This is a genomic window from Mycobacterium sp. 5-140-3-2 (assembly GCF_035666375.1).
GTDB classification, from domain to species: Bacteria; Actinomycetota; Actinomycetes; order Mycobacteriales; family Mycobacteriaceae; genus Mycobacterium; species Mycobacterium intracellulare.
This window is the reverse complement of record NZ_CP142025.1, coordinates 4909179-4966019: the sequence shown is the minus strand read 5'-3', so window position 1 is coordinate 4966019 and position 56841 is coordinate 4909179. Positions and strand designations below refer to the sequence as shown.

The 56841-nt window shown below is 67.8% G+C and carries 56 protein-coding genes and 2 pseudogenes (2 of these 58 running past the window's edge); 39 read left to right on the top strand and 19 right to left on the bottom strand.

Annotated elements, in window-relative coordinates:
* From P6281_RS23280 to P6281_RS23265, 4 genes are all read left to right on the top strand, one after another.
* Nucleotides 1–317, top strand: partial view of an acyl-[acyl-carrier-protein] thioesterase gene (locus P6281_RS23280; RefSeq protein WP_008261265.1) — the end only. Its footprint begins 481 nt before the window's first position; only the last 317 of its 798 coding nucleotides appear in the window; its start codon lies beyond the left edge, outside the window; it ends in the stop codon at nt 315–317.
* Between the two features lie 268 nt (nt 318–585).
* Entirely contained in the window at nt 586–1872 is a 1287-nt protein-coding gene (gene aceA / locus P6281_RS23275) for an isocitrate lyase (RefSeq protein ID WP_008261263.1), read from the top strand.
* A gap of 431 nt (nt 1873–2303) precedes the next feature.
* Complete coding sequence (locus P6281_RS23270) at nt 2304–3167, top strand: 3-hydroxybutyryl-CoA dehydrogenase (RefSeq protein ID WP_014381237.1); 864 nt, start codon at nt 2304–2306, stop codon at nt 3165–3167.
* A gap of 99 nt (nt 3168–3266) precedes the next feature.
* Entirely contained in the window at nt 3267–4127 is an 861-nt protein-coding gene (locus tag P6281_RS23265; RefSeq protein ID WP_008261260.1) for a cyclopropane mycolic acid synthase family methyltransferase, read from the top strand.
* A gap of 60 nt (nt 4128–4187) precedes the next feature.
* Here the strand turns inward: P6281_RS23265 and pcaA are convergent, their stop codons facing one another.
* Together pcaA and P6281_RS23255 are read right to left on the bottom strand one after the other, a co-directional pair.
* Nucleotides 4188–5054: a cyclopropane mycolic acid synthase PcaA gene (pcaA, locus tag P6281_RS23260; RefSeq protein WP_008261257.1), complete on the bottom strand. Its 867-nt coding sequence runs from the start codon at nt 5052–5054 to the stop codon at nt 4188–4190.
* Nucleotides 5055–5235: 181 nt separating this feature from the next.
* A complete protein-coding gene (locus P6281_RS23255; RefSeq protein WP_026071174.1) occupies nt 5236–5922 on the bottom strand; it encodes a TetR/AcrR family transcriptional regulator in 687 nt (228 codons plus the stop codon).
* A 177-nt stretch (nt 5923–6099) separates the two neighbouring features.
* Here P6281_RS23255 and P6281_RS23250 point away from each other — a divergent pair, with 177 nt between their 5' ends.
* The 6 genes and pseudogenes from P6281_RS23250 to deoC all read left to right on the top strand — a co-directional run bounded on the left by P6281_RS23250 (nt 6100) and on the right by deoC (nt 10268).
* Entirely contained in the window at nt 6100–7482 is a 1383-nt protein-coding gene (locus P6281_RS23250; protein WP_085976460.1) for a DUF445 domain-containing protein, read from the top strand.
* A gap of 82 nt (nt 7483–7564) precedes the next feature.
* Nucleotides 7565–8003, top strand: a pseudogene (locus tag P6281_RS23245) (helix-turn-helix domain-containing protein).
* Between the two features lie 189 nt (nt 8004–8192).
* Complete coding sequence (gene hbhA, locus P6281_RS23240) at nt 8193–8810, top strand: heparin-binding hemagglutinin HbhA (protein ID WP_008261246.1); 618 nt, start codon at nt 8193–8195, stop codon at nt 8808–8810.
* Between the two features lie 87 nt (nt 8811–8897).
* A complete protein-coding gene (locus tag P6281_RS23235; protein ID WP_008261234.1) occupies nt 8898–9185 on the top strand; it encodes a DUF2516 family protein in 288 nt (95 codons plus the stop codon).
* 4 nt (nt 9186–9189) lie between these two features.
* The gene (locus P6281_RS23230) at nt 9190–9594 is read left to right on the top strand and encodes a DUF2599 domain-containing protein (protein WP_009953534.1); all 405 of its coding nucleotides are present in this window, start codon (nt 9190–9192) and stop codon (nt 9592–9594) included.
* A complete protein-coding gene (gene deoC / locus P6281_RS23225; RefSeq protein WP_008261230.1) occupies nt 9591–10268 on the top strand; it encodes a deoxyribose-phosphate aldolase in 678 nt (225 codons plus the stop codon). The genes P6281_RS23230 and deoC overlap by 4 nt, the downstream gene beginning before the upstream one ends.
* A 19-nt stretch (nt 10269–10287) precedes the next feature.
* On the opposite strand, the gene P6281_RS23220 is transcribed toward deoC, so the two are convergent.
* From P6281_RS23220 to P6281_RS23210, 3 genes are read right to left on the bottom strand one after another with little or no spacing between them, the layout of a single operon-like run.
* On the bottom strand, nt 10288–11343 hold the full coding sequence (locus P6281_RS23220) for an LmeA family phospholipid-binding protein (protein WP_036429532.1): 1056 nt from the start codon (nt 11341–11343) through the stop codon (nt 10288–10290).
* Nucleotides 11340–12167 (bottom strand): carbon-nitrogen hydrolase family protein, encoded by an 828-nt coding sequence (locus P6281_RS23215; protein WP_008261221.1) that lies wholly within the window; start codon nt 12165–12167, stop codon nt 11340–11342. The genes P6281_RS23220 and P6281_RS23215 overlap by 4 nt, the downstream gene beginning before the upstream one ends.
* A 34-nt stretch (nt 12168–12201) precedes the next feature.
* Nucleotides 12202–12726, bottom strand: a complete 525-nt coding sequence (locus tag P6281_RS23210) for a DUF2505 domain-containing protein (protein WP_201408537.1) — start codon at nt 12724–12726, stop codon at nt 12202–12204.
* 26 nt (nt 12727–12752) lie between these two features.
* Between P6281_RS23210 and P6281_RS23205 the strand changes: the two genes are divergently transcribed.
* Together P6281_RS23205 and P6281_RS23200 are read left to right on the top strand one after the other, a co-directional pair.
* Nucleotides 12753–13871 carry a UDP-N-acetylmuramate dehydrogenase gene (locus P6281_RS23205; RefSeq protein ID WP_008261216.1) on the top strand — a complete coding sequence of 373 codons (1119 nt, stop codon included), beginning with the start codon at nt 12753–12755 and terminating at the stop codon, nt 13869–13871.
* Between the two features lie 32 nt (nt 13872–13903).
* The gene (locus P6281_RS23200; protein WP_170320630.1) at nt 13904–15277 is read left to right on the top strand and encodes a L,D-transpeptidase; all 1374 of its coding nucleotides are present in this window, start codon (nt 13904–13906) and stop codon (nt 15275–15277) included.
* Here the strand turns inward: P6281_RS23200 and P6281_RS23195 are convergent.
* The gene (locus P6281_RS23195) at nt 15261–16010 is read right to left on the bottom strand and encodes an SDR family oxidoreductase (RefSeq protein ID WP_008261213.1); all 750 of its coding nucleotides are present in this window, start codon (nt 16008–16010) and stop codon (nt 15261–15263) included. The genes P6281_RS23200 and P6281_RS23195 overlap by 17 nt on opposite strands.
* Nucleotides 16011–16270: 260 nt before the next feature.
* Here P6281_RS23195 and P6281_RS23190 point away from each other — a divergent pair, with 260 nt between their 5' ends.
* From P6281_RS23190 to regX, 6 genes and pseudogenes are all read left to right on the top strand, one after another.
* Entirely contained in the window at nt 16271–17521 is a 1251-nt protein-coding gene (locus P6281_RS23190; RefSeq protein ID WP_196771132.1) for an ROK family transcriptional regulator, read from the top strand.
* Between the two features lie 22 nt (nt 17522–17543).
* The gene (mshA, locus tag P6281_RS23185; RefSeq protein ID WP_008261209.1) at nt 17544–18818 is read left to right on the top strand and encodes a D-inositol-3-phosphate glycosyltransferase; all 1275 of its coding nucleotides are present in this window, start codon (nt 17544–17546) and stop codon (nt 18816–18818) included.
* Nucleotides 18815–19355 (top strand): annotated as a pseudogene (locus P6281_RS23180) (YbjN domain-containing protein); the annotation flags it as partial. The gene mshA and the pseudogene P6281_RS23180, both read left to right, overlap by 4 nt.
* A gap of 130 nt (nt 19356–19485) precedes the next feature.
* The gene (locus P6281_RS23175; protein ID WP_008261207.1) at nt 19486–20235 is read left to right on the top strand and encodes a phosphoglyceromutase; all 750 of its coding nucleotides are present in this window, start codon (nt 19486–19488) and stop codon (nt 20233–20235) included.
* 153 nt (nt 20236–20388) lie between these two features.
* Complete coding sequence (locus P6281_RS23170; protein WP_008261206.1) at nt 20389–21618, top strand: sensor histidine kinase; 1230 nt, start codon at nt 20389–20391, stop codon at nt 21616–21618.
* 90 nt (nt 21619–21708) lie between these two features.
* On the top strand, nt 21709–22392 hold the full coding sequence (gene regX / locus P6281_RS23165) for a two-component sensory transduction protein RegX (RefSeq protein ID WP_008261205.1): 684 nt from the start codon (nt 21709–21711) through the stop codon (nt 22390–22392).
* 3 nt (nt 22393–22395) lie between these two features.
* Here the strand turns inward: regX and P6281_RS23160 are convergent, their stop codons facing one another.
* Nucleotides 22396–23199, bottom strand: coding sequence for a hypothetical protein (locus tag P6281_RS23160; protein WP_008261204.1), 804 nt, complete (start codon nt 23197–23199; stop codon nt 22396–22398).
* Between the two features lie 119 nt (nt 23200–23318).
* On the opposite strand from P6281_RS23160, the gene P6281_RS23155 reads away from it, so the two are divergent.
* The 9 genes from P6281_RS23155 (at nt 23319) to P6281_RS23115 (ending at nt 30918) form a co-directional block, all read left to right on the top strand.
* Nucleotides 23319–24335, top strand: a complete 1017-nt coding sequence (locus tag P6281_RS23155) for a Ppx/GppA phosphatase family protein (RefSeq protein ID WP_008261202.1) — start codon at nt 23319–23321, stop codon at nt 24333–24335.
* Entirely contained in the window at nt 24332–25288 is a 957-nt protein-coding gene (locus P6281_RS23150; protein WP_324738533.1) for a hypothetical protein, read from the top strand. The genes P6281_RS23155 and P6281_RS23150 overlap by 4 nt, the downstream gene beginning before the upstream one ends.
* A gap of 15 nt (nt 25289–25303) precedes the next feature.
* Entirely contained in the window at nt 25304–26146 is an 843-nt protein-coding gene (locus tag P6281_RS23145; RefSeq protein WP_008261198.1) for a sugar phosphate isomerase/epimerase family protein, read from the top strand.
* Between the two features lie 25 nt (nt 26147–26171).
* Nucleotides 26172–27065: a thioesterase family protein gene (locus P6281_RS23140; protein WP_014385868.1), complete on the top strand. Its 894-nt coding sequence runs from the start codon at nt 26172–26174 to the stop codon at nt 27063–27065.
* A 27-nt stretch (nt 27066–27092) separates the two neighbouring features.
* The gene (gene proC, locus P6281_RS23135) at nt 27093–27968 is read left to right on the top strand and encodes a pyrroline-5-carboxylate reductase (protein WP_176476855.1); all 876 of its coding nucleotides are present in this window, start codon (nt 27093–27095) and stop codon (nt 27966–27968) included.
* A 139-nt stretch (nt 27969–28107) separates the two neighbouring features.
* Nucleotides 28108–28365: a cell division/environmental response transcriptional regulator gene (locus tag P6281_RS23130; protein ID WP_026071177.1), complete on the top strand. Its 258-nt coding sequence runs from the start codon at nt 28108–28110 to the stop codon at nt 28363–28365.
* 146 nt (nt 28366–28511) lie between these two features.
* Entirely contained in the window at nt 28512–28613 is a 102-nt protein-coding gene (locus P6281_RS23125) for a 30S ribosomal protein bS22 (protein ID WP_003402602.1), read from the top strand.
* A gap of 107 nt (nt 28614–28720) precedes the next feature.
* The gene (locus P6281_RS23120) at nt 28721–29848 is read left to right on the top strand and encodes an SDR family oxidoreductase (protein WP_014385867.1); all 1128 of its coding nucleotides are present in this window, start codon (nt 28721–28723) and stop codon (nt 29846–29848) included.
* The gene (locus P6281_RS23115) at nt 29830–30918 is read left to right on the top strand and encodes a lysophospholipid acyltransferase family protein (RefSeq protein WP_172417540.1); all 1089 of its coding nucleotides are present in this window, start codon (nt 29830–29832) and stop codon (nt 30916–30918) included. The genes P6281_RS23120 and P6281_RS23115 overlap by 19 nt, the downstream gene beginning before the upstream one ends.
* 66 nt (nt 30919–30984) lie before the next feature.
* Here the strand turns inward: P6281_RS23115 and P6281_RS23110 are convergent, their stop codons facing one another.
* The 8 genes from P6281_RS23110 to P6281_RS23075 form a co-directional block, all read right to left on the bottom strand.
* Nucleotides 30985–31911: a cyclopropane mycolic acid synthase family methyltransferase gene (locus P6281_RS23110; RefSeq protein ID WP_008261174.1), complete on the bottom strand. Its 927-nt coding sequence runs from the start codon at nt 31909–31911 to the stop codon at nt 30985–30987.
* Nucleotides 31912–32433, bottom strand: a complete 522-nt coding sequence (locus tag P6281_RS23105; RefSeq protein WP_009955042.1) for an FAS1-like dehydratase domain-containing protein — start codon at nt 32431–32433, stop codon at nt 31912–31914.
* Nucleotides 32434–32477: 44 nt separating this feature from the next.
* A complete protein-coding gene (locus P6281_RS23100; RefSeq protein ID WP_008261172.1) occupies nt 32478–33389 on the bottom strand; it encodes an HAD family hydrolase in 912 nt (303 codons plus the stop codon).
* 323 nt (nt 33390–33712) lie between these two features.
* Nucleotides 33713–33928 (bottom strand): hypothetical protein, encoded by a 216-nt coding sequence (locus P6281_RS23095; RefSeq protein ID WP_014381224.1) that lies wholly within the window; start codon nt 33926–33928, stop codon nt 33713–33715.
* 169 nt (nt 33929–34097) lie between these two features.
* A complete protein-coding gene (locus P6281_RS23090; protein WP_014381223.1) occupies nt 34098–34886 on the bottom strand; it encodes a hypothetical protein in 789 nt (262 codons plus the stop codon).
* Nucleotides 34883–37363, bottom strand: a complete 2481-nt coding sequence (locus tag P6281_RS23085) for a putative adhesin (protein ID WP_008261166.1) — start codon at nt 37361–37363, stop codon at nt 34883–34885. The genes P6281_RS23090 and P6281_RS23085 overlap by 4 nt, the downstream gene beginning before the upstream one ends.
* A gap of 4 nt (nt 37364–37367) precedes the next feature.
* A complete protein-coding gene (locus P6281_RS23080; protein WP_014383353.1) occupies nt 37368–37658 on the bottom strand; it encodes a WXG100 family type VII secretion target in 291 nt (96 codons plus the stop codon).
* On the bottom strand, nt 37651–37959 hold the full coding sequence (locus P6281_RS23075; RefSeq protein ID WP_014381220.1) for a WXG100 family type VII secretion target: 309 nt from the start codon (nt 37957–37959) through the stop codon (nt 37651–37653). Before P6281_RS23075 ends, P6281_RS23080 begins: the two co-directional genes overlap by 8 nt.
* Before the next feature lie 59 nt (nt 37960–38018).
* On the opposite strand from P6281_RS23075, the gene P6281_RS23070 reads away from it, so the two are divergent.
* From P6281_RS23070 to P6281_RS23040, 7 genes are all read left to right on the top strand, one after another.
* The gene (locus P6281_RS23070; protein ID WP_008261160.1) at nt 38019–38288 is read left to right on the top strand and encodes a glutaredoxin family protein; all 270 of its coding nucleotides are present in this window, start codon (nt 38019–38021) and stop codon (nt 38286–38288) included.
* Between the two features lie 115 nt (nt 38289–38403).
* On the top strand, nt 38404–39783 hold the full coding sequence (locus P6281_RS23065) for a glutamyl-tRNA reductase (protein WP_008261158.1): 1380 nt from the start codon (nt 38404–38406) through the stop codon (nt 39781–39783).
* 13 nt (nt 39784–39796) lie between these two features.
* On the top strand, nt 39797–40744 hold the full coding sequence (hemC, locus tag P6281_RS23060) for a hydroxymethylbilane synthase (protein WP_008261156.1): 948 nt from the start codon (nt 39797–39799) through the stop codon (nt 40742–40744).
* Between the two features lie 23 nt (nt 40745–40767).
* The gene (locus P6281_RS23055) at nt 40768–42423 is read left to right on the top strand and encodes a uroporphyrinogen-III synthase (protein ID WP_008261154.1); all 1656 of its coding nucleotides are present in this window, start codon (nt 40768–40770) and stop codon (nt 42421–42423) included.
* Nucleotides 42424–42468: 45 nt separating this feature from the next.
* Nucleotides 42469–43458 carry a porphobilinogen synthase gene (gene hemB / locus P6281_RS23050; RefSeq protein WP_080687380.1) on the top strand — a complete coding sequence of 330 codons (990 nt, stop codon included), beginning with the start codon at nt 42469–42471 and terminating at the stop codon, nt 43456–43458.
* 55 nt (nt 43459–43513) lie between these two features.
* Nucleotides 43514–44044 carry a DUF3093 family protein gene (locus P6281_RS23045; RefSeq protein WP_014381216.1) on the top strand — a complete coding sequence of 177 codons (531 nt, stop codon included), beginning with the start codon at nt 43514–43516 and terminating at the stop codon, nt 44042–44044.
* Entirely contained in the window at nt 44041–44301 is a 261-nt protein-coding gene (locus tag P6281_RS23040) for a hypothetical protein (RefSeq protein WP_008261140.1), read from the top strand. Before P6281_RS23045 ends, P6281_RS23040 begins: the two co-directional genes overlap by 4 nt.
* Here the strand turns inward: P6281_RS23040 and P6281_RS23035 are convergent.
* Entirely contained in the window at nt 44285–44725 is a 441-nt protein-coding gene (locus P6281_RS23035) for an STAS domain-containing protein (protein ID WP_008261138.1), read from the bottom strand. The two genes, P6281_RS23040 and P6281_RS23035, sit on opposite strands and share 17 nt — an antisense overlap.
* A gap of 356 nt (nt 44726–45081) precedes the next feature.
* Here P6281_RS23035 and P6281_RS23030 point away from each other — a divergent pair, with 356 nt between their 5' ends.
* Both P6281_RS23030 and P6281_RS23025 read left to right on the top strand, forming a co-directional pair.
* Nucleotides 45082–46320, top strand: coding sequence for an acyltransferase family protein (locus P6281_RS23030; protein ID WP_201358613.1), 1239 nt, complete (start codon nt 45082–45084; stop codon nt 46318–46320).
* Between the two features lie 90 nt (nt 46321–46410).
* Entirely contained in the window at nt 46411–47097 is a 687-nt protein-coding gene (locus P6281_RS23025) for an Rv0518 family GDSL lipase (protein ID WP_026071180.1), read from the top strand.
* A 191-nt stretch (nt 47098–47288) separates the two neighbouring features.
* Here the strand turns inward: P6281_RS23025 and P6281_RS23020 are convergent, their stop codons facing one another.
* Entirely contained in the window at nt 47289–49412 is a 2124-nt protein-coding gene (locus tag P6281_RS23020) for an acyltransferase family protein (RefSeq protein ID WP_324738985.1), read from the bottom strand.
* 49 nt (nt 49413–49461) lie between these two features.
* Nucleotides 49462–50325: an alpha/beta hydrolase gene (locus P6281_RS23015; protein WP_193375012.1), complete on the bottom strand. Its 864-nt coding sequence runs from the start codon at nt 50323–50325 to the stop codon at nt 49462–49464.
* A 347-nt stretch (nt 50326–50672) separates the two neighbouring features.
* Between P6281_RS23015 and P6281_RS23010 the strand changes: the two genes are divergently transcribed.
* The 3 genes from P6281_RS23010 to P6281_RS23000 all read left to right on the top strand — a co-directional run bounded on the left by P6281_RS23010 (nt 50673) and on the right by P6281_RS23000 (nt 54615).
* The gene (locus P6281_RS23010; RefSeq protein WP_008261116.1) at nt 50673–51818 is read left to right on the top strand and encodes an LLM class flavin-dependent oxidoreductase; all 1146 of its coding nucleotides are present in this window, start codon (nt 50673–50675) and stop codon (nt 51816–51818) included.
* Nucleotides 51819–51823: 5 nt separating this feature from the next.
* Complete coding sequence (locus tag P6281_RS23005; RefSeq protein ID WP_008261114.1) at nt 51824–53176, top strand: MFS transporter; 1353 nt, start codon at nt 51824–51826, stop codon at nt 53174–53176.
* A gap of 80 nt (nt 53177–53256) precedes the next feature.
* Nucleotides 53257–54615, top strand: coding sequence for an amino acid permease (locus P6281_RS23000; RefSeq protein ID WP_014712423.1), 1359 nt, complete (start codon nt 53257–53259; stop codon nt 54613–54615).
* A 22-nt stretch (nt 54616–54637) separates the two neighbouring features.
* Here P6281_RS23000 and car read toward each other — a convergent pair whose 3' ends face one another.
* Nucleotides 54638–56841: the 3' portion of a carboxylic acid reductase gene (gene car / locus P6281_RS22995; protein WP_008261110.1), read on the bottom strand. Its footprint extends 1363 nt past the window's final position; the window shows 2204 of its 3567 coding nt (coding positions 1364–3567); the start codon falls outside the window, past its right edge; the stop codon is at nt 54638–54640.

Here is a 56841-nt window from a genome sequence, read left to right as displayed (position 1 = left end):
ACGCGGTCGAGATCCACGAGTTTCCCGTCCGGGTCACCGACATCGACCTGTTCGACCACATGAACAACTCCGTGTACTGGAGCGTGGTCGAGGACTACCTGGCCTCGCACACCGAGCTGATGCAGGCGCCGTTGCGCATCACGATCGAGCACGAGGCGCCGGTGGCGCTGGGGGACAAGCTGGAGATCATCTCGCACATCCACCCCGCCGGATCGACCGAGCAATTCGGTCCCGACCTGGCCGATCGCACTGTTACAACGCTCACATACGCCGTCGGCGACGAGACGAAAGCCGTCGCGTCGATCTTTGCTAGGTAACAGGACAAGCGTCCCGGTTAAATTGCCCTCTGACCTGCTGCTTTGGGGTTACTGACGGGTAGCTTCTGAAACGGTCAAGCAAGTTAGCAACTTAACAAGATTCGCAAATTTGCCCGTTCCCGTTGCTGAAATTGGCAATTGAAACGGGTGGACCGGCCCCCCTGAGCTGTGCCATCTTCGAGTTAGCACACCAGTGAAGTTGAGCCGCTAGCTACCGCCGGTGAGGCGTTCAGCAACCCAGTAGTGAAGATCGTGAAGGAGCATGCCCATGTCTGTTGTTGGCACCCCCAAGAGCGCCGAACAGATTCAGAAGGACTGGGACACCAACCCGCGGTGGAAGGACGTCACCCGCACCTACAGCGCCAAGGACGTCGTCGCCCTGCAGGGCACCGTCGTCGAGGAGGCCACCCTGGCCCGCCGCGGCGCCGAGGTGCTGTGGGAGCAGCTCCACGACCTCGAGTACATCAACGCGCTCGGCGCGCTGACCGGGAACATGGCCGTCCAGCAGGTGCGCGCCGGCCTCAAGGCCATCTACCTGTCCGGGTGGCAGGTCGCCGGGGACGCGAACCTGTCCGGGCACACCTACCCCGACCAGAGCCTCTACCCGGCCAACTCGGTGCCCCAGGTGGTCCGCCGGATCAACAACGCGCTGCTGCGCGCCGACGAGATCGCCAAGGTCGAGGGCGACACCTCGGTGAAGAACTGGCTGGCCCCCATCGTCGCCGACGGTGAGGCCGGTTTCGGTGGCGCGCTCAACGTCTACGAGCTGCAGAAGGCCATGATCGCGGCCGGTGTGGCGGGCTCGCACTGGGAGGACCAGCTGGCTTCGGAGAAGAAGTGTGGTCACCTGGGCGGCAAGGTGCTGATCCCGACCCAGCAGCACATCCGCACCCTGACCTCGGCCCGGCTGGCGGCCGACGTTTGCGACGTGCCGACCGTCGTCATCGCCCGGACCGACGCCGAGGCGGCCACCCTGATCACCTCGGACGTCGACGAGCGTGACCAGCCGTTCATCACCGGTGAGCGCACCAAGGAGGGCTTCTACCGGGTCCGCAACGGCCTGGAGCCCTGCATCGCCCGGGCCAAGGCGTACGCGCCGTACTCCGACCTGATCTGGATGGAGACCGGCACTCCGGACCTCGAGCTCGCCGCGAAGTTCGCCGAGGGCGTCAAGTCCGAGTTCCCCGACCAGATGCTGGCCTACAACTGCTCGCCGTCGTTCAACTGGAAGAAGCACCTTGACGACTCCACCATCGCGAAGTTCCAAAAGGAGCTCGGCGCAATGGGATTCAAGTTCCAGTTCATCACCCTGGCCGGCTTCCACGCCCTGAACTACTCGATGTTCGACCTGGCCTACGGCTACGCCCGCAACCAGATGAGCGCCTACGTCGAGCTGCAGGAGCGCGAGTTCGCCGCCGAGGAGCGTGGCTACACCGCCACCAAGCACCAGCGTGAGGTGGGTGCCGGTTACTTCGACCGCATCGCCACCACGGTCGACCCGAGCTCGTCGACCACCGCGCTGACCGGCTCCACCGAAGAGGGGCAGTTTCACTGAGCCCGAGCGGCGCAGGCCGCGAGGACGAAGTGAAACCGACGGCTTGAGTCACTGAGCCCGAGCGGCGCAGGCCGCGAGGACGAAGTGCAACCGACGGCTTGAGTCACTGAGCCCGAGCGGCGCAGGCCGCGAGGACGAAGTGAAACCGACGGCTTGAGTCACTGAGCCCGAGCGGCGCAGGCCGCGAGGACGAAGTGAAACCGACGGCTTGAGTCACTGAGCCCGAGCGGCGCATGCCGCGAGCGGCGCATGCCGCAAGCGCGCCGAGCGTGCATCGGTGGCGAGAATTCGGCCGAACTTTCGCCCTGAGTACACGCTCGTCGCACCGAAAATGAGATGAAGTAGCGTAGGCCCCGCCCAGGCCAACCCTGGGCGGGGCCTATTGCGGTGCAAGACGATACGGTCACCGCAGAGAACCGGAGAGAATTGAAGTGAGTGACGCAGCGATTCAGCGAGTAGGCGTGGTCGGGGCCGGCCAGATGGGATCCGGCATCGCCGAGGTCTCGGTCCGCGCCGACGTCGACGTGACGGTGTTCGAGACCACCGAGGCCCTCATCGCGGCGGGACGCAACCGCATCGTCAAGTCGCTGGAGCGCGGCGTCAGCGCGGGCAAGGTCACCGAGCGCGAACGCGACCGCGCGCTGAGCAAGCTCACCTTCACCACGGACCTGAACGACCTCGCCGACCGCCAACTGGTCATCGAGGCGATCATCGAGGACGACGCCGTCAAGGCGCAGGTCTTCGCCGAACTCGACCGGGTGATCACCGATCCCGACGCGGTGCTGGCGTCCAACACCTCCAGCATCCCGATCATGAAGATCGCCGCGGCCACCAAGAACCCGCAACGCGTGCTGGGTCTGCACTTCTTCAACCCGGTGCCGGTGTTGCCGCTGGTCGAGTTGGTCAGCACGCTGGTCACCGACGAGGCCGCCGCCGCGCGCACCGAGGAGTTCGCGAGCGCGGTCCTGGGCAAGCAGGTAGTGCGCTGCTCGGACCGGTCCGGCTTCGTGGTGAACGCGTTGCTGGTGCCCTACCTGCTCTCGGCGATCCGCATGGTGGAGGCCGGATTTGCCACGGTCGAGGATGTGGACAAGGCTGTGGTGGCCGGGCTGTCGCACCCGATGGGCCCGCTGCGCCTGTCCGACCTGGTCGGCCTGGACACCTTGAAGTTGATCGCGGACAAGATGTTCGAGGAGTTCAAGGAGCCGCAGTACGGGCCGCCGCCGTTGCTGCTGCGCATGGTGGAGGCCGGCCGGCTCGGCAAGAAGACCGGCCAGGGCTTCTACAAGTACTGACCACTCGCGGGTGACATACCGCGGGGCGCATGACACGCTGGCCGCTATGCCGTCGGCTAGTATGCGTGCGTTTAATACGACGAAAGGTATGTACCGCGGATGACGAGGCTTGAGCCGTATTACGAGGAGTCGCAGTCCATCTACGACGTCTCGGACGAATTCTTCGCATTGTTTCTCGACCCGACGATGGCCTACACGTGCGCCTATTTCGAGCGCGACGACATGACCCTCGAAGAGGCCCAGTATGCGAAATTCGACCTGGCGCTGGGAAAGCTGAACCTCGAGCCGGGGATGACCCTGCTGGACATCGGCTGCGGCTGGGGCGGCGCGCTCAAACGGGCCGTCGAGCGCTACGACGTCAACGTCATCGGAATCACGCTGAGCCGCAACCAATTCGAGTACAGCAAGAAGATGCTGGCCGGATTGCCGACGGACCGCAACATCGAAGTGCGCCTGCAGGGCTGGGAAGAGTTCGAGGACAAGGTCGACCGGATCGTGACGATCGGCGCCTTCGAGGCCTTCAAGATGGAGCGCTATCCCGCATTTTTCGATCTCGCCTATGACATCCTTCCCGACGACGGCCGGATGCTTTTGCACACCATTTTGATGTATCAGTGGCAGGAATATCCCGCTCTCGGCGTCACATTGACGATGAGCGATATCCGGTTCGCGCGATTCATCGGCCAGGAGATTTTCCCGGGTGGCCAACTGCCGGCGCAGGAGGACATTTTCAAGTTCGGCGAGGCCGCCGGATTCTCGGTCGAGCGGGTGCAGTTGCTGCAGGAGCATTACGCGCGGACCCTCAACATCTGGGCGGCGAATCTGGAAGCCAATAAGGAAAAGGCGATCGCCGTCCAATCCCAAGAGGTCTACGACAAGTACATGCACTATCTGACCGGGTGCGAGAATTTCTTCCGCAAGGGCATCAGCAACGTGGGGCAATTCACGTTGGTCAAATAGCCCAGTCGAGTCAGCCCCGAACGGTGATCCGTTCGGGGCTGATTGTTTCCGTGGAGGGGGTTACTTCTTCTCCATCGTGAACTGGTTGACGTCGGTGTACCCATCCCGGAACAGCTCGGCGCAGCCGGTCAGGTACTTCATGTACCGGTCGTAGACCTCTTGGGACTGGATGGCGAGGGCCTCCTCGCGGTTGGCTTCGAGCGCCTCCGCCCACAGGTCCAGCGTCCTCGCGTAGTGCAGCCGCAGCGACTGGACGCGGGTGAGCTCGAAGCCCACCGTGACCCCGTACTCGCCGACGGTCTGGGGCGTCGGAAGCCAGCCACCCGGGAAGATCTCGGCCAGGATGAATTTCGAGAACTCGACGATCTCGTGGGTCAGGCTCAGGCCCTTGGCCCGGGCGTCCTTGAACGACGGCCGAACGATGGTGTGCAGCAACATGATTCCGCCGGGCGGAAGCGCGTTGTAGGCCATCTTGAAGAAGCGCCCGTAGCGCTGGCGGCCGAAGTGCTCGAACGCGCCGATCGAGACGATGCGGTCCACCGGTTCGTGGAACTTCTCCCAGCCCTCCAGCAGCACCCGGCGGGTGCGGGTGGTGTCCATCTGGTCGAAGGATTTCTGCACGTGCTCGGCCTGATTCTCCGACAGCGTCAGGCCCACGACGTTGACGTCGTAGCGCTCGATGGCTCGCCGCATGGTGGCACCCCAGCCGCAACCGATGTCCAGCAGCGTCATTCCCGGCTCGAGCTTGAGTTTCCCCAGCGCCAAATCGATCTTGGCGAGCTGCGCCTGTTCCAGGGTCATGTCGTCGCGCTCGAAGTAGGCGCAGCTGTAGGTCTGGGTGGGGTCCAGGAACAGCCGGAAGAAGTCGTCAGACAAGTCGTAATGGGCTTGCACGTTTCCGAAATGCGGCGTGAGCTGCACAGACATGTCGACACGAGCCTTTCTTTTCGCGGAGGGGCAGGGGCGCACAGCCGAACAAGAACCCCGCTATGTCCCCCGACGCTTCCTGCATGCTAATCCCTGAGGCAGGTGAAGTCGTCCTACCCAGGGGTTGCGTCCCAGCCTCACATGAGACCGACAGGATTCCAAAAGCGCCGGCCGGGCCGTCTCAGCCGGCGGCCGCGTCGTCGTCGTCCCGGGGCGGGACGATCGGCGACGGGTGCGGCTCCTCGCGGAATTTCTCCAGCGACCCGCCGACCTCGACGATCCCCTTCAGCGCGTTCCAGCTCAGCATCGTCAGGTAGTCGATCAACTCGTCGCGAGTCATCCGCGGATAGGACATCCAGGAGTGGGTGGCCAGCTGCACGCCGCCGACGATCAGGTACGCCCACGGCTCCGCGCCCCCGGTGTCCATGCCCGCCTGTTGCATGCGCCGGCGCATCAGCACCGCGAGCATGCGGGCGATGATCCGCTCGGAGTCGGCGATGACCTTGCTCTTGCTGGCGGAACTGTTGGCCATCACGAAGCGATAGGGCTCGGGTTCGTTCGCGACCGTTTCGACGTATACCCGGATGACCTCGCGGGTCAGGTCGAAGCCGTCGAGGTTAGACGTCAGCGCCGCAGCCATATTCGGGATCAGCGTGGTCTGGGTGAACCGCATCATCACGGCGGTGGTGAGGTCGTTCTTGTCGACGAAATAGCGGTAGAGCACCGTCTTCGAGACGCCGATCTCGGCGGCGATCTCATCCATGCTCAGGGCGCCGCCGAGGCGGCGAATCGCGTCGATCGTGCCGTCAACGAGTTCGTTACGACGCTCCACCTTGTGCTGATGCCAGCGCCGCTTGCGCCCATCCATTTTGACGCGCACAACCGTGATTTGTTCTGTCACTGTCGCCGAGTTCCCATTCCCTAGACGCCCTCGATACTACGGCGTGGACAGGTCGGTTTGTGGCGCTGGCCGGGCATGTAGCGGCGTTTGAGGGGCTCGGCAACCAGTGTCGTCACACCAATCGCCGGGAACATAGATGATGAAGTGGTGGCACACAGAGCCTCGGTGCGAGGCGACGCATCCGGCCCGCCGACGGCGAGGCCGAGTTCGGCGACGCCGTTGACGGCCGCGGGCCGGGGACGCACCTCGTTGGCCGAGTCCTTCGCGGGCGCCGATCGTGAGGCTGACGCGCAGCGACGGGTGGCGCTGCGCCGGATGAAGATGGTCGCGCTGAGCTTTTTGATCGGTGCCACCGGCGTGTTCCTCGCCTGCCGGTGGGCCCAGGCGCATGCCGGCGCGGGCGTCTGGGTGGGTTATGTCGGTGCCGCCGCGGAGGCCGGGATGGTGGGCGCCCTGGCGGACTGGTTCGCCGTGACCGCGCTGTTCAGGCACCCGCTGGGCATACCGATCCCGCACACCGCGATCATCAAACGCAAGAAAGACCAGCTGGGCGAGGGCCTGGGCGCGTTCGTGCGGGAGAACTTCCTGTCGCCGGAGGTCGTGGAAACCAAGCTGCGCGACGCCGAGGTGTCCGGCCGGCTCGGGAAATGGCTGTCGGAGGCCGCGCACGCCGAGCGGGTGGCGAGCGAGACGGCCACGGTGCTGCGGGTGCTCGTCGAGCTGCTGCGCGACGAGGACGTCCAGCAGGTGATCGACCGGATGATCGTGCGCCGCATCGCCGAGCCGCAATGGGGACCGCCCGTCGGCCGGGTGCTGGCGACGCTGCTGGCCGAGAACCGACAGGAGGCGCTGATCCAGTTGCTGGCCGACCGGGCCTTCCAGTGGTCGCTGAACGCCGGCGAGGTCATCCAGCGGGTGGTCGAGCGCGACTCGCCGACCTGGTCGCCGCGGTTCGTCGACCATCTGGTCGGCGATCGCATCCACCGCGAGCTGATGGACTTCACCGACAAGGTGCGCCGCAACCCCGACCACGAGCTGCGCCGGTCGGCGACCCGCTTCCTGTTCGAATTCGCCGACGACCTGCAGCACGACCCGGACACCATCGCGCGGGCCGACGCCATCAAAGAGCAGCTCATGGCGCGCGACGAGATCGCCAACGCCGCCGCGACGGCGTGGACGACGCTCAAACGCCTGGTGCTCGAGGGCGTGGACGACCCGTCCAGCACGCTGCGCACGCGGATCGCCGACACGGTCGTGCGCATCGGGGAGTCGCTGCGCGACGACGTCGACCTGCGGGACAAGGTCGACAACTGGCTCGTGCGGGCGGCCCAGCACCTGGTCTCGCAATATGGGGTGGAGATCACAGCGATCATCACCGACACCATCGAACGCTGGGATGCCGAGGAGGCCAGCCGGCGCATCGAACTCCACGTGGGCCGTGACCTGCAATTCATCAGGATCAACGGAACGGTGGTCGGCTCGTTGGCCGGCCTCGTGATCTACGCCGTCGCGCAGCTGCTTTTCTAGTAGTGCTAACAAGTGCTTGCAATAGCAAGCACTTGTTGTACCCTGGTGGCGTCAAGATCAACCGCCCGACCCAGGAGCACGCATGGCACCCGAGGAGAAGCTCTCCGCCAAGGTGTCCAACGCTGCCTCCGACATGGCCTCCGACATCGGCAGCTTCATCCGCAGCCAGCGTGAACTCGCGCAGGTTTCGGTGCGGCAACTCGCCGAGAAGTCCGGGGTCAGCAATCCATATTTGAGCCAGGTGGAGCGTGGATTGCGCAAACCCTCCGCCGACGTCTTGAACCAGATCGCGAAGGCCCTCCGGGTTTCCGCCGAGGTTCTCTATGTGCGCGCCGGGATTCTCGAGCCCACCGACAAGAGTCAGGTGCGAGACGCGATCGTCACCGACACTGCGATCACCGAGCGCCAAAAGCAGATCCTGCTCGACATCTACGCATCGTTCACCCAACAAAACGAATCCACCGATGAGGAGTGTTCGACCCAATCCGACACCGAGTGAACAGTCGCTCTCGGGTCGGTGATGTATAGACGACCGGCCGCCGGGGTTACCCCACAAAGAGGGATTTACCGATTCCAGCTCACGTGCTGGGCGAACTACCCCGGGTTCTGGCGGCCCCAGTTGCGAAGGAGACGTTTGCACCTAACTTCCCGACCAGACACCTGACAACGGAAAACACCAAATGCCAAACCACACCATGAAAGGAAAAACCATGGCGGAAAACTCGAACATCGAAGACTTGCGGGCTCCTTTGCTCGCGGCCCTGGGCGCGGCCGACCTGGCCCTGGCCACGGTTAACGACCTGATCGCCAGCCTGCGCGAGCGCGCCGAAGAGACCCGCGTCGAAACCCGCACCCGGGTGGAAGAGCGCCGCGCGCGCCTGACCAAGCTGCAGGAGGACCTGCCCGAGCAGTTCACCGAGCTGCGCGACCGGTTCACCGCCGACGAGCTGCGCAAGGCCGCCGAGGGCTACCTGGAGGCGGCGACCAGCCGGTACAACGAGCTCGTCGAGCGCGGCGAGGCGGCCCTGCAGCGGCTGCGCAGCCAGACGGCGTTCGAGGACGCCTCCGCGCGTGCGGAGGGCTACGTCGACCAGGCCGTCGAGCTGACCCAGGAGGCGCTGGGCACCGTCGCGTCGCAGACCCGCGCGGTCGGCGAGCGCGCCGCGAAGCTGGTCGGCATCGAGCTGCCCGGCAAGACCGAAGCGACCGCCAAGAAGGCCCAGAAGGCCGTCGGCAAGGCGCCCGCGAAGAAGGCGCCCGCCAAGAAGGCTCCGGCCAAGAAGGCTCCCGCCAAGAAGGCGGCGGCCAAGAAGGTCACCCAGAAGTAGTACGACGCTCGCACGACGTTCGGCTCCGAGTCGCCCCCGGGTGACTCGGAGTCGACGTTTTGGAGGGTGCCCGCCTACGCTTGAGGCGTGAACCACCTCGTGGGTACCGTCATGCTGGTTTTGCAGATCGCCGTCTTGGTCACGGCGATCTACGCATTCGTGCACGCCGCGCTGCAGCGACCCGACGCCTACACCGCCGCCGACAAGCTGACCAAGCCCGTGTGGTTGCTGATTCTGGCCGGGGCCGTGGCCCTGACATCCATCCTTGGCTTCGTCTTCGGGGTGCTGGGCATGGCGATCGCGGCCTGCGCGGCCGGCGTGTACCTGGTCGACGTGCGGCCCAAACTCCTGGAAATTCAGGGCAAGTCGCGCTAGCGGGATGAGGCTGCTGCTGACGGCGCCGGCCGCCGCGCTCGTCGCGCTGTGCTGCCCGCCCCCGCATGCGATCGCCGCGCCCGAACCCTTGGTCGACCACACCGAATGGGCGCAGTGGCAGGGCCGTAGCAGCCTGCGGGTCTTCCCCACGCCGGCCGGCCGGACCGCCTCCCGCACGCCCACGAGCATGGCCTGGGCCGACGAGGCCTGGTCCGAGGTGCTCGCCCTGGCGCCCGACGCCGACACCCCCGGGATGCGTGCGCAGTTCCTGTGCCACTGGCAGTTCGCCGAACTGGCGCGGCCCGGCAAGACCAGCTGGAACCTTGAGCCCTGGCGGCCGGTCGTCGACGACGCCGAAATGGTTGCCTCCGACTGCAATCCGGGCGGTGGGGAAGAATCGTTCGGATGACCGGCCACCCCACGCGGGCGGAGTTGGCGGCGTTCGTCGACCACACCCTGCTCAAACCCGAAGCCAGCGCCGCCGACGTGACCGCCCTGGTCGCCGAAGCGGCCGAACTGGGCGTGTACGCGGTCTGCGTCTCGCCCTCGATGGTTCCCGTCGCCGTGCACGCCGGCGCCGGCGTGCGGGTGGCCAGCGTCGCGGGATTCCCGTCAGGCAAGCATGTTTCGGCGGTCAAGGCGCACGAGGCCGCGCTGGCCGTGGCGTCCGGCGCCTGCGAGGTCGACATGGTCATCGACGTCGGCGCGGCGCTGGCGGGCGACGTCGATGCGGTGCGCTCCGACATTCAGGCCGTGCGCGACGCCGTCGGCGGCGCGGTGCTCAAGGTGATCGTGGAATCCTCAGCGCTGCTGGCGCTGGCCGACGAGCGCACGCTGGCGCGGGTGTGCCGCGCGGCCGAAGACGCCGGCGCCGACTTCGTCAAGACCTCGACCGGGTTTCATCCGACCGGCGGCGCGTCCGCGCGGGCCGTCGCGCTGATGGCCGAGACGGTCGGTGGCCGGCTGGGCGTGAAGGCCAGCGGCGGCATCCGCACCGCCGCGGACGCGCTCGCGATGCTGGATGCCGGCGCGACCCGGCTGGGCCTCTCGGGAACCCGGGGAGTGCTCGACGGGCTCGGCTGAAACCGCCCGAGCCCGGCCATCAGAGGTTGGCGAAGCAGGGGTTGTTGTTGTCGCCGGCGGGAATGCTGGCGTTGCGTGTCGAGAAGTGGCTGGTCACACCCTTGTCGGTGACCTGCACGCTGTCGGCGTGAATGCCCAGCGGGTAGTTCTTGGTCAGGTTCGAGGTGAAGTCGTCCAGGGTCGACTGCACGGATTCCTTGGGCATCGTGAAGCCGAGCGCGTTGAAGCTGACGATCTGCAGCTTCAGCCCGGTGCCCTCCACCACCGGCTTGGCGGTGATGTTGTCCAACATGCCCTTGAGCTCGATCGTGCCGTCGGCGGGATGCGTGGTCACGGTGTTGGTGACGAAGGGCCCCAGCACCGGGATCGCGTTCTGCACCGATTCCTTGATGCCGTCACTCGTCCAGCTGATGGTCGCGTCCAGCGAGCCGATGGTGCCCTTCGAGTTGGCCGTGTCCTTGATCCGGACGTCGTTGATGTTGAGCGAGAGCTTCATGCCCTTGGCGTCGCGGATGTTGTTGCCGGCAGTCTGCACCGAGATGTTGGTGTAGTGCTTGGTCGCCTGCTGCCACAGCATCAGGGGCGTCACCCCGAAGGACGCGGTGGCCTGGTCCTTGACCTCGCAGGCCACTGCCTCGGCGACCTTGGTGTCCGCGACGTGGCGCACGTACAGCTCGGCCCCGATGAGCCCGGCGATGATCAGCGCGAAAACGATGATGAAGATCAGCAGGACCGAGACCGGATCACGACCGAAGCGGCGCTTCTTCTTCCCCGGCGTTGCGTCATCGCCGGGCGCAGTGGCCAGCCGCTCGGTCGGGCCGGCGGGCGGGGTGGTCGGCGGCGGGTAGCCGCGCTGCTGCATGTTGGGCTGGGGCGTCCCGAACCGCTCCGTCTGGCCCGGCGGGGGACCCTGAGCGGGCGGCGGTGGCGGTGCCGGCGGGGGCACGTGACCTGGGCCGCCTGTGCTGATCCGCTCGGTTGGCCGTTCCGTGGGAGGCTGCCCGAACGGTCCCTGGTTGGAGGGACGGGCCCACTTCGACGGGTCCTGGTTCGGGGGTCCTTGTGGGTTCGTCACCGTACCGATTCTGCCCTATCCACCTGAGCAAAGGCCGAGCGGTTGCTGAGGACTGCGATGGCTTTGCGCGCCTCGGCGACCCTGTCGACGTCGACGTCGGCGACCACGAGCTGCGGCTCCGCACCGGCCGACGCGACGACCTCGCCCAGCGGCGAAACGACCAGACTGCCGCCGACCCCGGTGGGTGCGCCCGATCCGGATTCCGCCTGCGCGGCACCGGGGTCCGCCTGACCGGCGGCGGCGACGTAGCTCATCGAGTCGAGCGCGCGGGCGCGGGCCAGCAGCGTCCACTGGTCGAGTTTGCCCGGGCCCGCTCCCCAGGACGCGCACACGGCGATCACCTGGGCGCCGCGGCGGGCCAGCTCGGTGTAGAGCTCCGGGAAACGGATGTCGTAGCAAACGGTCAACCCGACGCCGACGCCGTCGACCGTGATCACCACGGGTTCGTGTCCCGGCGCGACCGTCCGCGATTCGGTGAAGCCGAACGCGTCGTAGAGGTGGATCTTGTCGTAGTGGGCGCCCGACTGATCGGGTGCCGCCGCGAGCAGCGTGTTTTTCACCCGCCCGTCGCCGGCCGGGGTGAACATGCCCGCGACGACGGTGATCTTCGATTCGGCCGCGACGCTGCGCACCCCGTCGGCCCAGGGGCCGTCGAGCGGCTGCGCGACCGGGCCGAGCGGGACGCCGAACCGGCACATGGTGGCCTCCGGGAACACCACCAGCTTCGCGCCCGCATCGGCGGCCCGGCGGCTGTATTCGCGCACCAGCTGCAAATTTGCTGCGGGATCGGTGCCGCTGAGGATCTGCGCCAGGGCGATTCGCATGAAGGCCAGCTTAGAGCGAAGTCGCGGTGAGGGCTCAGGCCGTTTTGGCGATCCACTCCGTGGTGAAGCGCTGTTCGGCGGCGATCAGCTCGGCCAGGCGCGCGCCGATGATGTTCTCCAACTTGCCGCCGATGATCGGGACGCGCACGTGGACGGTGGCCCGGAACGTCAGCCGAGAGCCCCCGGCCCGTCCGATGGGTTCCAGCACCGCGGTGCCCTCCAGGCTCACGGGCGCACCCACGATCGAGCCCATGACCGACCCCGCCGCGGCCCCATCGGTCACCGGCCCCCACGTCTCCTCGCGCCGGATGCGCAGGTCGCCGCTGTGCAACTGCGTGACCATCCCGGGCAGCTTGTCGCTGCTGATCACCTGCAGGGTGACGACCTCGACGGTGTCGTCGTCGCCGGACTGCCCGCCGACCCGCATCGACTCCAGCGTGGCGACGTCGGCCCCGGATTCGGCCAGCCTGGCTCGCCAGTAGTTCGCATCGGTGAAGGCCCGGTGCACCTCGTCAACACTGCCGTCGTAGTCGGCCGACAAGTCGAATGAACGCGGCATAGCAGGTCAGGCTACCGTTACGGGCCATGAAATCCAGCGGTGCCGGTTCGGTGTTCGCCGGTGCGTCGGTGGCCGAGTCGGCGCCACTGGCGCCGCTGACGACCCTGCGGATCGGGCCGATCGCACGGCGCCTCGTCACGTGCACCAACAGCGACCAGGTCGTCGCCGCGCTGGGGCGCCTGGACGCGGAATCGCGTGCGGGACAAGGCGGCCCGGTGCTGGTGTTCGCCGGCGGCTCCAACCTGGTGATCTCCGACACGTGCGCCGACCTGACCGCCGTGAAGCTGGCCAACGACGGCATCACGGTCGACGGCAACCTGATCCGCGCCCAGGCGGGCGCGGTGTGGGACGACGTCGTGCTCGCCGCCATCGAGCACGGCCTCGGCGGGCTGGAATGCCTGTCCGGCATCCCCGGCTCGGCCGGGGCCACCCCGGTGCAGAACGTGGGTGCCTACGGCGCGGAGGTGTCCGACACCATCACGCGGGTAAAGGTGCTCGACCGCGGCACCGGCGAAGTGCGCTGGGTGCCGGGCGGCGAGCTGGGCTTCGGCTACCGCACCAGCGTGTTCAAACGCGGTGGCGCCGGCGGCTTCGAAATCCCTTCCGTCGTACTGGAAGTGGAGTTCGCGCTGGACGCATCGGGGCGCAGCGCGCCGCTGCGCTACGCGGAGTTGGCGGCGGCGCTGAACGTCGGCGTCGGGGAGCGTGCCGAGCCGCGGGCGGTCCGCGAAGCCGTGCTGGCCCTGCGGGCCCGCAAGGGCATGGTGCTCGACCCGGCCGACCACGACACCTGGAGCGTGGGCTCGTTCTTCACCAACCCGGTCGTCGCCCCCGACGTCTACGAGCGGCTGGCGGCGACCGTCGACGGGCCCGTCCCGAACTACCCGGCGCCCGACGGCGTGAAGCTGGCCGCCGGCTGGCTGGTGGAACGGGCCGGCTTCGCCAAGGGCTATCCGGAGCCGGGACCGGGCGGACGCGAAGCGCCCTGCCGGCTGTCCACCAAGCACGCGTTGGCGCTGACCAACCGCGGGGGCGCCCGCGCCGACGACGTGATCGCACTGGCCCGCGCCGTCCGCGACGGCGTCGCGGACGTGTTTGGTGTCACACTGATCCCCGAGCCCGTCCTGCTGGGGTGCAGGCTGTAGCCGCAAAATTTGCCGACGCGGGCCAGACCCCGATTTGTCGCGGGCGGGTCGGCGGATTTTCCCCGGTATCTTTGATTTTCGTGACCCCGTCCCGCGCCCCGCGGCCGTTCAACCGGCGCGTTGCTTTGGCGACCCTCGGGCTCGGCGTGCTCGCCCCCAATGCGCTGGCCGCATGCGGTGGCACGTCCGCGAAACAAGCCGAGAAGAAGGAGCAGCCGGCGCTGCAGCTGAAGTACCAGCCCGCCGACGCCACCCAGAACGTGGTGCCGATCGCCCCGGTCAGCGTCCAGGTGAGCGACGGGTGGTTCCAGCACGTCACGCTGTCGAATTCGTCGGGCAAGGCCGTCGCCGGAACGTTCAACCAGGACCGGACCGTCTACACGACCTCCGAACCCCTGGGCTACGACATGACCTACACGTGGAGCGGCTCGGCCGTCGGGCACGACGGCAAGGCGGTCCCGGTTGCGGGGAAGTTCACCACGGTCTCGCCCAGCAAGAAGATTGGCGGGGCGTTCCAGCTGGCCGACGGCCAGACCGTCGGCGTCGCGGCGCCGATCATCCTGCAGTTCGACGCCCCGATCACCGACAAGGCCGCCGTCGAAAAGGCGCTGACCGTCACGACGAACCCGCCCGTCGAGGGCAGCTGGGCCTGGCTGCCCGACGAGGCGCAGGGCGCCCGCGCGCACTGGCGCACCCGCGAGTACTACCCGGCGGGCACCACCGTCAGCGTCGAGGCCAAGCTGTACGGCCTGCCCTTCGGCGACAGCGCGTACGGCGCCGAGGACATCTCGCTGAACATCCAGATCGGCCGCCGGCAGGTGGTCAAGGCCGAAGTCTCGTCGCACCGCATCCAGGTGGTCCGCGACGAGGGCGTCGTCATGGACTTCCCGTGCAGCTACGGCGAGGCCGACAAAGCGCGCAACGTCACCCGCAACGGCATCCACGTGGTCAGCGAGAAGTACGCCGACTTCTACATGTCCAACCCGGCGGCCGGCTACAACCACATCCACGAACGCTGGGCGGTGCGGATCTCCAACAACGGCGAGTTCATCCACGCCAACCCGGCGAGCGCCGGCGCGCAGGGCAACACCAACGTCACCAACGGCTGCATCAACCTGTCCACGGGTGACGCCGAGCAGTACTACCAGTCGGCGATGTACGGCGACCCGGTCGAAGTGACCGGGAGCTCGATCCAGCTGTCCTACTCCGACGGCGACATCTGGGACTGGGCCGTGGACTGGGACACCTGGGTGGCGATGTCGGCGCTGCCGCCGCCCACCGCGCACCCGCCGTCGACGCAGATCCCGGTCACCGCGCCCGTCACGCCGTCCAACGCGCCGACCCTGTCGGGCACCCCGACCACGACGACGCCCGCCACCACCGGTCCGGCTACCCCCGGCGGTTAAAGCGACTGGCCGACGCCTGGTCGCGCGGCTTCATCACGATCAGGTCCAGATCGACGTGGGCGGGGCGCGAGGCGACGAATCCGATCACCTCGGCCACGTCGGCCGCCACCAACGGGGTGATGCCGGTGTAGACGGCATCCGCGCGCTGTTGGTCGCCGTCGAAGCGCACCAGCGAGAATTCCGTTTCGACGGCCCCCGGGGCGATCTCGGTCAGCCGCACCGGTTTGCCCAGTAGCTCGCCCCGCAGCGTGCGGTGCAGCGCGCCCTGGCCGTGTTTGGCCGCCGTATAGCCGGCGCCGCCGTCGTAAACCTCAAGTGCCGCAACGGAAGTGACGGTGACGATCAGCCCGTCACCGGACTCGATCAGCTTGGGCAGCAACGCGCGGGTGACCCGCAGCGTGCCGATCACGTTGGTCTCCCACATCCACCGCCAGTGGTCGAGTTCGGCATCGGCGACGGGTTCCAGTCCGCGGGCGCCGCCGGCGTTGTTGACCAGCACGTCGACGCGGCTCAGTTTGCTCGCCAGCGCGTCGACGGACGCATCGTCTGTGACATCGGCCACAATCGCGGTGCCGCCGATCTCCTCGGCCAGGTCGCGGATCCGGTCGGCGCGGCGCGCCACCGCGACGATGTGAAAGCCCTGCGCAGCCAGGGTTCGAGCGGTCGCCGCGCCGATTCCGGAGCTGGCTCCCGTGATCACCGCGACGCGTTCATTCCTGCCAGTTTCAACCATCGAAACAACCTTAGTGAACGTGCTAAATTTTCCGTGTGCTTCACAGCGCCCTGTCCGACATCACCACCGCCGCGTGTCTGTGCGCGGCGGGTGCGTGTTGTTGCTGCGCACTTTGCCGCTCCTGACCCCATGCCAGGTGTGGCCAAGATGGCCAGCAAAATTCGGACAAAAGGACGCTCGTGCCCACCAATACCCTCACCCATACCCATCTTTCGGCCGGCCGCGTCGTCGGCTATTCCGGCCAGAAGGGCCACCGCTCGGTGCGCCGGCAGATCGTGCCGCCGGCCTTGCACATCCCCGACTCCGCGGCGGCCTCCGTCTTCCGGGCCGTCCGGCTGCGCGGTCCCGTCGGCCGTGACGTCATCGCCGGCGTCACCTCGCTGAGCATCGCGACGGTCAACCGTCAGGTCATCGCCCTGCTGGAGGCGGGCCTGCTGCGCGAGCGCGCCGACCTGGCCGTCTCGGGCGCGATCGGCCGCCCGCGCGTGCCGGTCGAGGTCAACCACGAGCCGTTCGTGACGCTGGGCATCCACATCGGTGCGCGCACCACCAGCATCGTGGCCACCGACCTGTTCGGCCGCACCCTCGACACCGTCGAGACCCCGACGCCGCGCAACCCGGCCGGGCCCGCGCTGGCGTCGCTGGCCGACAGCGCCCGGCGATACCTGCGGCGTTGGCATCGGCGGCGGCCGCTGTGGGTCGGCGTCGCCATCGGTGGCACCGTCGACGGCGCCACCGGCCAGGTGGACCACCCGCGACTGGGCTGGCGGCAGGCGCCGGTCGGCCAGGTGCTGGCCGACGCGCTGGGCCTGCCGGTTTCGGTGGCCTCGCACGTCGACGCCATGGCCGGAGCCGAGCTGCTGCTGGGCATGCGCCGGTTCCTGCCCAGCTCGCCGACCAGCCTGTACGTCTACGCCCGCGAGACCGTGGGCTACGCGCTGGTGATCGGCGGGCGGGTGCACTGCCCGTCCAGCGGGCCGGGCACCATCGCGAGCCTGCCGGCCCAGTCCGAGCTGCTCGGCGGCACCGGTCAGCTGGAATCCACCGTCAGTGACGAGGCCGTGGTGGCCGTCGCCCGCCAGCAGCGCATCCTGCCGTTCGCCCCGGCGAACCGCGCCAACGGGCCCGCCACCGGCATCGCCGACCTGTTGCGGGTGGCGCGCGCCGGCAACCAGCAGGCCAAGGATCTGCTCGCCGAGCGGGGCCGGGTGCTCGGGGAGGCGGTGGCGTTGCTGCGCGACATGCTCAACCCCGACGAACTGGTCGTCGGCGGCCAGGCGTTCACCGAATACCCCGAGGCGATGGAGCAGGTGGAGGCGGCGTTCGCCGCACGCTCGGTGCTGGGGCCGCGCGACATCCGCCTCACCGCGTTCGGCAACCGGGTGCAGGAGGCCGGCGCGGGGACCGTGTCGCTGTCCGGGCTGTACGCCGACCCGCTGGGCGCGATGCGGCGGGCGGGGGCGCTCGACGCCCGGCTGCACGAGGTCACCCGGGACGAGTCGTCCGCCTGAGCCGTCCTGTAAAGATGACAGGGTGCGCCACGATGACGTTTTCCGGCTGAACGAACCGCGCCGGGTCGCAGTGTTGGCGGTCCACACCTCCCCGCTGGCCCAGCCCGGCACCGGCGACGCAGGCGGCATGAACGTCTACGTGCTGCAGACCGCGTTGCATCTGGCGCGCCGGGGCATCGAGGTGGAGATCTTCACCCGGGCGACCGCGTCCGCCGACCCGCCGGTCGCGCGGGTGGCGCCGGGAGTGCTGGTCCGCAACGTGGTGGCGGGGCCGTTCGAAGGGCTGGACAAATACGATCTGCCCACCCAGCTGTGCGCGTTCGCGGCCGGCGTATTGCGCGCCGAGGCATCCCACGAGCCCGGTTACTACGACATCGTGCACTCGCATTATTGGCTGTCCGGGCAGGTGGGGTGGCTGGCGCGTGACCGCTGGGCGGTGCCGTTGGTGCACACCGCACACACCCTCGCCGCGGTCAAGAACGCGGCGCTGGCCGAGGGGGACTCGCCCGAGCCGCCGCTGCGCACGGTGGGGGAGCAGCAGGTGGTCGACGAGGCCGACCGGCTGATCGTCAACACCGACGACGAGGCCAGGCAGCTGATCACGATTCACCACGCCGACCCGGCGCGGATCGACGTCGTCCATCCCGGCGTGGACCTCGACGTGTTCCGGCCCGGCGATCGTCGGGCCGCCCGGGCCGCGCTGGGCCTGCCACCCGACGAACCCATCGTGGCGTTCGTCGGCCGGATCCAGCCGCTGAAGGCCCCCGACATCGTGTTGCGTGCCGCGGCGAAACTGCCCGGGGTGCGGATCGTCGTGGCGGGCGGACCGTCGGGCAGCGGCCTGGCTTCCCCGGACGGATTGGCCCGCCTGGCCGACGAGCTGGGCATCACCGCGCGGGTGACTTTTTTGCCCCCGCAGTCGCGGTCGAACCTGGCCACCTTGTTCCAGGCCGCCAATGTCGTTGCGGTGCCGAGTTATTCGGAGTCCTTCGGCCTGGTCGCCCTCGAGGCGCAGGCCTGCGGCACCCCGGTGGCGGCGGCCGCGGTCGGCGGGCTGCCGGTGGCCGTGCGCGACGGGGTCACCGGCACGCTGGTCGCCGGGCACGACGTCGATCGATGGGCGGCCGCCCTGGACGGGCTGCTGCGCAGGCCGGCGCCGGCGGCCGGGGAGATGGGCCGCGCGGCCGCCGCCCACGCGGCGACCTTCTCCTGGGATCACACCACCGATGCGCTGCTGGCCAGCTATAGCCGCGCGATCCGCGAGTACACCGCCGAGCGCCGCGAGGTGGGCGCATGAGTTCCTCTACCGATGTGTCACGGGTGATCGAGGATGCCCTGCGGGCAAGCGGGCTGAACTACTCGAAACACGCTGGCGCGCATGGCGGTCCGTCGGGGTTGGTGGTGGAACTGCCCGGTGAGCGCAAGCTCAAGACCAACACCATCCTGAGCGTGGGCGAGCATTCGGTGCGGGTCGAGGCGTTCGTGTGCCGCAAGCCGGACGAGAACCACGAGGGCGTGTACCGGTTCCTGCTCAAGCGCAATCGCCGGCTCTACGGCGTGGCCTACACGCTGGACAACGTCGGCGACATCTACCTGGTGGGCCGCATGTCGCTGCCGTCGGTGGACGCCGACGAGATCGACCGGGTGCTCGGCCAGGTGCTCGAAGCGGTGGACTCGGACTTTAATACGTTGCTGGAGTTGGGTTTTCGCTCGTCGATCCAGAAAGAGTGGGAGTGGCGCGTATCGCGCGGCGAGTCGCTGAAGAACCTGCAGGCGTTCGCCCACCTGATCGACGAAGACGACGATGCAGAGCGCGAAGCGCGATGAGGAGGAGTCGAGCTTTGAGCCGCGAAGACGACGATGCAGAGCGCGAAGCGCGATGAGGAGGAGTCGAGCTTTGAGCCGCGAAGACGACGATGCGGACGACGACGACCGCTGAATGAGCGCGTGAGAGACTAACCGGCATGGGTGACTCCGCCACGCTGATCCTGCTCCGCCACGGTGAAAGCGAATGGAATTCGCTGAACCTGTTCACCGGTTGGGTGGACGTCGGGCTGACCGACAAGGGCCGCACCGAGGCGGTGCGCAGCGGCGAGCTGCTGGCCGAACACAATCTGTTGCCCGACGTCCTCTACACGTCGCTGCTGCGCCGGGCCATCTCCACCGCGCACCTGGCGCTGGACGCCGCCGACCGGCTGTGGATCCCGGTGCGGCGCACCTGGCGGCTCAACGAACGCCATTACGGGGCGCTGCAGGGCCTGGACAAGGCCGAGACCAAGGCGCGCTACGGCGACGACCAGTTCATGGCCTGGCGACGCAGCTACGACACGCCGCCCCCGCCGATCGAGAAGGGCAGCACCTACAGCCAGGACACCGATCCCCGCTACGCCGACATCGGCGGCGGGCCGCTGACCGAGTGCCTCGCCGACGTGGTCGTCCGTTTCCTGCCGTATTTCACCGACGTCATCGTCCCGGACCTGCGCAGCGGCAAGACGGTGCTGATCGTCGCGCACGGCAACTCGCTGCGGGCCCTGGTCAAGCACCTCGATCGGATGTCCGACGACGACATCGTGGGCCTGAACATCCCGACCGGCATCCCGCTGCGCTACGACCTGGACGCCGACCTGCGCCCGGTGGTGCCCGGCGGCACCTATCTGGACCCCGAGGCGGCCGCCGCCGGTGCCGCCGCGGTCGCCGGCCAGGGCCGCCGCTGACGTTTGCGCCCGGCGCAATCCGTCGCGCGAACGCCCCGTTAGCCAAACATCACGTGAACGGGAGCGGAACACCTGTGACGCAAGGTGTGACTTGTCCGATTTTGGCCTCGTTCTGCTAGGGCAGCGTTCAGGAAGATTTGTAGGATTTGCTATGTGACTGTGTTCTCGGCGCTGTTGCTGGCCGGGGTGTTGTCCGTGCTGGCGCTGGCCGCAGGAGTGGCGGTCGGGGTCCGACTGTCGCCGCGCGCGATGCAGCGCCGGCAGCGGGTGAGCACCGAATGGACCGGGATCACCGTCGGGCAGATGCTGGAATGCATCGTGGCGCTGATGCCGGTGGGCGCGGCGGTGGTGGACGTCCACCGCGACGTCGTCTACCTCAACGACCGGGCCAAGGAGCTCGGCCTGGTGCGCGATCGTCAGCTCGATGACCAGGCCTGGGAGGCGGCGCAGCAGGCGCTGACCGGTGTCGATGTCGAGTTCGACCTGCAGCCCTCGAAACGGACGGGCGCCCGGTCCGGGCTATCGGTGCACGGGCAGGCCCGGTTGCTCAGCGAAGAGGACCGCCGGTTCGCCGTGGTCTTCGCCCACGACCAGTCCGACTACGCGCGGATGGAAGCGACCCGGCGCGACTTCGTCGCCAACGTCAGCCACGAGCTCAAGACCCCGGTGGGTGCGATGGCCCTGCTCGCCGAGGCCCTGCTGGCGTCGGCCGACGACTCCGAAACCGTGCGGCGGTTCGCCGAGAAGGTGCTCGTCGAAGCCAACCGTTTGGGGGACATGGTCGCCGAGCTGATCGAGCTGTCCCGGCTGCAGGGCGCCGAACCGCTGCCCAACGTCGTCGACGTCGACGTCGATAAGGTTGTGAGCGAAGCGATTTCGCGTCACAAGGTGGCCGCCGAGAACACCAAGATTGCGGTCCGCACCGACGCCCCCAGCGGGTTGCGGGTGCTCGGCGACGAAACGCTGTTGACCACCGCGCTGGCCAACCTGGTCTCCAACGCGATCGCCTATTCGCCGCCGGGTTCGCCGGTGTCGATCAGCCGTCGCCGCCGCGGCGAGAACGTCGAGATCGCCGTCACGGATCGCGGGATCGGGATCGCCCTGGAAGACCAGGAGCGGGTCTTCGAGCGTTTCTTCCGGGGCGACAAGGCGCGTTCGCGGGCCACCGGCGGCAGCGGGCTGGGCCTGGCCATCGTCAAACACGTCGCGGCTAACCACAACGGCACCATCGGCGTGTGGAGCAAGCCGGGAACCGGATCGACATTCACGCTGTCCATTCCCGCGGCCAAGCCGTCTCCTCGAGACGAGGGCGAATCCGAGCAAGCGCAGGGTCGCGACGTGCGGCCCGACCGGTCCCAACGAGAGGAAGAACTAAGTCGATGACCCGCGCGTACGACGATGCCGAGGAGGAATCGCGCTCATGACCCGCGCGTATGACGATGCAGAGCGTAGCGATGAGGAGGAATCGCGCTGATGACCAGTGTGCTGATCGTGGAGGACGAGGAGTCGCTGGCCGATCCGCTGGCGTTCCTGCTCCGCAAGGAAGGCTTTGAGGCCACCGTGGTGACCGACGGGTCGGCGGCGCTCGCCGAGTTTGACCGCGCCGGCGCCGACATCGTCCTACTTGACCTGATGCTGCCCGGAATGTCTGGCACCGACGTCTGCAAGCAACTGCGGGCGCGTTCCAGCGTGCCGGTGATCATGGTGACCGCCCGCGATAGCGAGATCGACAAGGTCGTGGGTCTCGAGCTGGGCGCGGATGACTATGTGACCAAGCCCTATTCGGCGCGCGAGCTGATCGCGCGGATCCGGGCGGTGTTGCGCCGCGGCGGCGAGGACGACTCCGAGATCAGCGATGGCGTGCTCGAGTCGGGCCCGGTGCGGATGGACGTCGAACGCCACGTCGTGTCGGTCAACGGCGACACGATCACCTTGCCGCTCAAGGAATTCGACCTGCTCGAGTACCTGATGCGCAACAGTGGCCGGGTGCTGACCCGCGGGCAGCTGATCGACCGGGTATGGGGCGCGGACTACGTCGGCGACACCAAGACGCTCGACGTCCACGTCAAGCGCCTGCGGTCCAAGATCGAAGCCGACCCGGCCAACCCGGTGCACCTGGTGACGGTGCGGGGCCTGGGCTACAAGCTGGAGGGCTAGCGGCTACTCGGCGATGCGAGTCGCCGGGTGCACCGCGATGAGTCCTAACTTGCTGCGGCGCTTGCACATTGCGGCCAGCTCCGCGTAGGCCTTGCCGCCCAGCAGTTCGGTGAGTTCGTCGGCCAGGCTTTCCCACACCTGCTTGGCGCCGACGTGGGCGGCCGGGTCGCCGGTGCAGTACCAGTGCAGGTCGGCGCCCCCGGAACCCCAGCCGCGGCGGTCGTATTCGGTGACCCAGGTCTTGAGGATCTCGGTGCCGTCGGGCCGGGTCACCCACTCCTGGCTGCGACGGATCGGCAACTGCCAGCAGACATCCGGCTTCATGGTCAGCGGCGGCACACCGAGCTTGAGGGCCTTGCTGTGCAGCGCGCAGCCGACGCCGCCCGCGAAGCCGGGCCGGTTGAGGAAAATGCACGCGTCCTTGTGCTTGCGGGTGCGGTACTGGGGCTGGCCCTCATGCTCGTCGAGCTCCAGATATCCCTTGCGGCCCAAGCCTTTTTCGCGATACTGCCAGTCGGCGGCGGTCAGCTTTTTCACCGCGTCGTCGAGGCGGGCGCGGTCGTCGTCGTCGGACAAGAACGCGCCGTGTGAGCAACATCCGTCGTCGGGGCGGCCCTCCACCGTGCCCTGGCAGGCGGGCGTGCCGAACACACACGTCCACCGCGAGAGCAGCCAGGTCAGGTCGGCGGCGATCAGGTGCTCGGGGTTGTCGGGGTCGTAGAACTCCACCCATTCGCGGGCGAAATCCAGTTCGACCTCGTGGCCCGGCTGTCCGGGTTCTGGGTGCGAATTCGCCACGGAGTCCACGTTAGACCACATTTCGGCGCGGCCGCGCCGCTGACACTCGTGGCCCGTATGGCCGTGATCACGGTGGGTTAACCGGGTCGCGCAAAAGCCTGCCGGCGACGCCCCGTTAGGTTGTCTACGTGCGATTGGGCGTTCTCGACGTGGGCAGCAACACGGTGCATCTCCTGGTGGTCGATGCCCACCGGGGCGGTCATCCGACGCCGATGAGTTCGACGAAGGCCACCCTGCGGCTGGCCGAGGCCACCGACAGCGCCGGCAAGATCACCAAACGTGGTGCCGAGAAGCTGATCTCCACAATCGACGAATTCGCTAAGATCGCCGACAGTTCGGGCTGCGAGGAGCTGATGGCCTTCGCCACCTCGGCGGTCCGTGATGCCGGCAACTCCGACGACGTGCTAAGCCGGGTGCGCAAGGAGACCGGCGTCGAGTTGCGGGTGCTGACCGGAGTCGACGAGTCGCGGCTGACCTTTCTGGCGGTGCGCCGCTGGTACGGGTGGAGCGCGGGGCGGATCATCAACCTCGACATCGGTGGCGGCTCGCTGGAGATGTCCAGCGGCCTGGACGAGGAGCCCGAAGTCGCGATGTCGCTGCCGCTGGGCGCCGGCCGGCTGACCCGCGAGTGGTTGCCCGACGATCCGCCCGGGCGGCGCCGGGTGGCGATGCTGCGGGATTGGCTGGACGCCGAACTCGCCGAGGCCAGCGCGAAGATCCTCGACGCCGGCAGTCCCGACCTGGCGGTGGCGTCGTCGAAGACGTTCCGCTCGCTGGCGCGGCTCACCGGCGCGGCCCCGTCGGGCGCCGGACCGCGGGTCAAGAGGACGCTGACAGCAAACGGCCTCAGGCAACTCATATCTTTCATCTCTAGGATGACGACCGCTGACCGGGCGGAACTGGAAGGAGTGAGCGCCGAGCGCGCCCCGCAGATCGTGGCGGGTGCGCTGGTGGCGGAGGCGAGCATGCGAGCGCTGTCGATCGAAGTGGTGGATATTTGCCCGTGGGCATTACGGGAAGGTCTCATTCTGCGCAAACTCGACAGTGAAGCCGACGGAACCGCCCTCATGGGCCCGTCGGTGCGTAATGCTGGAGGTCAGGTAGTTGATCGGAATCAGCACCGATCGAGAGGCGACAAACCATGACCGGACCGCACTCCGAGACCGAGAGCCCGGGCACTCGGCCGATCTCGGTGGCCGAATTGCTGGCCAGAAACGGAACCATCGGTGCCCCGGCGGTCACCCGGCGGCGCCGCCGTCGCCGCGGTGACAGCGACGCGGTGACCGTCGCCGAGCTCACCGGCGAAATCCCGGTGGTCCGCGACGACGACGACGCCGAACACGGCGCTACCGACACCATCGAGGCCGTCAAACCCGCCGATTCGCCCGTCGAGGACGTCGCCGCCGAGCCGGTGACCGAAGACAAGCCCAAGACCGCCTACTGGTCCGAGCCCGAGCCGCGCTGGCCCAAGTCGCCGCCGCAGCCCAAGCGGGTGCCGGGCCCCGAGCGCAGCGCCTACCCGCGGCCCTTGGCCAACGGGACCGCCCGGCCCGAGGAGCCCTCCGGCGCCGAGGACATGAGCCCTGATCCGATGGACCATTACGCCGACATCCCCGTCGACGTGATGGATTCCGACGTGCGTGAAGCCGAACCCGCGCTGGAGGACTCCGCCTACGTGCGCTCCTACCTGCGGTCCTCGGGCTCGCTGGACGAGGATCTGGACGAGGACGGGGACGCCGCGCGCGCGGGGTCGCTCGACACCGGACTGCTCGGCCTCGAGGACGAGGACGCTCATGCGGAGGGCGCCGACGCTCACCCGGCGGAGGGCAGGCTCGACGCGCTGTGGCGCGGCGCCGTGGTTGTGCTGCAGTCGATCCTGGCGGTCGCGTTCGGCGGCGGGCTGTTCGTGGCCTTCGACCAACTGTGGCGCTGGAACAGCATCGTGGCGCTGGTGCTCTCGGTGCTGGTCATCCTCGGCCTGGTGGTCGGGGTTCGGGTGGTCCGCAAAACCGAGGACATCGCCAGCACGTTGATCGCGGTCGCGGTGGGTGCGTTGATCACCCTGGGGCCCCTGGCGCTGTCGTTGCAGTCGGGCTAGCGGCGCCCACATCCAGTGCGCCCAGCCATCAAAGTCGGCCTCTCCACGGCTTCGGTGTACCCGTTGCGGGCCGAGGCCGCCTTCGAGTACGCGGCCCGGCTCGGCTACGACGGCGTCGAGCTGATGGTCTGGGCCGAATCGGCGAGTCAGGACGTCGCGGCGGTCAAGAAGCTGTCCAGGCGCTATCGCGTGCCGGTGCTGTCGGTGCACGCGCCGTGCCTGCTGATCTCGCAACGGGTGTGGGGCCCCAACCCGATCCCCAAGCTGGACCGCAGCGTGCGCGTCGCCGAACAGCTGGGCGCGCAGACCGTCGTCGTGCATCCGCCGTTTCGCTGGCAGCGGCGTTACGCCGAGGGGTTCAGCGAGCAGGTGGCGAAGCTGGAATCGTCGAGCGACGTGATGGTCGCGGTGGAGAACATGTTCCCGTTCCGGGCGGACCGGCTCTTCGGGGCCGGCCAGTCGCTGGAACGGATGCGCCGGCGGGGCGGCGGCCCCGGCCCGGCGATTTCGGCGTTCGCGCCCTCCTACGACCCGCTCGACGGCAACCACGCGCACTACACGCTGGACCTGTCCCACACCGCGACGGCGGGAACCGACTCGCTGGACATGGCGCAGCGGATGGGTGCCGGCCTGGTCCACCTGCACCTGTGCGACGGCAATGGTCTGCCCGCCGACGAGCACCTGGTGCCCGGACGCGGCACCCAACCCACCGCCGAGGTGTGCCAGATGCTGGCCGGCGGCCAGTTCGCCGGGCACGTCATCCTGGAGGTGTCGACGTCCAGCGCGCGCTCAGCCAATGAGCGCGAAGCCATGCTCGCCGAGTCGCTGCAGTTCGCCCGCACGCATCTGCTGCGCTGATGATTCAGGAGACCCGCAAAAGTCCATGAACGCGTTATTCACCACCGCAATGTCGTTGCGGGAGGCCGGTTCCGGCGTTTACGAAGGAGAGCTCGACAAGCGCTGGACCATCGGTCCCAAGGTGCACGGCGGCGCGATGCTGGCCCTGTGCGCCAACGCCGCGCGCACCGCCTGCGGCGGACAGCCGGCCGGACCGGACCTGCAACCGGTCGCCGTGTCCGCGAGCTTCCTGTGGGCGCCCGATCCGGGGCCGGTGCAGTTGGTCACGTCGATCCGTAAGCGCGGCCGCCGGATCAGTGTCGTGGACGTCGAGCTCACCCAGGGTGACCGCACCGCGGTGCACGCCGTGGTCAACCTCGGCGAGCCCGAGCATTACCCGGTCGACGATGCGGGCCGTGAAGCGGCCCGAGGAGGAGCCGGGTCATCGAGCAGGCCGGTCGACGGCGCGGTGAAGCCGTTGCTGTCGGCCAACCCGGTGGCCGACCTGATGACGCCCGAACCACCCGACGACATCGAGCCGATCGGCCCCGGGCATCCGCTGGCCGGCCTGGTGCACCTGGGCGAGGGTTGCGACGTGCGGCCGGTGTTGTCGACGATGCAGGTCCGCGACGACGGGCGCCCGCCGGTGATCCAGATGTGGGCACGCCCCCGCGGCGTGGCCCCGGACGCGCTGTTCGCGCTCATGTGCGGCGACCTGTCGGCGCCGGTGACCTTCGCCGTGGACCGCACCGGTTGGGCACCCACCATCCAGCTCACCGCCTTCCTGCGGGGGTTGCCCGCCGACGGCTGGCTGCGCATCATCGCGACCTGCACCGAGATCGGGCACAACTGGTTCGACGAGGACCACACGGTCGTCGACAGCCTCGGGCGCCTGGTGGTGCAGGCCCGCCAGCTGGCGTTGGTCCCTGCCGCTCGCTAGCCGGCGGTGTCTGCGATGCTGTCCGGCATGGCAAGAATCGCGATCATCGGTGGCGGCAGCATCGGGGAGGCACTGCTGTCGGGTCTGCTGCGCGCGGGCCGGCAGGTCAAGGACCTGGTGGTGGTCGAGCGGGTGCCCGAGCGCGCCAAGTATCTGGCCGACACCTATTCGGTGCTGATCACCTCGGTGGCCGAGGCGGTGGAAAACGCGTCGTTCGTCGTGGTCGCGGTGAAGCCCGCCGACGTGGAGTCGGTGATGTCGGAGGTCGCCCGGGCGGCCGCCGCGGCGGAGAGCGATACCGCCGAGCAGGTCTTCGTCACGGTCGCGGCCGGCGTCACCATCGCCTACTTCGAAGCCAAACTTCCGGCCGGGACGCCGGTGGTGCGGGCAATGCCCAACACCGCGGCGCTGGTCGGCGCGGGCGTCACGGCCCTGGCCAAGGGCAGGTTCGTCACCCCGCCGCAGCTGGAGGGCGTCTCGGCCCTGTTCGATTCCGTCGGCGGGGTGCTGAGCGTCCCCGAGGGCCAAATGGACGCCGTCACCGCGCTGTCGGGCTCGGGTCCCGCGTATTTCTTCCTGATGGTCGAGGCGCTCATCGACGCCGGCGTTGCGGCGGGGCTGAGCCGCGAGGTGGCGGGCGATCTGACCGCGCAGACCATGGCAGGCGCGGCGGCGATGCTGCTGGAACGGATGGACGCCGATCGCCGGCTTTCCGAGGCCGAGGCGCCCGGGATGCGGGTGGACGCCACCGCGACGCAGCTGCGGGCGACCGTGACGTCCCCCGGCGGCACCACCGCGGCGGCCCTGCGTGAGCTGGAACGGGGAGGCCTGCGAGCGGCCGTGGATGCGGCGGTTCAGGCCGCCAAAATGCGCTCTGAGCAGCTAAGAATTACATCAGAGTAATCCAAGATTTTTGAACTGATTGTCCCCCACCAGTACCAGTAACCCCATCAGTCCCGCTATTCTCCTCTTTGTAAGCACGTGTCGGTGCCAGCGGAGGGGAAGCCGCTGGCATGCGCGTGCCTGACACGATTGGGTAGCGATGACGTCTACGAATGGGCCATCAACGCGAGATTCTGCAGGTAAGCCGCGGGACACCGGTTCCGTCGATGGCCAGCAGGGCAGGACGCAATTTCTCACCGTCGCCGAGGTGGCCGCGTTGATGCGGGTCTCCAAGATGACGGTCTACCGGTTGGTGCACAACGGCGAACTACCCGCGGTCCGGGTGGGTCGGTCCTTCCGGGTGCACGCCAAGGCCGTCCACGACATGCTGGAGACGTCCTACTTCGACGCGGGCTGACCCGAACCGGTGGCCGCTCGCGGGCGGCACCTGGCTTCGCGGCTCGGCGGCGATCACGCGACGCGGTTTGGCGTTGGGTGCGTCCGGCTGGGTAAAGTGTCCGGGTCCAATCTTTGAAGCAGGTCTCGGTCTAGATAGCGGAGTTCATGGGTTCAGTAATCAAGAAGCGGCGCAAGCGTATGTCGAAGAAGAAGCACCGCAAGCTGCTGCGTCGCACCCGGGTGCAGCGCAGAAAACTCGGCAAGTAACTCCCGCGGCGGCCTTCCTAAGGCCGCCATAAGGTCACCGTAAAAAGGCCCTAACTGGTCGCTTCGCGCCATAGTGCCGCCGTCCCGCCGACCGCTAGGCTGACCGGGTGGATGGGTCGAATGGGGAGAACACCGGGCCGGACGACACCGCCGGCAACGCGGCGCATTACCCCAAAATCGTGCTGGTCACCGGTGCCTGCCGGTTTCTGGGCGGCTACCTGACGGCTCGGCTCGCGCAGAACCCGATGATCAAAGGGGTCATCGCGGTGGACGCGATCGCCCCCAGCAAGGACATGCTGCGCCGGATGGGGCGCGCCGAGTTCGTCCGCGCCGACATCCGTAACCCCTTCATTGCCAAGGTGATTCGCAACGGCGACGTCGACACGGTGGTGCACGCGGCGGCCGCGTCGTACGCTCCGCGGTCCGGCGGCACCGCGGCGTTGAAAGAAATCAACGTGATGGGCGCGATGCAGCTGTTCGCGGCCTGTCAAAAGGCGCCCTCGGTGCGCCGCGTGGTGCTCAAGTCGACGTCGGAGGTGTACGGCTCGAGCGCCCACGATCCGGTGATGTTCACCGAGGACAGCACCAGCCGTCGTCTGTTCCGCGACGGTTTCGCCAAGGACAGCCTCGACATCGAGGCCTATGCGCGCGGATTGGGGCGGCGCCGGCCCGACATCGCCGTGACGATCTTGCGGCTGGCCAACATGATCGGCCCGGCGATGGACACCACGCTGTCGCGTTATCTCGCCGGGCCTTTGGTGCCGACGATGTTCGGCCGCGACGCCCGGCTGCAGTTGTTGCACGAGCAGGACGCCCTCGGCGCGCTGGAGCGCGCGGCCATGGCCGGCAAGGCGGGAACCTTCAACATCGGCGCCGACGGGATCATCATGCTGTCGCAGGCGATCCGTCGGGCGGGCCGAATCCCTTTGCCCGTACCGGGTTTCGGCGTCTGGGCCCTGGACTCGTTGCGCCGCGCCAATCGCTACAACGAGATCAGTCGCGATCAGTTCGATTATTTGAGTTACGGCCGCGTCATGGACACGAGCCGGATGCGCTCGGAACTCAACTACCAGCCGAAATGGACGACGGCGGAGGCCTTTGACGACTATGTTCGCGGCCGAGGCCTGACTCCCATAATCGACCCATATCGGGTACGCTCCTTGGAGAGTCGCGCCATATCTCTAGCCCAGCGCTGGGGTAGCCGAAATCCAATTCCGTGGGGTGGGGTCAGGTAGGTATCGTGGCGGGTGAAACCAGAGCGAATGTCATTCCACTGCATACGAATCGGGGCCGTGTCGCAGCGCGTCGGAGAGCCGACCAGAGGGCAGAGTCGGCCCGCCAGCACCCCTCGTTACTGACCGATCCGCGCGGCCGCGCCTCGGCGGAGCAGATCGCCGCGGTGGTTCGCGAAATCGACGAGCACCGCCGTGCCACGGGGGCATCGCCCGGCGAGGCGCCGCTGAATGAGCTGGCGCAGCGCGTCGCGTCGGTGGCCGCATTCCTCCGCCAGCGGCTGACGGGTGACTACAGCGTCGACGAGTTCGGTTTCGATCCGCACTTCAACAGCGCGATCGTCCGGCCGTTGTTGCGGGTGTTCTTCCGGTCGTGGTTCCGGGTCGAGGTGAGCGGGATCGAGAACCTGCCCGCTGACGGCGCCGCGCTGGTGGTCGCCAATCACGCCGGGGTGCTGCCGTTCGACGGGCTGATGCTGTCGGTGGCCGTGCACGACGAGCACCCCGCGCACCGCGAGCTGCGACTGCTCGCCGCCGACATGGTGTTCGACCTGCCCGTGGTGGGCGAAGCGGCCCGCAAGGCCGGCCACACCATGGCCTGCACGACGGACGCGCACCGGCTGCTCGCCGCCGGCGAGCTCACCGCCGTGTTCCCCGAGGGCTACAAGGGGCTGGGGAAGCGCTTCGAGGACCGCTACCGGCTGCAGCGGTTCGGCCGCGGCGGATTCGTCACCGCCGCGCTGCGGACCAAGGCGCCGATCATCCCCTGCTCGATCATCGGTTCCGAAGAGATCTACCCGATGCTGACCGACGTCAAGTTGCTGGCACGGCTGTTCGGGCTGCCGTACTTCCCGATCACTCCGCTGTTCCCGTTGGCCGGGCCCATGGGCCTGGTGCCGCTGCCGTCGAAATGGCACATCGCCTTCGGTGAGCCGATCTACACCGACGACTACGCGGCCTCCGACGCCGACGACCCGATGGTCACTTTTGAGCTGACCGATCAGGTGCGCGAGACGATCCAGCAGACGCTCTACCGGTTGCTGGCCGGCCGTCGCAACATCTTCTTCGGCTGAGCGGCGCGCCCAAAAGGAAACGCCACCACGGAAACCCGTGGCGGCGTTGACCTTTGAAGTAGTCGACTACTTCACCATGGTGAACTGGCAGACGTTGGTGTAGCCGTCGCGGAACAGATCCGAGCAGCCCCTCAGGTACTTCAGGTAGATGTCGTAGGTCTCCTGCCCCTTGAGGGCGATCGCCTCTTCCTTGTGCGCTTCGAGCGCATCGCCCCAGGCGGTCAGGGTCGGCACGTAGTTCTTGCCGATGAAGTGGTGTCGCTCGATCTTGAAACCCGCGTCCGTCGCGTACTTGTCAACCAGGTCGACCTGGGGCAGCTTTCCGCCGGGGTAGATCTCCTTCAGGATGAAGCTGATGAACCGCAGCAGGGTCATGTTGACCTTCAGGCCCATCGCGTTGCCCTCTTCGCGGGTGGGGACCACGATCGAGTGCAGCAGCATGCGGCCGTCGTCGGGCAGCAGGTCGTAGTACTTCTTGAAGAAGGTGGCGTAGCGCTCGTACCCGGCGTCACCGGCGCCGTCGGCGAAGTGCTCGAACGCGCCCAGCGACACGATCCGGTCGATCGGCACGTCGCCGGGGAATTCCTCCCAGCCCTGGATCCGCACCTCTTTACGGCGGGGGCTGTCCATCTTGTCGAACTCGGCCACGCAGTGGGCGTACTGGTTCTCGCTCAGCGTCAACCCGATCACGTTGACGTCGTACTCCGCCACCGCGTGCCGCATCGTCGAGCCCCAGCCGCTGCCGATGTCGAGCAGCGTCATGCCGGGCTCGAGGTTCAGTTTGTCCAGCGCGAGCTTGCGCTTGGCGTACTGCGCCTCTTCCAGCGTCTTGGTCAGATTCTGTGGGTCCGGGTTTTCGTCGAAGTAACCGCAGCTGTAGGTCATCGACGGGTCAAGCCACAGCTTGAAGAACTCGTTCGACTTGTCGTAGTGCGATCGCACCGCCTCGACCGGCGGGTGCAGCTGCGTTCCGGTTTCCCCCTGTAGTGACATTTACAACGCCCCTAACTTTCCTGCGGATATTGATGCGACCGCCGCAGCGGTTGCCTCGGTCTCGGCTTGGCTTGCGGCTTCCCCCAGCATTGTGACAACGCTGGTGACGATCGGCTTTCCATCGGCATCGGTCACTTCGCTGCGGATTTCCGCCAGCACGGTGCCGTGGGACTCGATCACCGAGTCTAGGTAGGTGTCGAAGAAAAGCCTATCGTGAGCCAGGATCGGGCGGTGGAACTTGAACTTCTGGTCACGGTGAATGACCCTGGCGATGTTGATGGGGATGCTGAACTTCGTGAAGATCTCCAACTGAACGCGGCGCCCGGCGATCGCGAGGAACGTCAACGGCGCCACCATGTCGGTATACCCGGCCCTCCGGGATTCATTCTCGTCGAAATGCGCCGGGTGGTCGTCTTTGATCGCCAGGGCGAACTCACGGATCTTTTCGCGCCCGACCTCGAAGTAGTCCGGTGCGCGGTAATGGCTGCCGATGAGTCCTTCGGCTTCTTTGGGGACTGTCATGCCGCTGTGCTCTCCGCTCGAATATGTCTGCGCGGCGCAGCCTATCAGCGTGATTGCCGTCGAGAGGCCACCGCGGCCAGCGCACCGCCGGCCGCGCCCAGCGCCAATGCCGACGGCACCCCGATCCGGGCCGCTTTGCGGGCGGTGCGGAAGTCGCGAATCTCCCATCCGCGCTCCCGTGCCAGCGCGCGCAGGCGGGCGTCGGGATTGATGGCGACCGCGGTCCCCACCAGCGACAGCATGGGCACGTCGTTGTAGCTATCGGAGTAGGCGGTGCAGCGTTTCAGGTTGAGCCCCTCGCGGATTGCCAGCGACCGCACCGCGTGCGCCTTGCCGGTGCCGTGCAGGATGTCGCCGACCAGCCTGCCGGTGAAGACGCCGTCGACCGATTCCGCGACGGTGCCCAGCGCGCCGGTCAGGCCGAGCCGTCGCGCAATGGTCGCGGCGAGCTCGTAGGGCGTGGCGGTGATCAGCCACACCTGCTGGCCGGCGTCCAGATGCATTTGAGTCAGCTCGCGAGTGCCGGGCCAGATCTTGTCGGCGATGATCTCGTCGTAGATCTCCTCGCCCAGGGCCACCAGCTGCTCGACCGACCGGCCTTCGATGAAGGCGAGCGCCTTGCGCCGGCCCGCGGCGACGTCGTTGCTGTTTTCCTTGCCGAGGACCTGAAACTTGGCCTGGGCGTAAATGAATCCGATCACATCGCGATAGGTGAAGTAGTTGCGCGTGGCCAGCCCACGACCGAAATGCACCGCCGAGGAGCCCTGCACCAAGGTGTTGTCGACGTCGAAGAAGGCGGCGGCGGTGAGGTCGACCGGGGGTTGCGGACGGTCCGGGGCGGCGGCGGCTTCCTCCTGCATGCCCTCGATCGCGCGGGCCGCGCTGGCGTCCGCGCCCAGCGACTCCAAGTCAACGTAACCGGTGTGGTCTGCGTTGACCGGGTCAGAGGAAGTCATCGCCCAACCTCCTAGATCGCTGTGGTGCCTGGTGACCCGGCGGGTGCCCGATATCCAACCCTATCGGGCAGTTGGCGTGGGGGCGGGTATGGCTGCCGGGCTGATGCCCCGGGCTGCCGAGCTGCCGGGCTGCCGGGCTGCCGAGCTGATGCCCCGGCTGCCGAGCTGCCGGGCTGCCGGGCTGATGCCTCGGGCCGCCGAGTGTGACGCTGGCGTCACGTTCGACGCCGAGTGTGACTGCAGCGTCACACTCGTGGCTGGGCAGGCCGGGTTGGTCGGGGCGCGACAAGACTTGTCCGTGGGCGTCAGTGCAGGAAACGGCCCTAAGCTTCCTTGTTGGGATCCCACTCGGTACCGGATGTGTCATCCCAAAATTTCGGCGAGACGTCTGTTTTGCGGTCTTCTGGCGCAACAGTGTCGACTCTGGCCTGAAATTCGTCGAAGGCCTTTCTTGCGCGCGCTAATTCTTCTTCTGTTGGCGCGCTGACACCGGCTTCTTCTGGCGTCGAAAAAGTCTTACCGGCAATCTTTTTGCTCATTGAGGACTCCCATCATGACAAGAAGGTGTGAGCCAACAGTAGTCAGCGCTCCATCATTTCGATAATCGTCCTAGTTGCCCGAACAGCTGGCACCAGGGTTGAGAGTAGAGGAAGCCGAGGGCACCGCGGGCGACCGAATGTTATGTGGATGTGTCTGCTGCAAAGACGTTTATGAATCGTCTGTTCCGCTGGCGGTCAGTGATTCACGATCGAAGATCACCCAGTCATCGGCGTTGTTGACGATCTGGACCCCGTCGAGCTCGGTGGTGGTTCTCAGCATATCCTTGAGCGCCTCCCACTTCATGCCCCCGTATCTGATCCCTGGGCGTGTTCGCGTCGTATACGCGCGTATTACCCGTGGCATGTGCTGAACGGCAAACGTTTTCATAATCGGTTGGCCGTCTTCGCTTTGCTCTTTCGCTAGCTCAATGAATATCTCGCGTCCTCGAAGCACAGATCCGATCGATGGCGAGAGTTTTTCCGGCGGCGTGTGAAGAGCGCGTGTTATCAGGTTTTCGACCACATTCTCGTTATCCGGCGGAAGGTCAGAGAGTTTATTCACGTGAGTTTCTCTAGATCGCAGAACATCGAGGACTTCGGTTATTTGTTGTTTGTTAATCCCCACCCATTGCGACGTACGATTGCAGACGATCACCCAGTCTAGGTCCGGCATGTCGAGCGCTGCGGCAAGCGCGTCTTCGAATGCACCTCCGGCGAAGGTGTTGGGCAGATCTGGGTGGTCTTCCGATGTATACAGCATCATGGCATTTGTGCCGTCGGGCAATCGGAGCAATGGGGTGGCGTTCAGCCGCTTCCCCTCATGTTCAACTGTCGTTCGAGGGAAAAATAATTCGACACCACGAAGTGCCAAAAAAAGACGTCGATCTGCCTCCGGCGACTTTTGTTGGGCAGCGAAATCAATCAGTTCATCGATTCCAGCGTTGTGTGGTGCCGTCAATGTTTATACCTTTCGTACGGCGTGAACTTGTCATTGAATTTATCATATATGCCATGTACGTGATACACCTTGCCAGTCGGCGAAGTTGGGTCAAATGTGCATACAGCCAAATCGACGGGGCCCATGTTTTCGTGGATAAGCTGACTGATGAGGGTAGGACTCGTCACGGTCTGTGGTGATCCCAGAATGCTTAACCCATCCGGCGGATGTATTGTATAGTTTGGTATAAGCTCGCCTGTTTTAAACGTCTTGGAATAAACGCCGGAGGTGTCTCCGCCGGTCTCGATGAGATTGCCCAGTGAGTCAGTGATGGTCGAGCCGTGTTCGGCAAAAGTCGTAATACTTGAGCCTTTCGGCACAGTAAAGAAGCCGCTGTCGGGATCGTAACTTCCATGCCCGCTTATCGTGTGCCTCTCGCCTTGCGGCATCTCGTCTTGCGGAATCCCGTGACCGGGGACTTCCTCCGGTTGATGCTGTCCTTGGTCAGGTGGCTGGTCCCCGTTAAAAGGAGGCTCCTTTGGGGTTTCGTTCGGGCCGGAGTCCGACGGACGCGCCCCGTTACTGGGAAGGTCAGCCCCGTTCCCATCGCCGTGCGGGTGTGAACCGCCGCCATGCGGCTCGGGCGGATGGGCAGGAGGTTCTCCGCCATAAGGCACCTCGCCGAGGCCGGGAGGCGCTTCGGGGAGGCCGCCCGCCGGGACAGAGGGAAGCGACGGCGGCTCCGGCATCGATGGCATCGAAGGAGCCGAGGCCGCCGGCATCGAAGCAGCGGGCGCCGAAGCGGCGGGCGTGACCGCTGCCGGCTCCGCAGGTGGGACCCGCGTAGGCGCAGGCTCGTGCGGCGGCGGGTGGGGTGGTGGTGTGCCTTCTGCGGGGGCCGATACCGGTGGCTTGCCGCCCGATTCTGGTGGGACCGCAATTGGTTTCGGCTCGCCGCTGTGCGGTGTCCCGCCAACCGGCGGCTTGGATTCGGTGGGGCTGTGCGGCAGGGGACCGTCGGCGGGGCCCGGTGCCGGTTTGCCCGAAGGAGCCGGCGCGGGACGACCCGGCTCCGGCGGCTTGGCCTCCGGAGCCTTGACCTCCGGCGGCTTGACCTCCGGCGCCTTGACCTCCGGCGGCTTGATCGACGGAGGCTGAGGAATCTCAGGCGGCTTCTTCAAACCCTTCAGCACATCGGCCGCTCGGCTTCCCGCTTTGCCCACCTTGGAGAGTGGTCCGCCAGGCAAGGCCAAGGTCAATCCATCAAAAAGGGTCTTGCCGAGCGCTTCGGCGGGGTTGGACCCCCACTCGTCCCAGTGGGTGACGTCCTTGCCGAGCGACTTCCACGAGTCGGCGACGCCGGGCCCTCCGTCGGGGCCCAAGCCGACGAGCGGCGCGGCCCCGGAGACCATGCCGTACACGTCTTTGGCGTAGCCGATCGGATCGGTCTGGAGCCGATTCGGGCTGAACTTCGCGAGCTGCTCAAGAAAGTCGTAGCCTTCGACGCCGAAACCTTTGACGGTCTGGCCCACCTGATTCAGTGCCCTGCCGACTGGCGTTCCGTGTAAAAAGTGGTCCCACTCCTTACCCGCCCAGTGGGCCATATCTTCTGCCGCGGTGGCCGCCGCCGACATGGTGGCCTCGATCTGGCCGCCCAGCGTTTCGGCTTCCCGGGAAAAGCTGTCGACCACCGTTTTGATGTCGTCGGCGATCCTTTTGATCTCGTCTTCGTCTTCGTCGGTCAGGAGGTCCCACACTTCTTTGATCCCGGTCATCGGGTCGCAGATGCGGGACAACAAATCGAGGATCGCCGCGTGGACCTTGTCGATCTGGGCCGCGTAACTGTTGAGTTGCGCGGCAATCGTTTGGCATTGCTGCGCAACGCTGGCCGTGGCTCCAGACGCATCGGCCAACGCTTTGTTGATGGCCGCGGCCTCGGGAATCTGCTGCGCGGCAATGGCGGCCATGCTCCCGCCGCCGGCCGCGATCTCGGTCGTCATGAAGTTGACGCCCGCCGTCGTCCACGCCGCCGCGGCGGCACGCAACTTCGCCGAATCGCCAGTGGGCCAGATCATTCCGATATACGGCGCAACCCAGCTCCACCCCGCCGGGGCACCGCTGCCGGCGCCCACCGCCGACGGCGGATGCGACGGCGCGGTCAATGGCGCGGTCACTGGCGGTGTCGGCAAGCCTTCGGCGCGGCCCGTCACATCCGACATCGCCTCGGCGTGCGCATAGTTGTGTGCCGACATCCGCACGCCGTCGCCGATGCTGCAGAGTCCGTTGCGGGTACTGGTCATCGCCTCGATGACCTTTGCCGCTGCGCCGTTGTACGTGCGGCCCAGCGCCGCACCGACGGGATCGTCACCGGCCATGCCCGCGCTGCCCGCGAGCGACGTGGTCAGGGCCGAGATCACCGATCCCAGCGACTCGCCGGTGGACAGTACCGTGGCGCCGGCGCGATCTAGGGCAGTCGGGTCACACGCCAGCGGCGCCATGTATTCACGACCACATACCGAGATTCGTCGACATCGCGCCGGTGTAGTTGCCGTGCGCTGTCGTGGCCACCTTCTCCAGTTGCCCCAGCGCCTCGCGCATCATCGCCTCGCCGCGCACCCAGTGCTGATGCGCCTCGGCGTGGGCCGCCGCGGCCTCACCCGTCCACGTCCCATGCAAACGCGTTACGCGAGAATCGATTTCGGCAATCATGTCTTCGGCGTAGCGCTGAAACGCCGCCATCCGCTGCACCGCGTCGGCCAACGCCTGCGGATCAACCCGAAACGCCTCAGGCATCGCGCACTGCCCGCTCGGCCTGGGCGGACGCTGCCTCGTTGCTGTGATACGCGCCGCCGGCCTCGCCGACCAGATGCGCCAGGATCGACAACCCGAGCTCGACCTCCCGGGCGCCCTTGTGCCACAGCTCCCATGCCGAGGCATAGGCACCCCCGGCCGCCCCCTGCCAACCACCCAGCATCTGACCCACCTGATCGTCGAGCTGGGACAGCTGAGCCGAAAGATGCTCGGCCGCACCGCTCAGCGAGACGGCGGCGCCCTGCATCACCACCGGATCGACCCGCACCGTGTTGTCGGCCATAGCCGGAACATAACTCCTGGTAGACGCCCCCACAAGTCGCTGATGACACACTGATTCCCATGACCCGAGCGACCGGCCGCCCGCATGTGGAGTTGTTGACCCGCGACGGGTGCACCATCTGCGAGCGCATCCACGCCCGGCTGGTCGTTTTGGCCGGTGAGCTGGGCTTCGATTTGTCGACGACCGACGTCGACGCCGCGGCCGCGGACGGCAACCCCGCGCTGCGCGCCGAGTTCGGCGACCGGCTGCCGGTGGTCCTGCTCGACGGGCGCGAACACAGCTACTGGGAGCTCGACGAGCCCCGGCTGCGCGCGGATCTCGCCCGCTGACGAGGCGGCCGGGTGGCCGTGGGGCAATTATTTGGTAGCCCAGCTGATAAACGTTTACCGTGGACAGCAGTTCAGTTACTGGAGGATGCAAGGGAGCTGGCCAGGTGATGCTGCCGTGAGCGTCTTGCTCTTCGGGGTTTCGCACCGCAGTGCGCCGGTCTCCGTCCTGGAACAACTCAGCATCGACGAGTCCGATCAAGGCAAGATCGTCGACCGGGTGCTGCAGTCGCCGCTGGTGACCGAGGCGATGGTGCTGTCGACATGCAACCGGGTCGAGGTCTACGCGGTGGTGGACGCGTTCCACGGCGGGCTCGCGGTGATCGGACAGGTGCTCTCGGAGCATTCCGGGATGTCGATGACCGACCTCACCAAATACGCCTACGTCCGGTACAGCGAGGCCGCCGTCGAGCATCTGTTCGCGGTAGCCAGCGGCCTGGATTCGGCGGTGATCGGAGAGCAGCAGGTGCTCGGTCAGGTGCGCCGCGCGTACGCCACCGCCGAGACCAATCGCACCGTCGGCCGCGTCCTGCACGAGCTGGCCCAACGCGCGCTCTCGGTCGGCAAGCGGGTGCATTCCGAGACCGCCATCGACGCCGCCGGCGCCTCCGTGGTGTCGGTTGCCCTGAACATGGCCGAACGCCGGCTGGGCGGGCTGTCGGGCCGGACCGCCGTGCTGGTCGGCGCCGGGGCGATGGGCGCCCTGGCCGCGGCGCATCTGTCTCGCGCCGGCATCGCCCAGGTTCACGTGCTCAACCGGTCGCTGTCCCGGGCGCAGCGCCTGGTCCGCAAGATCCGCGAAACCGGTGTGCGGGCCGACGCGCTGCCATTGGAGCAGCTGACCGACGTCTTGGCGGGTGCCGACGTGGTGGTGAGCTGCACCGGGGCGGTGAGCCCGGTGGTCTCGCTGGCCGACGTGCACCACGCGCTCGCGGCCGCGAACCGCTCGATCGTCGATGAGACCACCGACCCCTTGGTGATCTGCGACCTGGGCATGCCGCGCGACGTGGACCCGGCGGTGGCCGGCCTGCCCGGCGTGTGGGTCGTCGACGTGGACCGCGTGCAGCACGAGCCCTCGGCCCACGCCGCGGCCGCCGACGTCGACGCGGCCCGCACCATCGTGGCCACCGAAGTTGCCGCCTACCTGGCCGGCCAGCGGATGGCCGAGGTCACCCCGACGGTGACGGCGCTGCGCCAGCGCGCCGCCGATGTGGTCGAAGCCGAGCTGCTGCGCCTGGACAACCGGCTCCCCGGGCTCGCCAGCGCGCAGCGCGAAGAGGTCGCCCGCACCGTGCGGCGTGTAGTGGACAAGCTGCTGCACGCCCCTACTGTGCGCATCAAGCAGCTCGCCAGCGCCCCCGGCGGCGACAGCTACGCCGAGGCGTTGCGCGAGCTTTTCGAACTCGACCAGACCGCCGTCGACGCCGTGGCCGCGGGCGAATTGCCAGTCATAGCAAACGGTTTCGACGCGGGCACCCCGCAGCAACCTGCCGAGTAGCCGATTGGCGAACGTGATCCGGATAGGCACGCGGGGCAGCCTGCTGGCCACCACCCAGGCCGGCGTCGTCAGAGACGCCCTCATCGCGCTGGGTCACCCGGCAGAGCTGGTGACCATCACCACGGCCGGGGACCGGTCGTCGGGACCCATCGAATCCTTGGGGGTGGGTGTCTTCACCACCGCGCTGCGCGAGGCCATGGAAGAGGGCCGCGTGGACGCCGCGGTGCACTCCCACAAGGACCTGCCGACGGCCGACGACCCGAGGTTTGCTGTGGCCGCCATACCCGTGCGCAACGACCCGCGTGACGCGGTGGTAGCCCGGGACGGACTGGTGCTGGGGGAGTTGCCACCGGGTTCGCTGGTGGGTACCTCCTCGCCGCGGCGGGCCGCGCAGCTTAGAGCATTGGGTCTCGGTTTGGAAATCCGCCCCCTACGAGGCAACCTAGATACCAGGTTGAACAGGGTAAGCAGTGGTGATCTTGACGCGATCGTGGTGGCCCGGGCCGGCCTGGCCCGACTCGGTCGCCTCGATGACGTCACCGAGACGCTAGAGCCGGTGCAGATGTTGCCAGCACCGGCTCAGGGCGCGCTCGCCGTCGAATGCCGTGCCGGTGACACCCGGTTGGCGGCGGTGCTGGCGGAGCTGGACGACGCGGACACGCGCGCGTCGGTCACCGCGGAGCGAACTCTGTTGGCCGAACTGGAGGCCGGCTGCTCCGCACCGGTGGGCGCGATCGCTGAAGTGGTCGAGTCCATCGATGAGGAAGGCCGGATCTTTGAAGAGCTGTCGCTGCGTGGCTGCGTGGCGGCGCTGGACGGGTCCGACGTGATCCGCGCGTCCGGCATCGGCACTCCCGGTCGAGCACGAGAGCTTGGGCTTTCGGTTGCCGCGGAGCTGTTCGAACTTGGCGCCCGGGAGCTGATGCGCGGAGCGCGGCAAGACCCGACGCGAGGAAATTAAGTGCGAGTTACGTGGGAGCGACAATGACGACGCGAGGGCGTAAGCCGACACCCGGCCGCATCACGTACGTGGGCTCCGGCCCCGGTGACCCGGGACTGTTGACGACCCGGGCCGCGACGGTGCTGACGAACGCCGCTCTGGTGTTCACCGACCCTGACGTGCCCGAGCCGGTGCTGGCGCTGATCGGCAAAGACCTGCCGCCGGTTTCCGGCCCGGCCCCGGCCGACCCGGCCGCCTCCAGCGGCGACGGCGCCGACCAGGGCCAGACGCAGCCCGCGGTGATCTCCGGTGGCCCCGACATCCGCCCGGCGCTGGGTGACCCCGCCGAGGTGGCCAAGACCCTGACCCACGAGGCGCGGACGGGCGTCGACGTGGTCCGCCTGGTGGCCGGTGACCCGTTGACGGTCGACGCCGTCATCACCGAGGTCAACGCCATCGCGCGGAGCCACCTGCACATCGAGATCGTGCCGGGGCTGGCGCCCACCAACGCCGTCCCGACGTACGCGGGGTTGCCGCTGGGCTCCTCGCACACGGTGGCCGACGTGCGCGGCGACGTGGACTGGGAGGCGTTGGCCGCGGCGCCGGGACCGCTGATCCTGCAGGCCACGTCGTCGCATCTGGCCGACGCGGCGCGCACCCTGATCGAACACGAGCTCGCCGAGAACACGCCGTGCGTGGTGACCGCGCAGGGCACCACCTGCCAGCAGCGTTCCATCGAGACGACGCTGCACGGCCTGACCGACTCGGCCGTGCTGGGCGGCACCGACCCGGCGGGCCCCCTGACGGGGCCGCTGGTGGTGACCATCGGCAAGACGGTGTCGAGCCGGGCGAAGCTGAACTGGTGGGAGAGCCGCGCCCTGTACGGCTGGACCGTGCTGGTGCCCCGCACCAAGGACCAGGCCGGCGAAATGAGCGAGCGGCTGACGTCCTACGGCGCGCTGCCGATCGAGGTGCCGACCATCGCCGTCGAGCCGCCACGCAGCCCCGCGCAGATGGAACGGGCCGTCAAGGGATTGGTCGACGGCCGCTTCCAGTGGGTGGTGTTCACCTCCACCAACGCGGTGCGTGCGGTGTGGGAGAAGTTCGGCGAGTTCGGGCTGGACGCGCGCGCGTTCTCCGGGGTGAAGATCGCCTGCGTGGGCGAGTCGACCGCCGACCGGGTCCGGGCGTTCGGGATCAGCCCCGAGCTGGTGCCGGCCGGTGAGCAGTCCTCGCTGGGTCTGCTCGACGACTTCCCGCCCTACGACAGCGTTTTCGATCCGGTAAACCGGGTCTTGCTGCCGCGGGCCGACATCGCCACCGAGACGCTGGCCGAGGGCCTGCGCGAACGTGGTTGGGAGATCGAGGATGTCACCGCCTACCGGACGGTGCGGGCCGCGCCGCCGCCGGCGGAGACGCGGGAGATGATCAAGACCGGCGGGTTCGACGCGGTGTGCTTCACGTCCAGCTCGACGGTGCGCAACCTGGTCGGTATCGCCGGCAAGCCGCACGCGCGGACGATCATCGCCTGCATCGGCCCCAAGACCGCCGAGACCGCCGCCGAGTTCGGTCTGCGGGTCGATGTCCAGCCCGAGACCGCCGCGGTTGGTCCGCTGGTCGACGCTTTGGCCGAACACGCCGCGCGGTTGCGCGCCGAGGGCGCGCTGCCACCGCCGCGCAAAAAGAGCCGCAGGCGCTAGTGGCGATCGCCAGCGCGGCGGAGCCGGGCGCAGCGGGTCGCCACGATGAGCGGTAGCGCCTACCCGCGGCAGCGTCCGCGTCGGCTCCGCTCAACCCCGGCGTTGCGCCGTTTGGTCGCGCAAACGTCGCTGGAGCCAAGGCATTTGGTGCTGCCGATGTTCGTCGCCGACGGCATCGACGAGCCCCGGCCGATCGCCTCGATGCCGGGGGTGGTCCAACACACCCGCGATTCGTTGCGCGCCGCCGCCGCCAGCGCCGTCGCCGCCGGGGTGGGCGGGCTAATGCTGTTCGGTGTGCCGCGTGATGAGGACAAGGACGCGGTGGGGTCGGCCGGCACCGATCCCGACGGCATCCTCAACGTCGCCCTGCGCGACCTGGCCAAGGACCTCGGCGAGGCCACCGTGCTGATGGCCGACACCTGCCTGGACGAGTTCACCGACCACGGCCACTGCGGCGTCCTCGACGACCGCGGTCGGGTCGACAACGACGCGACCGTAGCCCGATATGTGAAACTCGCTGTGGCGCAAGCGGAATCGGGCGCGCACGTGGTAGGTCCGAGTGGGATGATGGACGGTCAGGTGGGCGCGATTCGCGACGGGCTGGACGCGGCCGGCCATACCGACGTGGCGATCCTCGCCTACGCCGCCAAGTTCGCATCGGCGTTCTACGGTCCGTTCCGCGAAGCGGTCAGTTCCAGCCTCTCCGGCGACCGGCGCACCTATCAGCAGGAGGCGGGCAATTCCCGCGAGGCGCTCCGCGAGATCCAGCTCGATCTGGACGAGGGCGCCGACATTGTGATGGTGAAGCCGGCGATGGGTTATCTGGACGTGGTGTCGGCGGCGGCCTCGATTTCGCCGGTGCCGGTGGCCGCCTATCAGGTGTCGGGGGAGTACGCGATGATTTGCGCTGCGGCCGCGAACAATTGGATCGACAAGCGCGCGGCGGCCCTGGAATCATTGACGAGCATCCGGCGGGCCGGAGCCGATATCGTTCTCACCTATTGGGCCGCGGACGCGGCAGGGTGGCTTTCGTGAGACGGGGCTTGCGTTGACGTCAGAGACGACCAGAAGCGATACCCAACCGAAGCCGTTGTTCTACGAACCCGGCGCCACCTGGTGGTGGGTGGCGTGCGGCCCGGCCTCGGCGGCGGCCATGGTCCTGATCGAAATCTGGAGCGGTGCCAAGGTGTCGTTCGTGGTCCCCGCGATCTTCTTCGTCCTGGTGTCGGCGTTCGTGGGGTTGCAGGTGAAGGCGGCGCGGATCCACGTCTCGGTCGAGCTGACCGAAGACGCCCTGCGCCAAGGCACCGAGACCATCCTGGTCCGCGAGATCGTCAGGGTTTATCCCGAGCCCGAGAACCACGAAGCCTCCGGCAAGGAGCTGGCGCGCTGGCAGTCGGCGCGGGCGCTCGGCGAGTTGGTCGGGGTGCCGCGCGGACGGATCGGCATCGGCCTCAAGCTCACCAACGGCCGCACCGCCCAGGCGTGGGCGCGCCGTCATCGCCAGCTGCGGGCGGCCCTGACCCCGCTGGTCCAAGAGCGGGTGGAGCCCACCGGGACCGACGTCATCGACGGCGATCCGGACGACCCCACCGGCGATCAGGCCGGGCCCGCGCAATGATCGCCAGCTACCGGGCGCTGGTCGAGCTCGCCGTGGCGGTTGCCGCCCTGGCGGGCTCGGGATATAGCTGGACGCGCTCGCATCACACGGTGGCCGTCGCGCCCATCGCGGAGGGTCAGCCCTTTACGACGTCGGTGGTCTATGACCCGCAGCTGTTGCTTCTGACACTCGTGCTGTTGACGAGCGCCGGCGTGCTGGTGGTCGTCGGCGCGGCCAGGCTGCGGCGTGCCCGCTCCGGCGCTACGACGTCTTCCTGACCAGCGGCAACGCCATCGTGCGGCGGACCCTGATGGCGTCGGCCCGGTCGCGCAGTGCCTCCTGAACCGAGCGCATCAGCGGGAAATTGGTGTCATGACCGGTGTCCTCGAGCACCGCGATGACCGCCGAGCTGGCCACCAGCGTCCAATCCACACCGGCGGCCCGACAATCGGCATCGAACGCATACAAGAGCGAAATACCGGCCTCAGCAAATTGACCGACATCGGCGACATCGAGCACCACAGGGTTTTCGCCGAGCGTGAAACGCCGAATGTGGCGACTGACGCGGTCGACATTGGCGCCGTCGATTTCGCCGCGGATATGCACCACTGTCGCCAAGTGGCGGTAGTGCGCCCGCACCTGAGCGCCATCGCACTCAAAGACGCAGTTGTCGTGGCGACTCCCGGTGCCTGCGATCGTCATGAGGACCCCTCACTCTCCGTGTCGCTCGCGCGCGGCCTTGGGGCGCGCCTCCCCGCTCACCAAAGCTGCCTTAAACGCTAGGCCGCAAGCCTAAGGACACCGGTAGCCGCGCCTAACGCTTTGCTAAGAAGCAAAATGCGATTTCGCGGCGAGCAAACCTCCGTAATCGGCGTCGCGCATTCCGGGCGGCCCTGAAGGCCGTGTGCCACACCACAACCGTCCCCGCATGTCGGCGATTGCGCTGCTAGGCTGCCATGGCTGCCGGTTGCTAGTCGGGGGGCTTGCGAAATGGCGAGATCGCCCGCTCAGCCGATAGCAGGAGAACGGAACGGCAGGATCCAGACGGGAAGAGCAGCGTGCGGGGCGGAGAGATCCGGGGCGAAATCAAGGCCCTGACGGGACTCCGTATAGTCGCCGCGCTCTGGGTGGTGCTGTTTCACTTCCGGCCGATGCTCGGGGATGCCTCGCCCGATTTCCGCGACGCGCTGGCCCCCGTCCTCAACTGTGGCGCCCAGGGCGTCGACCTCTTTTTCATCCTCAGCGGCTTCGTGCTGACGTACAACTACCTCGACCGGATGGGCCGGTCCTGGTCGACCCGCGCCACCCTGCACTTCCTGTGGCTGCGGCTGGCCCGGGTATGGCCGGTGTACCTGGTCACATTGCACCTCGCCGCCCTGTGGGTGATCTTCACCCTGCACGTGGGCCACGTGCCGTCGCCGGACGCCGCCTCGCTCACCGCGGTCAGCTACGTGCGGCAGATCCTGTTGGTGCAGTTGTGGTTTGTGCCGTTCTTCGACGACTCGAGCTGGGACGGGCCGGCCTGGTCGATCAGCGCCGAATGGCTGGCGTACGTGCTTTTCGCCCTGCTGGTGTTGGTGTTGTTGCGGATGAAGCAGGCGACACGGGCGCGCAGCCTCATGGTGCTGGCATTCGCGGCGTCGTTGCCGCCGGTGGTGATGCTGCTGGCCAGCGGCCACTTCTACACGCCGTGGAGCTGGCTGCCGCGGATCGTCACACAGTTCACCGCCGGGGCGCTGGCCTGTGCCGCCGTGCGCAGACTGCGGCTGACCGACCGCGGCCGCCGCATCGCGGGGTACATCTCGCTGCTTCTGTTGGCCGCGATGGTGGGCGTCCTGTATTGGTTTGGCGCACACCCGATATCCGGGGTGGTGGAAAACGACAGCGGCGGCGTCGTCGACGTGTTGTTCGTTCCGCTGGTGATCTCGCTGGCCGTCGGCCTGGGGAGCCTGCCCAGGATGTTGTCGACGCGGGTGATGGTGTACGGCGGTCAGATCTCGTTCTGCCTGTACATGGTTCACGAGCTGGTGCACACGTCCTGGGGTTGGGCCGTGGAACAATTCGAGCTCGCAACGCAGGACAATCCGTGGAAATGGAACGTCATCGGCCTGCTCGCGATTGCCGTGGTCCTTTCGATCGCGTTGTATCACGCCGTCGAAGAGCCCGCCCGCCGCTGGATGCGCAAGATGGTCGACGTCCGGGCCGTGAACGCGAGGAGTGATCCCGGCGAGTCCACGAACGGCAAGCCGCATCCGATCGACCGTCCGCTGGAAGCGATTTCGGTCCGCGCGGTGTGATGGCTGCTTTTGCGCCCGGCCGCGAGTCACGGGCAATATTCGATGAGAACACGGCGGCACCCGACCATGCCGTTGACAGTGGAGGTATGAGTGAGTCGTCTGGCCACCTTTCTCATTGGGTTGAGTTTTCTGGGGGGCGTGGGCATCGCATACCCACCGCAGGTGCGCACTTACGCGACGTTGACGCTGGACTTCCGGCTCAATCACCTGGCGGTCATCGGGGATTCGTACACCACCGGTACCGATGAGGGCGGCCTCGGCGCGCGGTCATGGCCGTCGCGCGCGTGGCAGGCGCTCGGTGCGCGGGGCTCGCGGGTTTCGGCCGATGTGGCGGCCGAGGGCCGCGCCGGTTACGCCGCGCCCGGTGACCACGGCAGCACCTTCGAGGACCTGACCGCCAGGGCCGTCCACCCCGATGACGCGCTGGTGGTGTTCTTCGGCTCCCGCAACGACCAGGGTATCGATCCCCTGCTGTTGACCGAAAAGACCCACGCCGCTTTGGATCTGGCGCGCCGGTTTGCGCCGGCCGCGCGCTTGCTGGTGATCGGCCCGCCGTGGCCGACCGCCGATGTTCCGCCATCGATGTTCCTGATTCGCGACGTCCTGGGCGGCGCGGCGGGGGCCGCCGGGGCGACGTTCATCGACCCGATCGCCGAACACTGGTTCGTCGGCAGGCCCGACCTGATCGGCCCCGACGGCGTGCACCCGAACGACGCGGGGCACCAGTACATGGCCGACAAGATCGCGCCGCTGATCCGTACTCAGCTCTCGACGTGACGGGCCGCCTAGTCCTCCGCGTGGCGCTCGTAGTCCCACCGCTCCAGGCGATCTTGCAGGTGTAGCAGGCCGACTCCGGCGAAGGGTGCGGCGACCGCGATGCAGACCAGCAGCAGTGGAGACATGAGCTAAACCCTCCAAAAACCCTTCACTGATCTGACGTTCGTCCGCCGCGAGAAGTTCATCGCCGTTCACCCGTCCGCCACGGCGCGGTCCACCAGCACACCCATCACCGGCGCCAGCAGCCGCGCGTACTGCGTCGTCACATGGTTGTCGTCGCGGAACACCAGGGTGTTGCCGACGATCAGCGGGCAGCGGTCGGGGGCGCAGAACAGGTCGGTCAGGTCCGCGTAATGCCCGCCGTTGCCGACGGTCGCGGCGCGCTCGGCGGCGATCCCATCGTCGTTGACGGCCGCGGAACGCGTTGGCGCACAAGCGGTTGCGTCGTCGAGGTGGGCGGACAGGCAGGTCGGGGCGGGCGAGTGCGGATCGGCGGCGGGCCCCAGCACCAGGACGGTGGCGCCGGTGGCGCGCAATTGCGCCACGGTGCGTCCCAGGGTGTCGATCCACGCCGGATCGTAGGAGGTGAAGCCGAAGTCCCCGCCGTAACGCCGGCTCATGTCCAGCACGACCAGGCGCGGGTGTTCGGCGTTCATCCGGCCCATGATGTCGGCGCGCCACTGCTCGCATTCGGTGTACTCGCGGCCCAGATACGGGCTCACGATGTGCAGGTCCTGCAGCGGGCAGGTCACCTTGGCCAGCGTCTCCAGCCGCCAGTGCCGCTGCTCGGCGAGCTGCTCGAACGCCGGGTTCCACATGGCGGCGTGCGAGTCGCCGATCAGGGCCACGGTGGTCGGCGAGGCGGTATCGCCGGTGGCGCATTCGCTTTGGCCGACGTCGCGCCAGGACCGCACGCAGCCGTTGACGAACACGGCGGCCTTGTCGGCCGGCGCCTTGTCCAGCGGGGGGTCGAGGTTCGATGGGACGGCGCGCAGGCCGGCCGCCCCCGCGAGCACGACGCGCGCCTGGTCGAAGGCCTGACGGACCGCCGCTTCCTGCGGGCTGACGGCGGCGACGCCCGCCGGGGGCGCCGCGACGATGTTGGCCCGGGGCGCCGCGACGCCGTGGCCCACCGGCGCGGGGATCACGTTGAGCAGCAGCATGCATGCACACGCCGTGGCGGCGCTGGCCCCGCCCGCCACGGCCAGGCTGACCTTCGCCGAGCGGCGCAGGGCCGCGGCGAAGCGGCCCGGGTTTTCCACCAGATGCAGGGTGATGACGGCCAGCCCGGCGGAGACGGCCGTCGCGCTCAGGCGGGCCGGCAGCCCGGCGGGCTCGCCGAGCAGCGCCGGCATCAGCAGCAGCACCGGCCAGTGCCACAGGTACCAGGAGTAGGAGATGCGGCCGATGGCGCGCATCGCTGGGCGGCACAGCAGCCGGCCGGGCCCGAGCCCGCCGGTGACGGCTCCGCCGCCGACGATCAGCGCGGTGCCCAGCACGGGCAGCAGCGCCTCGACGCCGGGGTAGGGGGTGTGGGCGCCCAGCTGGGTGCAGGTCGCCACGATCAACACCAGGCCGCCCCACCCGGCGATCGACGCGGTCAGCAGCGACAGGCGCCGCCACTGCTGGAGCGACAGGGCCACCAGGCCGCCGGCCGCCAGTTCCCAGGCCCGGGTCGGCAGCGAGAAGAACGCCCACGACGGCGACGTCCGGGTCCACAGCGCGCCGGCCGTCAACGACGCGGCGGCGACCACCGCGAGGACCGCCGCGTACGGCGCCGCCCGCTTTACCGCGCCGCGCAGGAACGGGACGCGCTGGACCAACCACGCGGTGGCGATGATCAGCACCGGCCACACGAGGTAGAACTGCTCCTCGACGCCCAGCGACCAGTAGTGCTGGAACGGCGACGGCGCGTCGGTGGTCAGGTAGTCGGTGCCGTGCAGGGCGAACCGATAGTTGCCGACGTACAGGGCGCTGGCGATGCCGTCGAGGAACACGCTGCGGGCCTGCAGCGGCGGCAGCACCGCGGCGGCGGCGATGGCCGTGACGGTGCCGACGATGGCCGCGGCCGGCAGCAGTCGTCGGGCGCGCACGCCGTAAAACCGGCCCAGCGCAACGGTATTCGTGGCGTCCGCCTCCCGGAAGAGCAGCCCGGTGATGAGGAAGCCGGAGATGACGAAGAAGACGTCCACCCCGATGTAGCCGCCGCTGACCCCGGGGATGCCGGCGTGGTAGAGCACGACGGCGATCACCGCGACGGCGCGCAGCCCCTCGATGTCGGGCCGGAATCCCCTTCGGGAAGTCCGCCGCTCCACGCGGTGTGGGCTGCCGGCGACTGATTCCTCCCGAAGTGTCATCGTTGGCTCAGGTCGCCATCCAGGCCAGTTCGCCGGGTAGTTGGCTGCGCCAGTAGGCGACGTCGTGTCCGCCGAGCGAGAAGCTGCCCGCCGGTGGCGTCTTCAACTGGTAGACGAATTGCTTTGTGGCGAAATAGAAGCGGTCGAAGTTGCCGCAATCCACGCGCAGCGGAATGGAATTCAGCGCCAGCACACCCATCACGCTGTTCTGCACGAAGTCCTCGTTGCTGTCGAATGCGCCCGGGGCGCTTGTCGCGTACGACGTGTACAGGGCCGGGCTGATGGCGCAGATTCCGGCGGTCCGGGACGGGCCCAGCTTGGCACCCAAACGAAGCGCCCCGTACCCGCCCATCGACCACCCCATGAAGCCGACGCGGGACGTGTCGAAACCCATCGTGGACAGCATGGGCAGCAGCTCGTCGAGCACCATCGCGCCGGAGTCCTCGCCGGAAGTCCTTTTGTGCCAGTAGGTGTTGCCGCCGTCGACGCCGACGACCGCGAACGGCGGCTTGCCCTCCTTGGCCAGCCGGGCCAGCCCGTCGGGCACGCCCATGTCGATCATCTGGTTGGCGTCGCCGTCCACACCGTGCAGCGCGATCACCGGACGCAGCATCTTGCTCTGGCCGGGCGGCATGGCGATCACGTAGTTGGTCTTGATGCCCCCACGGGCGGCCGACACGAACGACCCGGTCAGCCTGTTCGGCAGGGCGCTGCCCGCCGTCGGCGGCTCGAACGGGGCGGGAGCTTGCGGCAGCGTCGCGGCCTGCGACGTCTCCGCGGCCAGCAGCGAGCTGAACGCGAACACGCCGGCGGCTCCGAGGCTGGCACCGGCGCCCATCCGGAGCACCGCCCGGCGTGTGAGGTCAGGCATGATCGCAATGATGCCGCCCGCAGCGGGGATTACCCGCCGAGCCACGCCGTATTGGAAGCATTGTGTGATCTGGCGTGACCTTTCGGTCACGATGCGGTGATCTTTACGGGCGACAAGGACGGCCCGGAGGGTTTGCGCCTCCGCAACGGGTTGCGGCGCCGGCTCACATCGTAGCGGTGGCGACGAGGCTTGCCACCACCGGAAACATTGCGATCGTATTGCCTTCTGGCGCAGCGGCAGACCCCCGCGCCGGGAATGCAATCTCGAAGGTTTCAACCCTCGCCCTACGGCCGCGAATTGCGAAGGATGGAGCTTTGGTGTGCACAGGGGCGAAAGAGGATTGTGACGTGAGTCTCGCGTTTCATTGGTTTCTACCGACCTACGGCGATTCGCGGAATCTGGTCGCGGGCGGGCACGGAACGCCGATGTCCGGCGACCGGCCCGCCACGCTGCGGTATCTGCACCAGATCTGTACGGCCGCCGAAGACAACGGGTTCGAAGCGGTTCTCACCCCCACCGGATTGTGGTGTGAGGACGCGTGGTTGACGACGGCGATGCTGGTCGAATCGACCGAAACCCTGAAATTTCTGGTGGCGTTTCGGCCCGGGCTGCTCAGTCCCACCCTGGCGGCCCAGATGGCCGGGACCTTCCAGCGGCACTCGGAGGGACGCCTGCTGCTCAACGTCGTCACCGGTGGCGAACCGCACGAGCAGCGCGCCTACGGGGATTTCCTGGACAAGGAGGCGCGCTACGCCCGCACCGCCGAGTTCTTGCACGTGGTGCGGCAGCTGTGGACCTCGAGGGAGCCGGTGACCTTTTCCGGGGAGCACATCCGGGTCGAAGGCGCGCAACTGAACAACCCGCCCGATCCGATACCGGCGGTGTTCTTCGGCGGGTCGTCGGCGGCCGCGGGTCCGGTGGCGGCCAAGCAATCCGACGTGTATCTCACCTGGGGCGAGCCGCTGACCGCGGTCGCCAAGAAGTTGGACTGGGTCCGTGGGCTGGCCGTTGACGCCGGACGAATCCTGCGGTACGGCTTGCGGATTCACGTGATCAGCCGTGACACGTCCGCGCAGGCATGGGCGGAGGCCGACCGGTTGCTGGCCGCCATCGACCCCGCGGACATCGCACGGGTTCAGGACAGCCTGGCGCGCAGCGAATCCGAGGGCCAGCGCCGGATGCGGGAGCTGCACGGCGGCGACAGCAGCAAGTTGCTGATCGCGCCGAACCTGTGGGCCGGCGTGGGCCTGGTGCGTGGGGGAGCGGGCACCGCCCTGGTCGGGTCGCACGCCGAGGTCGCCGAACGGCTGGCCGAATACGCCAATTTGGGGATCACCCACTTCATCTTGTCGGGATATCCGCATCTGGAGGAGGCCTACTGGTTCGGTGAGGGCGTGCTGCCGATTCTGGAGCGGATGGGCCTGTGGCGTCACCCCAACCGCCAGTCGCATCCGGCCGGGGCGACGCCCTTCGCGGTCGCGTCGGCGCACTAAGGGCGATGGCCGCCACGTCGCCCGCATCGGCACCCGCCGCCGGGCTGGCCGACGCGTGTCCGGTCGCCGAACGATCCGATCAGCGGCGTCGGCGGTTGCGCATCGTCGTCGCGGCGAGCCTGTTGGGGACCACGGTTGAGTGGTACGACTTCTTCCTGTACGCCACGGCGGCCGGGCTGGTCTTCAACAAGGTGTTCTTTCCGAATGAAAGTTCCTTGGTGGGAACACTATTGGCGTTCGCCACCTTCGCCGTCGGGTTCGTCATGCGGCCCATCGGGGGCGTGGTGTTCGGGCACATCGGTGACCGGATCGGCCGCAAGCGCAGCCTGGCCTTGACGATGCTCATCATGGGCGGCGCGACGGCATTGATCGGGCTGTTGCCGACCGCCGCGCAGATCGGAGCGTGGGCACCAGTACTGCTGCTGGTGCTGCGCGTGCTGCAGGGTTTCGCGCTCGGCGGCGAATGGGGCGGCGCGGTGCTGTTGGCCGTCGAACACAGCCCCGACGACCGGCGCGGCCGCTATGGTGCCGTCCCACAAGTCGGGCTGGCGCTCGGACTGGCCATGGGTACGGGCATCTTCGCTTATCTGCAGATTGTGTTGGGGCCGAACCGATTCCTCGCATACGGCTGGCGCATCGGATTCCTGCTGAGCCTGCTGTTGGTGGTGATCGGCATCGTGGTGCGATTGCGGGTCGACGAGACTCCCGCGTTCCGGGAGCTGCAAGACCTTCAGGCCGCGTCCACCGTGCCGCTGCGGGACATCGTTCGCGAGCCCCGCGCGCGGCGCAACACGCTGCTCGGGTTGCTGTCGCGCTGGGCGGAAGGCTCGGCCTTCAACACCTGGGGCGTGTTCGCGATCAGTTACGCGACGGGAGCGTTGGGGCTGAACCGGGTGTCGGTCCTGGTGGCCGTGACCGTCGCCGCGTTGTTGATGGCTGTGCTGCTGCCGATTTCGGGACGATTGACCGAGTGCTTCGGTGCGCGACGGGTGTACCTGGTGGGTATCGCCTGCTACGGCCTGACGGCCTTCCCCGCCTTCGCCCTGTTCGGCACCAAGAAGCTGCTGTGGTTCGGCCTGGCGATGATCATCGTCTTCGGCGTCGTGCACGCGCTGTTCTACGGGGCGCAGGGCACGCTGTATTCCGCCCTGTATCCCACGAGCACCCGCTACACCGGGCTGTCGTTCGTCTACCAGGTGTCGGGGATCTATGCCTCCGGGGTCACCCCGATGATCCTGACCGCGCTGATCGCGGCCCACGGCGGCGCGCCGTGGCTGGCCTGCGGGTATTTGGTTGTGACAGCGGTCATTAGCGTGGTGGCCACGGCGCTGATTCGCGAGCGCGACTTGTATCTTTAGGGGCGCGGACCTGGTGTCGCGACGCCCGATGTGCTGTGGTTGATAACCAACACCGGGATGCGCGCAGGGGGTGGCTGGTCGTGGCTGGCACTTCGCAACTGCGCCAAGGGCTGTCGCAGCGCCAACTCAGCATGATCGCCCTCGGCGGCGTGATCGGTGCCGGCCTGTTCGTCGGATCGGGCGTGGTGATCAAGGACACCGGGCCGGCCGCATTCCTCACCTACGCCCTGTGCGGCCTGCTCGTCGTCCTGGTCATGCGGATGCTGGGCGAGATGGCGGCCGCGAACCCGTCGACGGGATCGTTCGCCGACTACGCGGCCCGCGCCCTGGGCCGATGGGCGGGGTTTTCGGTCGCCTGGCTGTATTGGTACTTCTGGGTGATCGTGGTGGGCTTCGAGGCGGTCGCCGGCGGTAAAGTCCTCACCTACTGGTTGCACGCGCCGCTTTGGGTGTTGTCGCTGGGTTTGATGGTGTTGATGACCGCGACCAACCTCTTCTCCGTGACGTCGTTCGGGGAGTTCGAATTCTGGTTCGCCGGAATCAAAGTCGCGAGCATCGCGATCTTCCTCGCCGTCGGCTCGGCGTACGTCCTGGGCCTGGTGCCGGGCCATCGTGGGGGCCTGGCCAACCTGCACGCACACGGCGGGTTCTTTCCTCACGGTGTGGGCGCGGTGTTCGCCGCGATCGTGGTGGTGATCTTCTCGATGGTGGGCGCCGAGATCGTCACCGTCGCGGCGGCGGAAAGCCGCGACCCCGAGCTCGCGGTCCAAAGGGCGACCAGGTCGATCGTGGTGCGCATCGGCATCTTCTTCGTCGGTTCGGTCTTCCTGCTCGTCGCGATCCTGCCGTGGGACTCGGGACAACTCGGCGGCTCGCCGTATGTGGCCGCGCTCAAGCACATGGGGTTGCCCGGAGCGGATCAGGTGATGAACGCGGTCGTGCTCACCGCGGTGCTGTCGTGTTTGAACTCCGGGCTGTACACGGCGTCGCGCATGCTGTTCGTCCTCGCCGATCGGGGGGAGGCGCCGATGCGGTTGGTCCGGCTGAGCGGCCGCGGCGTCCCCCATCTCGCGATCCTGTGTTCGTCGGCCGTCGGATTCGGGTGCGTCATCATGGCGCGGGTCGCGCCCCACACGGTATTCCTGTTCCTGCTCAACTCATCTGGCGCGGTCATCCTGTTCGTCTACTGGCTGATCGCGCTGTCGCAGATCGTCCTGCGCCGCCGCACGCCCGCGGACAAGCTGACGGTGAAGATGTGGTTCTTCCCGGTGTTGTCCATCCTCACCCTGACCGGGATCACCGCGGTGCTGGTGCAGATGGCGTTCGATCAGCGGGCGCGCAGTCAGCTGTGGCTCGGCCTGCTGTCCTGGGCGGTGGTGATCGGGCTCTACGTCGTCGCCCGGCGGCGCGGACGCGTCGGCGTGGCTCCCGGCGACTGAGCACACACCGGCGCGCGGTCCCTCATCCCGCGTGCGCTCCGGCACGGGTGCGCAACAATCCCAGCCGCTGCAGATCGGCGACGTACTTGTCGATCAACGCCTCCGTCACGTGCGGCACATCCCGGTCCCTGCCGATGCCCGCGGATTGCACTGCCGCGCGGAACCTTTCGGCGGGCATGCCGGTGCCGTGCGTCGGCCGGCCAGGCTTGGCGTAGGCGCTCATCAGCGGCAGCAGGGAACTCTTCCGTTGGTTGTCTGGCAGCGACTTCATCGCCGCGGTGAATCTGGCCAGCCACTCGTCGTAGTCGTCGACTCGTTCGATCTTGTGCCCGTCGGCGATGAGCCAGTCCACGAAGGTGTCCAACGAGACGCCGTCGTCATGGGTGTTGAGCACGTTGTAGGTGTGGTAACCCTGCCGGGTGCGCGCGCCCAGCGTGGTGATGGCCTCGGCGGTGAAATCGGCTGGCAGCCCGTCGTAATGGGCGCGCTGCCGGTTGCCGGACGCGTCGAGTTGATAGAAGGATCGCGGCGCGATCCCGGTCGCCACCAGGCTCAAGATCAGCCGAGTGAACATGTCCGGCACGTTGAGCTGACCGGCGAAATCGCTGTGCGCCAGGATCATGTCGGACCGGAAGACCGCGACCGGCACGCCGCACAGGTCGTGGGCCTCGCGCAGCAGCACCTCGCCGGCCCACTTGCTGGTCGCGTACCCGCTGGCATACGACTCGTCGAGGGAGCGCGAGGGGCTGGCCGAACGCACGTCGGCGTCCTCGCCGATGAAGCTGCCATCCGGCAGCGTCGTCACGGCCACGGTGGAGATGTAGTTGATCGGCTTGAGGCGCTGGCTGATCGCGAGCTTGACGATCTCGGCCGTGCCCACCACGTTCGGGCCGAACAGCTGGCTGTACGGCAGCACGTGGTTGACCAGGGCGGCCGAATGCACGACGAGGTCCACCGATCGCGCCAGGCGCTGGTAGGTGGGCGTGTCCAGCCCGAGGTTGGCGGCGCCCACGTCACCGACGAGCACCTGAAGATGTTTGTCGGCCAATTGGCGGAAACGCCGCGACAATTCGGCGTCGCCGCTGTCGATGGCCGCCTCGATGCGCTGACGCCCGGCGGTCGGGTCCGCCCCGCGGGCGAGGCAGATCACCGTGCCGCCCGTGGGGGCCAGGCGCTCCAGCCAATCCAGGCACAGAAAGCGCCCGAGGTAGCCGTTGGCCCCGGTCAGCAGCACGGTGTTGACGGCGCCGGTCGGCGCCGGCAGGTGGGGCGCGGCGGCCAACGTGTCGTCGTCGATGAACTTGGCCAGCGTCAGATCCGCGGCGCGGGCGACGGTGGCGCCCCGGCCGTGCACCGAGGCGAACGTCGGCCGCGTCGATTCCGAAGTCCGTTCGCCGTCAACGTAGTTCGCGACGGTGGCCAGGGTCGCGGTGGGGCTGACGATGGTCTGCACGGGCACGTCGACGTGGAAGATCTCCGACAGGAGCGTGGCGAAGGAGAACGCCGACAGCGAATCACCGCCCAGCTCAATGAACTTCGCGTCGCCGCGCAGCGCGGTGTCCGCCGGCAGGCCCAGGGTTGCCGCGGCCGCCCGCCGCACCGTGTCGATGGTGGGCAGCTCGCGGCTCGCGGAGCGCAGCTCGTCGAGCTGGTTGCCGTGGCTGGCCTCGATCTCGTCGTACATGGCGTCGAGGCGCTCGCCGTAGCGCGCCTTGAGGGCCGGACGCAGCAGCTTGCCCACCCCGGACAGCAGGCCGTTGTCCCGGGTGAAACGCTGCGGCTCCAGCAGGAAGTCGCGCGGGACCTCGTACGGGTGCAGGTGGGAGTCGGCGGCGATCTGCTGCAGCGACTCCGCGATCAGGGCGCGCGCGTCGCCGCCGCCGACGGCGTCGACGTTCGGCACGATCACCGCGAGCAGGAACGGTTGCTCGCTGCTGCCGTACAGGAAGATCTGGCGGATGTAGGGGCTGGTGGAGAAGGTGGCCTCCAGCTGGGAGACGGCGACGAATTCACCCTGCGAGAGTTTGATGACGTTGTTGCTGCGGTCCAGATACATCAGGTGGTCGGGCCCCAGCTCGGCCATGATGTCGCCGGTCTTGTAGAACCCCTCGTCGTCGAAGATCTGCGCCGACAGCTCCGGGTGCTTGAAGTATCCGGGAATCACGTTGCTGGCCTTCAGGTGTAGCTCGCCGCGCGGGTAGGGCTTGTCGGTGGTGAGGTAGCCCA

Bases quoted from the DNA above. Each gene is read 5' to 3' on its own strand.
- P6281_RS23255 (WP_026071174.1), bottom strand. From the start codon at position 5,922: ATGGATGGGCGCAAGCGGCGCTGGCATCAGCACAAGGTGGAGCGTCGT.
- P6281_RS23040 (WP_008261140.1), top strand. From the start codon at position 44,041: ATGATCGCCAGCTACCGGGCGCTGGTCGAGCTCGCCGTGGCGGTTGCC.
- P6281_RS23150 (WP_324738533.1), top strand. From the start codon at position 24,332: ATGACCGGACCGCACTCCGAGACCGAGAGCCCGGGCACTCGGCCGATC.
- P6281_RS23195 (WP_008261213.1), bottom strand. From the start codon at position 16,010: ATGGTTGAAACTGGCAGGAATGAACGCGTCGCGGTGATCACGGGAGCC.
- P6281_RS23125 (WP_003402602.1), top strand. From the start codon at position 28,512: ATGGGTTCAGTAATCAAGAAGCGGCGCAAGCGTATGTCGAAGAAGAAG.
- hbhA (WP_008261246.1), top strand. From the start codon at position 8,193: ATGGCGGAAAACTCGAACATCGAAGACTTGCGGGCTCCTTTGCTCGCG.
- P6281_RS23080 (WP_014383353.1), bottom strand. From the start codon at position 37,658: ATGCCTGAGGCGTTTCGGGTTGATCCGCAGGCGTTGGCCGACGCGGTG.
- P6281_RS23085 (WP_008261166.1), bottom strand. From the start codon at position 37,363: ATGGCGCCGCTGGCGTGTGACCCGACTGCCCTAGATCGCGCCGGCGCC.
- P6281_RS23095 (WP_014381224.1), bottom strand. From the start codon at position 33,928: ATGAGCAAAAAGATTGCCGGTAAGACTTTTTCGACGCCAGAAGAAGCC.
- aceA (WP_008261263.1), top strand. From the start codon at position 586: ATGTCTGTTGTTGGCACCCCCAAGAGCGCCGAACAGATTCAGAAGGAC.
- proC (WP_176476855.1), top strand. From the start codon at position 27,093: ATGGCAAGAATCGCGATCATCGGTGGCGGCAGCATCGGGGAGGCACTG.
- P6281_RS23205 (WP_008261216.1), top strand. From the start codon at position 12,753: ATGAAATCCAGCGGTGCCGGTTCGGTGTTCGCCGGTGCGTCGGTGGCC.
- P6281_RS23175 (WP_008261207.1), top strand. From the start codon at position 19,486: ATGGGTGACTCCGCCACGCTGATCCTGCTCCGCCACGGTGAAAGCGAA.
- P6281_RS23100 (WP_008261172.1), bottom strand. From the start codon at position 33,389: ATGACTTCCTCTGACCCGGTCAACGCAGACCACACCGGTTACGTTGAC.
- deoC (WP_008261230.1), top strand. From the start codon at position 9,591: ATGACCGGCCACCCCACGCGGGCGGAGTTGGCGGCGTTCGTCGACCAC.
- P6281_RS23130 (WP_026071177.1), top strand. From the start codon at position 28,108: ATGACGTCTACGAATGGGCCATCAACGCGAGATTCTGCAGGTAAGCCG.
- P6281_RS23210 (WP_201408537.1), bottom strand. From the start codon at position 12,726: ATGCCGCGTTCATTCGACTTGTCGGCCGACTACGACGGCAGTGTTGAC.
- regX (WP_008261205.1), top strand. From the start codon at position 21,709: ATGACCAGTGTGCTGATCGTGGAGGACGAGGAGTCGCTGGCCGATCCG.
- P6281_RS23140 (WP_014385868.1), top strand. From the start codon at position 26,172: ATGAACGCGTTATTCACCACCGCAATGTCGTTGCGGGAGGCCGGTTCC.
- hemB (WP_080687380.1), top strand. From the start codon at position 42,469: ATGAGCGGTAGCGCCTACCCGCGGCAGCGTCCGCGTCGGCTCCGCTCA.
- P6281_RS23070 (WP_008261160.1), top strand. From the start codon at position 38,019: ATGACCCGAGCGACCGGCCGCCCGCATGTGGAGTTGTTGACCCGCGAC.
- P6281_RS23015 (WP_193375012.1), bottom strand. From the start codon at position 50,325: ATGCCTGACCTCACACGCCGGGCGGTGCTCCGGATGGGCGCCGGTGCC.
- pcaA (WP_008261257.1), bottom strand. From the start codon at position 5,054: ATGTCTGTGCAGCTCACGCCGCATTTCGGAAACGTGCAAGCCCATTAC.
- P6281_RS23105 (WP_009955042.1), bottom strand. From the start codon at position 32,433: ATGACAGTCCCCAAAGAAGCCGAAGGACTCATCGGCAGCCATTACCGC.
- P6281_RS23035 (WP_008261138.1), bottom strand. From the start codon at position 44,725: ATGACGATCGCAGGCACCGGGAGTCGCCACGACAACTGCGTCTTTGAG.
- P6281_RS23265 (WP_008261260.1), top strand. From the start codon at position 3,267: ATGACGAGGCTTGAGCCGTATTACGAGGAGTCGCAGTCCATCTACGAC.
- P6281_RS23110 (WP_008261174.1), bottom strand. From the start codon at position 31,911: ATGTCACTACAGGGGGAAACCGGAACGCAGCTGCACCCGCCGGTCGAG.
- P6281_RS23215 (WP_008261221.1), bottom strand. From the start codon at position 12,167: ATGCGAATCGCCCTGGCGCAGATCCTCAGCGGCACCGATCCCGCAGCA.
- P6281_RS23055 (WP_008261154.1), top strand. From the start codon at position 40,768: ATGACGACGCGAGGGCGTAAGCCGACACCCGGCCGCATCACGTACGTG.
- P6281_RS23075 (WP_014381220.1), bottom strand. From the start codon at position 37,959: ATGGCCGACAACACGGTGCGGGTCGATCCGGTGGTGATGCAGGGCGCC.
- P6281_RS23230 (WP_009953534.1), top strand. From the start codon at position 9,190: ATGAGGCTGCTGCTGACGGCGCCGGCCGCCGCGCTCGTCGCGCTGTGC.
- P6281_RS23005 (WP_008261114.1), top strand. From the start codon at position 51,824: ATGGCCGCCACGTCGCCCGCATCGGCACCCGCCGCCGGGCTGGCCGAC.